General features: G+C 31.4%; 61 protein-coding genes and 2 pseudogenes. 19 read left to right on the forward strand and 44 right to left on the reverse strand.

Annotated elements, in window-relative coordinates; translation table 11 throughout:
* Positions 1 to 210: 210 nt before the first annotated feature.
* The 20 genes from KA856_RS13420 to KA856_RS13510 all read right to left on the reverse strand — a co-directional run bounded on the left by KA856_RS13420 (position 211) and on the right by KA856_RS13510 (position 14,050).
* Positions 211 to 525 carry a hypothetical protein gene (locus tag KA856_RS13420; protein WP_210138759.1) on the reverse strand — a complete coding sequence of 105 codons (315 nt, stop codon included), beginning with the start codon at positions 523 to 525 and terminating at the stop codon, positions 211 to 213.
* Positions 526 to 555: 30 nt separating this feature from the next.
* A complete protein-coding gene (locus tag KA856_RS13425; RefSeq protein WP_210138760.1) occupies positions 556 to 777 on the reverse strand; it encodes a hypothetical protein in 222 nt (73 codons plus the stop codon).
* A gap of 19 nt (positions 778 to 796) precedes the next feature.
* The gene (locus KA856_RS13430) at positions 797 to 1,441 is read right to left on the reverse strand and encodes a hypothetical protein (protein ID WP_210138761.1); all 645 of its coding nucleotides are present in this window, start codon (positions 1,439 to 1,441) and stop codon (positions 797 to 799) included.
* A gap of 363 nt (positions 1,442 to 1,804) precedes the next feature.
* Positions 1,805 to 1,939, reverse strand: a complete 135-nt coding sequence (locus tag KA856_RS14020; RefSeq protein ID WP_275427767.1) for a hypothetical protein — start codon at positions 1,937 to 1,939, stop codon at positions 1,805 to 1,807.
* 252 nt (positions 1,940 to 2,191) lie between these two features.
* A complete protein-coding gene (locus KA856_RS13435; protein ID WP_204195241.1) occupies positions 2,192 to 2,584 on the reverse strand; it encodes a hypothetical protein in 393 nt (130 codons plus the stop codon).
* Positions 2,585 to 2,594: 10 nt separating this feature from the next.
* The gene (locus KA856_RS14155; RefSeq protein ID WP_210138778.1) at positions 2,595 to 2,771 is read right to left on the reverse strand and encodes a thioredoxin domain-containing protein; all 177 of its coding nucleotides are present in this window, start codon (positions 2,769 to 2,771) and stop codon (positions 2,595 to 2,597) included.
* Positions 2,768 to 3,172 (reverse strand): hypothetical protein, encoded by a 405-nt coding sequence (locus tag KA856_RS13445; protein WP_145461857.1) that lies wholly within the window; start codon positions 3,170 to 3,172, stop codon positions 2,768 to 2,770. Before KA856_RS13445 ends, KA856_RS14155 begins: the two co-directional genes overlap by 4 nt.
* A 5-nt stretch (positions 3,173 to 3,177) precedes the next feature.
* Positions 3,178 to 3,540 carry a transcriptional regulator, SarA/Rot family gene (locus KA856_RS13450; RefSeq protein WP_145461856.1) on the reverse strand — a complete coding sequence of 121 codons (363 nt, stop codon included), beginning with the start codon at positions 3,538 to 3,540 and terminating at the stop codon, positions 3,178 to 3,180.
* Between the two features lie 114 nt (positions 3,541 to 3,654).
* Positions 3,655 to 4,290 (reverse strand): rhomboid family intramembrane serine protease, encoded by a 636-nt coding sequence (locus tag KA856_RS13455; protein ID WP_210138762.1) that lies wholly within the window; start codon positions 4,288 to 4,290, stop codon positions 3,655 to 3,657.
* Positions 4,291 to 4,300: 10 nt separating this feature from the next.
* Complete coding sequence (locus tag KA856_RS13460) at positions 4,301 to 5,029, reverse strand: hypothetical protein (protein WP_204195247.1); 729 nt, start codon at positions 5,027 to 5,029, stop codon at positions 4,301 to 4,303.
* 108 nt (positions 5,030 to 5,137) lie between these two features.
* Positions 5,138 to 6,136 carry a DUF1002 domain-containing protein gene (locus KA856_RS13465; RefSeq protein WP_210133902.1) on the reverse strand — a complete coding sequence of 333 codons (999 nt, stop codon included), beginning with the start codon at positions 6,134 to 6,136 and terminating at the stop codon, positions 5,138 to 5,140.
* 26 nt (positions 6,137 to 6,162) lie between these two features.
* The gene (locus KA856_RS13470) at positions 6,163 to 6,843 is read right to left on the reverse strand and encodes a hypothetical protein (RefSeq protein ID WP_210138763.1); all 681 of its coding nucleotides are present in this window, start codon (positions 6,841 to 6,843) and stop codon (positions 6,163 to 6,165) included.
* Between the two features lie 2 nt (positions 6,844 to 6,845).
* A complete protein-coding gene (locus KA856_RS13475; RefSeq protein ID WP_210138764.1) occupies positions 6,846 to 9,263 on the reverse strand; it encodes an FtsK/SpoIIIE domain-containing protein in 2,418 nt (805 codons plus the stop codon).
* Between the two features lie 110 nt (positions 9,264 to 9,373).
* Positions 9,374 to 9,727: a hypothetical protein gene (locus KA856_RS13480; protein ID WP_044120197.1), complete on the reverse strand. Its 354-nt coding sequence runs from the start codon at positions 9,725 to 9,727 to the stop codon at positions 9,374 to 9,376.
* An 8-nt stretch (positions 9,728 to 9,735) separates the two neighbouring features.
* The gene (locus tag KA856_RS13485; RefSeq protein ID WP_204195253.1) at positions 9,736 to 10,470 is read right to left on the reverse strand and encodes a hypothetical protein; all 735 of its coding nucleotides are present in this window, start codon (positions 10,468 to 10,470) and stop codon (positions 9,736 to 9,738) included.
* A gap of 20 nt (positions 10,471 to 10,490) precedes the next feature.
* Positions 10,491 to 10,730 (reverse strand): hypothetical protein, encoded by a 240-nt coding sequence (locus tag KA856_RS13490; protein WP_044120195.1) that lies wholly within the window; start codon positions 10,728 to 10,730, stop codon positions 10,491 to 10,493.
* Between the two features lie 135 nt (positions 10,731 to 10,865).
* Positions 10,866 to 11,342, reverse strand: a complete 477-nt coding sequence (locus KA856_RS13495; protein WP_052335521.1) for a MerR family DNA-binding transcriptional regulator — start codon at positions 11,340 to 11,342, stop codon at positions 10,866 to 10,868.
* A 149-nt stretch (positions 11,343 to 11,491) separates the two neighbouring features.
* The gene (locus KA856_RS13500; protein WP_204195254.1) at positions 11,492 to 12,061 is read right to left on the reverse strand and encodes a hypothetical protein; all 570 of its coding nucleotides are present in this window, start codon (positions 12,059 to 12,061) and stop codon (positions 11,492 to 11,494) included.
* Entirely contained in the window at positions 12,051 to 12,593 is a 543-nt protein-coding gene (locus KA856_RS13505; RefSeq protein WP_204195256.1) for a hypothetical protein, read from the reverse strand. The genes KA856_RS13500 and KA856_RS13505 overlap by 11 nt, the downstream gene beginning before the upstream one ends.
* Before the next feature lie 17 nt (positions 12,594 to 12,610).
* On the reverse strand, positions 12,611 to 14,050 hold the full coding sequence (locus KA856_RS13510; RefSeq protein ID WP_204195257.1) for a phage tail tip lysozyme: 1,440 nt from the start codon (positions 14,048 to 14,050) through the stop codon (positions 12,611 to 12,613).
* A gap of 82 nt (positions 14,051 to 14,132) precedes the next feature.
* Here KA856_RS13510 and KA856_RS13515 point away from each other — a divergent pair, with 82 nt between their 5' ends.
* Complete coding sequence (locus KA856_RS13515) at positions 14,133 to 14,549, forward strand: hypothetical protein (RefSeq protein WP_204195258.1); 417 nt, start codon at positions 14,133 to 14,135, stop codon at positions 14,547 to 14,549.
* Between the two features lie 17 nt (positions 14,550 to 14,566).
* Here KA856_RS13515 and KA856_RS13520 read toward each other — a convergent pair whose 3' ends face one another.
* The 11 genes from KA856_RS13520 to KA856_RS13570 all read right to left on the reverse strand — a co-directional run bounded on the left by KA856_RS13520 (position 14,567) and on the right by KA856_RS13570 (position 29,422).
* Positions 14,567 to 15,640, reverse strand: a complete 1,074-nt coding sequence (locus KA856_RS13520; protein ID WP_145461756.1) for a hypothetical protein — start codon at positions 15,638 to 15,640, stop codon at positions 14,567 to 14,569.
* Between the two features lie 122 nt (positions 15,641 to 15,762).
* Complete coding sequence (locus KA856_RS13525) at positions 15,763 to 17,712, reverse strand: hypothetical protein (RefSeq protein WP_204172467.1); 1,950 nt, start codon at positions 17,710 to 17,712, stop codon at positions 15,763 to 15,765.
* A gap of 51 nt (positions 17,713 to 17,763) precedes the next feature.
* Complete coding sequence (locus KA856_RS13530; RefSeq protein ID WP_145461758.1) at positions 17,764 to 18,651, reverse strand: hypothetical protein; 888 nt, start codon at positions 18,649 to 18,651, stop codon at positions 17,764 to 17,766.
* Positions 18,652 to 18,675: 24 nt separating this feature from the next.
* A complete protein-coding gene (locus KA856_RS13535) occupies positions 18,676 to 20,910 on the reverse strand; it encodes a hypothetical protein (protein WP_210138765.1) in 2,235 nt (744 codons plus the stop codon).
* Entirely contained in the window at positions 20,907 to 21,167 is a 261-nt protein-coding gene (locus KA856_RS13540) for a helix-turn-helix domain-containing protein (protein ID WP_210138766.1), read from the reverse strand. Before KA856_RS13540 ends, KA856_RS13535 begins: the two co-directional genes overlap by 4 nt.
* Positions 21,168 to 21,291: 124 nt before the next feature.
* Positions 21,292 to 21,624 (reverse strand): hypothetical protein, encoded by a 333-nt coding sequence (locus KA856_RS13545; protein ID WP_210138767.1) that lies wholly within the window; start codon positions 21,622 to 21,624, stop codon positions 21,292 to 21,294.
* An 88-nt stretch (positions 21,625 to 21,712) separates the two neighbouring features.
* Positions 21,713 to 22,177 (reverse strand): hypothetical protein, encoded by a 465-nt coding sequence (locus tag KA856_RS13550; protein ID WP_210138768.1) that lies wholly within the window; start codon positions 22,175 to 22,177, stop codon positions 21,713 to 21,715.
* Between the two features lie 45 nt (positions 22,178 to 22,222).
* On the reverse strand, positions 22,223 to 25,975 hold the full coding sequence (locus tag KA856_RS13555) for a hypothetical protein (protein WP_210138769.1): 3,753 nt from the start codon (positions 25,973 to 25,975) through the stop codon (positions 22,223 to 22,225).
* Between the two features lie 16 nt (positions 25,976 to 25,991).
* Positions 25,992 to 27,893, reverse strand: a complete 1,902-nt coding sequence (locus KA856_RS13560; protein WP_210138770.1) for an AAA family ATPase — start codon at positions 27,891 to 27,893, stop codon at positions 25,992 to 25,994.
* 16 nt (positions 27,894 to 27,909) lie between these two features.
* Positions 27,910 to 29,004 carry a flagellar biosynthesis protein FliS gene (locus KA856_RS13565; RefSeq protein ID WP_145461766.1) on the reverse strand — a complete coding sequence of 365 codons (1,095 nt, stop codon included), beginning with the start codon at positions 29,002 to 29,004 and terminating at the stop codon, positions 27,910 to 27,912.
* Positions 28,985 to 29,422: a hypothetical protein gene (locus KA856_RS13570; RefSeq protein ID WP_145461767.1), complete on the reverse strand. Its 438-nt coding sequence runs from the start codon at positions 29,420 to 29,422 to the stop codon at positions 28,985 to 28,987. The genes KA856_RS13565 and KA856_RS13570 overlap by 20 nt, the downstream gene beginning before the upstream one ends.
* A gap of 291 nt (positions 29,423 to 29,713) precedes the next feature.
* Here KA856_RS13570 and KA856_RS13575 point away from each other — a divergent pair, with 291 nt between their 5' ends.
* Genes KA856_RS13575 through KA856_RS13585 form a run of 3 tightly spaced genes read left to right on the forward strand, consistent with a single transcriptional unit; the run spans position 29,714 to position 31,512 of the window.
* Positions 29,714 to 30,496 (forward strand): ParA family protein, encoded by a 783-nt coding sequence (locus tag KA856_RS13575; protein WP_145461768.1) that lies wholly within the window; start codon positions 29,714 to 29,716, stop codon positions 30,494 to 30,496.
* A 2-nt stretch (positions 30,497 to 30,498) separates the two neighbouring features.
* Complete coding sequence (locus KA856_RS13580; protein ID WP_145461769.1) at positions 30,499 to 30,777, forward strand: hypothetical protein; 279 nt, start codon at positions 30,499 to 30,501, stop codon at positions 30,775 to 30,777.
* Between the two features lie 30 nt (positions 30,778 to 30,807).
* The gene (locus KA856_RS13585; RefSeq protein ID WP_210138771.1) at positions 30,808 to 31,512 is read left to right on the forward strand and encodes a hypothetical protein; all 705 of its coding nucleotides are present in this window, start codon (positions 30,808 to 30,810) and stop codon (positions 31,510 to 31,512) included.
* Positions 31,513 to 31,699: 187 nt separating this feature from the next.
* On the opposite strand, the gene KA856_RS13590 is transcribed toward KA856_RS13585, so the two are convergent.
* On the reverse strand, positions 31,700 to 31,879 hold the full coding sequence (locus KA856_RS13590; protein ID WP_145461771.1) for a hypothetical protein: 180 nt from the start codon (positions 31,877 to 31,879) through the stop codon (positions 31,700 to 31,702).
* 192 nt (positions 31,880 to 32,071) lie between these two features.
* Here KA856_RS13590 and KA856_RS13595 point away from each other — a divergent pair, with 192 nt between their 5' ends.
* Complete coding sequence (locus KA856_RS13595; protein ID WP_210133864.1) at positions 32,072 to 32,731, forward strand: hypothetical protein; 660 nt, start codon at positions 32,072 to 32,074, stop codon at positions 32,729 to 32,731.
* A 36-nt stretch (positions 32,732 to 32,767) separates the two neighbouring features.
* On the opposite strand, the gene KA856_RS13600 is transcribed toward KA856_RS13595, so the two are convergent.
* The 3 genes from KA856_RS13600 to KA856_RS13610 all read right to left on the reverse strand — a co-directional run bounded on the left by KA856_RS13600 (position 32,768) and on the right by KA856_RS13610 (position 35,355).
* Positions 32,768 to 33,007: a hypothetical protein gene (locus tag KA856_RS13600; protein WP_165844812.1), complete on the reverse strand. Its 240-nt coding sequence runs from the start codon at positions 33,005 to 33,007 to the stop codon at positions 32,768 to 32,770.
* A 100-nt stretch (positions 33,008 to 33,107) separates the two neighbouring features.
* Positions 33,108 to 33,758: a replication initiator protein A gene (locus KA856_RS13605; RefSeq protein WP_165844813.1), complete on the reverse strand. Its 651-nt coding sequence runs from the start codon at positions 33,756 to 33,758 to the stop codon at positions 33,108 to 33,110.
* Positions 33,759 to 33,813: 55 nt separating this feature from the next.
* Positions 33,814 to 35,355: a replication initiator protein A gene (locus tag KA856_RS13610; protein ID WP_210138772.1), complete on the reverse strand. Its 1,542-nt coding sequence runs from the start codon at positions 35,353 to 35,355 to the stop codon at positions 33,814 to 33,816.
* A 690-nt stretch (positions 35,356 to 36,045) separates the two neighbouring features.
* On the opposite strand from KA856_RS13610, the gene KA856_RS13960 reads away from it, so the two are divergent.
* Entirely contained in the window at positions 36,046 to 36,141 is a 96-nt protein-coding gene (locus KA856_RS13960) for a putative holin-like toxin (RefSeq protein ID WP_044120131.1), read from the forward strand.
* Between the two features lie 173 nt (positions 36,142 to 36,314).
* On the opposite strand, the gene KA856_RS13615 is transcribed toward KA856_RS13960, so the two are convergent.
* Positions 36,315 to 37,394 carry an AbiH family protein gene (locus KA856_RS13615; protein WP_210138773.1) on the reverse strand — a complete coding sequence of 360 codons (1,080 nt, stop codon included), beginning with the start codon at positions 37,392 to 37,394 and terminating at the stop codon, positions 36,315 to 36,317.
* A gap of 115 nt (positions 37,395 to 37,509) precedes the next feature.
* Between KA856_RS13615 and KA856_RS13620 the strand changes: the two genes are divergently transcribed.
* Genes KA856_RS13620 through KA856_RS13635 form a run of 4 tightly spaced genes read left to right on the forward strand, consistent with a single transcriptional unit; the run spans position 37,510 to position 40,459 of the window.
* Positions 37,510 to 37,758, forward strand: a complete 249-nt coding sequence (locus KA856_RS13620) for an AbrB/MazE/SpoVT family DNA-binding domain-containing protein (protein ID WP_210138774.1) — start codon at positions 37,510 to 37,512, stop codon at positions 37,756 to 37,758.
* Between the two features lie 2 nt (positions 37,759 to 37,760).
* Positions 37,761 to 38,078, forward strand: coding sequence for a hypothetical protein (locus tag KA856_RS13625; protein ID WP_210138775.1), 318 nt, complete (start codon positions 37,761 to 37,763; stop codon positions 38,076 to 38,078).
* Between the two features lie 22 nt (positions 38,079 to 38,100).
* Complete coding sequence (locus KA856_RS13630; RefSeq protein WP_210138776.1) at positions 38,101 to 39,426, forward strand: TcaA second domain-containing protein; 1,326 nt, start codon at positions 38,101 to 38,103, stop codon at positions 39,424 to 39,426.
* A gap of 28 nt (positions 39,427 to 39,454) precedes the next feature.
* Positions 39,455 to 40,459: a hypothetical protein gene (locus KA856_RS13635; RefSeq protein ID WP_165844818.1), complete on the forward strand. Its 1,005-nt coding sequence runs from the start codon at positions 39,455 to 39,457 to the stop codon at positions 40,457 to 40,459.
* Positions 40,460 to 40,486: 27 nt separating this feature from the next.
* On the opposite strand, the gene KA856_RS13640 is transcribed toward KA856_RS13635, so the two are convergent.
* Positions 40,487 to 40,891 (reverse strand): YolD-like family protein, encoded by a 405-nt coding sequence (locus tag KA856_RS13640; protein ID WP_145461781.1) that lies wholly within the window; start codon positions 40,889 to 40,891, stop codon positions 40,487 to 40,489.
* A 550-nt stretch (positions 40,892 to 41,441) separates the two neighbouring features.
* Here KA856_RS13640 and KA856_RS13645 point away from each other — a divergent pair.
* The 6 genes and pseudogenes from KA856_RS13645 to KA856_RS14160 all read left to right on the forward strand — a co-directional run.
* Positions 41,442 to 41,846 (forward strand): hypothetical protein, encoded by a 405-nt coding sequence (locus KA856_RS13645; protein ID WP_174894835.1) that lies wholly within the window; start codon positions 41,442 to 41,444, stop codon positions 41,844 to 41,846.
* Between the two features lie 219 nt (positions 41,847 to 42,065).
* On the forward strand, positions 42,066 to 42,920 hold the full coding sequence (locus KA856_RS13650) for a DNA/RNA non-specific endonuclease (RefSeq protein ID WP_044120142.1): 855 nt from the start codon (positions 42,066 to 42,068) through the stop codon (positions 42,918 to 42,920).
* 131 nt (positions 42,921 to 43,051) lie between these two features.
* The gene (locus KA856_RS13655; protein WP_044120143.1) at positions 43,052 to 43,318 is read left to right on the forward strand and encodes a hypothetical protein; all 267 of its coding nucleotides are present in this window, start codon (positions 43,052 to 43,054) and stop codon (positions 43,316 to 43,318) included.
* Between the two features lie 43 nt (positions 43,319 to 43,361).
* Positions 43,362 to 43,646, forward strand: coding sequence for a hypothetical protein (locus KA856_RS13660; RefSeq protein WP_044120144.1), 285 nt, complete (start codon positions 43,362 to 43,364; stop codon positions 43,644 to 43,646).
* Positions 43,647 to 43,676: 30 nt separating this feature from the next.
* Complete coding sequence (locus KA856_RS13665; protein ID WP_044120146.1) at positions 43,677 to 43,970, forward strand: hypothetical protein; 294 nt, start codon at positions 43,677 to 43,679, stop codon at positions 43,968 to 43,970.
* Positions 43,971 to 43,995: 25 nt separating this feature from the next.
* Positions 43,996 to 44,265, forward strand: a pseudogene (locus tag KA856_RS14160) (AAA family ATPase); the annotation flags it as partial.
* A gap of 41 nt (positions 44,266 to 44,306) precedes the next feature.
* Here KA856_RS14160 and KA856_RS13670 read toward each other — a convergent pair.
* The 6 genes and pseudogenes from KA856_RS13670 to KA856_RS13695 all read right to left on the reverse strand — a co-directional run.
* Positions 44,307 to 45,482: an ISL3 family transposase gene (locus KA856_RS13670; RefSeq protein ID WP_210138777.1), complete on the reverse strand. Its 1,176-nt coding sequence runs from the start codon at positions 45,480 to 45,482 to the stop codon at positions 44,307 to 44,309.
* 94 nt (positions 45,483 to 45,576) lie between these two features.
* On the reverse strand, positions 45,577 to 45,846 hold the full coding sequence (locus KA856_RS13675; protein WP_054193192.1) for a hypothetical protein: 270 nt from the start codon (positions 45,844 to 45,846) through the stop codon (positions 45,577 to 45,579).
* Positions 45,847 to 46,085: 239 nt separating this feature from the next.
* Complete coding sequence (locus KA856_RS13680) at positions 46,086 to 46,949, reverse strand: SDR family oxidoreductase (RefSeq protein WP_054193191.1); 864 nt, start codon at positions 46,947 to 46,949, stop codon at positions 46,086 to 46,088.
* Positions 46,950 to 47,397: 448 nt separating this feature from the next.
* Positions 47,398 to 48,153 (reverse strand): IS21-like element helper ATPase IstB, encoded by a 756-nt coding sequence (gene istB, locus KA856_RS13685; protein WP_036174224.1) that lies wholly within the window; start codon positions 48,151 to 48,153, stop codon positions 47,398 to 47,400.
* Positions 48,138 to 48,527: a hypothetical protein gene (locus KA856_RS13690; protein ID WP_165844821.1), complete on the reverse strand. Its 390-nt coding sequence runs from the start codon at positions 48,525 to 48,527 to the stop codon at positions 48,138 to 48,140. The genes istB and KA856_RS13690 overlap by 16 nt, the downstream gene beginning before the upstream one ends.
* A gap of 14 nt (positions 48,528 to 48,541) precedes the next feature.
* A pseudogene (locus KA856_RS13695) lies at positions 48,542 to 49,090 on the reverse strand (helix-turn-helix domain-containing protein); the annotation flags it as partial.
* A gap of 233 nt (positions 49,091 to 49,323) precedes the next feature.
* Between KA856_RS13695 and KA856_RS13700 the strand changes: the two are divergent.
* Together KA856_RS13700 and KA856_RS13705 are read left to right on the forward strand one after the other, a co-directional pair.
* Positions 49,324 to 49,605, forward strand: a complete 282-nt coding sequence (locus tag KA856_RS13700; RefSeq protein ID WP_165844822.1) for a hypothetical protein — start codon at positions 49,324 to 49,326, stop codon at positions 49,603 to 49,605.
* Positions 49,606 to 49,631: 26 nt separating this feature from the next.
* Positions 49,632 to 50,015 carry a hypothetical protein gene (locus tag KA856_RS13705; RefSeq protein WP_044120149.1) on the forward strand — a complete coding sequence of 128 codons (384 nt, stop codon included), beginning with the start codon at positions 49,632 to 49,634 and terminating at the stop codon, positions 50,013 to 50,015.
* Between the two features lie 204 nt (positions 50,016 to 50,219).
* On the opposite strand, the gene KA856_RS13710 is transcribed toward KA856_RS13705, so the two are convergent.
* Positions 50,220 to 50,684, reverse strand: a complete 465-nt coding sequence (locus tag KA856_RS13710; protein WP_165844824.1) for a hypothetical protein — start codon at positions 50,682 to 50,684, stop codon at positions 50,220 to 50,222.
* Between the two features lie 287 nt (positions 50,685 to 50,971).
* Here KA856_RS13710 and KA856_RS13715 point away from each other — a divergent pair, with 287 nt between their 5' ends.
* Positions 50,972 to 51,145 (forward strand): hypothetical protein, encoded by a 174-nt coding sequence (locus tag KA856_RS13715; RefSeq protein WP_165844825.1) that lies wholly within the window; start codon positions 50,972 to 50,974, stop codon positions 51,143 to 51,145.
* Positions 51,146 to 51,307: the final 162 nt, after the last annotated feature.

Below are 51,307 nucleotides of genomic sequence, written 5' to 3' on the forward strand. Positions count from 1 at the left end.
AAATGTGTTATTTTTAATACTTTTTGTTAAATAATACCATATGAAAAACCCCTCACATTAGCTCGGTGGCGTGTGAGGGGGTGTATATACTAGTTGTAACTCATTTGTACATTTATATTAACATAATGGCTTTAAAAATTAAATCTTCCTGTCGTTTTAATAAGGTGGGGCTTAACTCTGCTTGAGTGCTGCGATTTCTCTAGCTTTTAATTACTTAGGAGGTATATGGTAGTGTATTAGTAGCATTTGTAATAATGGTACACTTATACAACCCACACCGAATAAGAATCCTATTTTAGCAAACGATTTATAGTTTGAAAACAACTCACTTATACTTAATAGTTTTTCTGAAACATTATATTTAACTTCATACTGACCCTCTATTTCTGTTGGGATTAGTGTTTTGCTTTTTCGTTTTTTTACATTTAATATGATTTCTAAAATGATAGACGTTAAAATAATTACAAATGCACTTACGATTATTATTGTTCCTATGGTTATCATCACTATATTCATTATACTCATTTTAACTCTCCTTTAAGTAAATACCACTTACTAGTCTTCTATTACTTCATATTCAAAGAATGTAATAGCATCAGTCTTTACATAGAAGTATATTTCCCCTGTTTCGTTTGTTAGGTATATATAATCTCCACCATTTACAATTCCATTCAATTGCTTATACATATCATCAAAATATTTCTTGCCAGCTATTGATTCTTTAATTAAAAATGCTGTATCTCTCTTTTCTACGCCTATCGTCAATACTTTATCCATATTCATGCTCCTAGTTATATTATTCAAAATATGAAGCTATTTTGTCTTTTATTTCATCTAGTTTATCGTTCACTTTACCTAATTCTTCTTTAACTTTACTATCATCACCATTATCTTTGGCTTGTTTGGCTTCATCAAGATTGTTTACAGTGTCTTCATACTCATTTGCTACTTTATCTGTTTTTTGGTCGTTTGAATTATCTTTCAAGTTACTGATTTCATCTTTCAACTGTTGAAGTTTTGAATCTGTATTCTCGTTTGAATTTTCAATACTATCTTTTGTATCTTTGATTTGACTTTGAATTTCTTCATCTTTTTGTTGTACATATTGATCGTTGTTATTTGGCTGTTGCTGTTGCTCCTGTGTTTGATTATCTGTTGCTTCTTGATTCACATCTTCATTGCTATTAGTACAAGATTTGAATACGAATATAGCTATAATGATAAGTAGGATAATTAATCCAAACCCTAACCATTTATTTCGCTTTTTATTCTTTTTGTTTTCTTCTTCTAACTTTTTATGGTTGTAGAACTCTTCAAGCCTTTTATTCTTATCATCATTTTGTGCATTGTAATTTTGTTCTTGCTCATATTGTGAACGGTGGTTACGCTCTTCACGTCTATCTTGTTCGTAATACTGTTTGTTTTTTTCAGTTCTTTTCATCGTTTAACACCCTTTCATTTTTTTATATTACCCGTTATAACCATAATAATTAAAAATATTATGATTGCCCCAAGTACTGCTGGTGTTTGTATAGCTAGAAACACATAATTTATGATTGCTTGTATTATATTTTGAAACCAGTCAATTACATTCATCGCTATATCCCCTTATATTTCAATTTGAAAGTGAACCTTTTAATTTACGAAGTGATTTTACTTAAAACAATATATTAACAATATAGCAAAGCATACGATACTTACCAATAGACCTATAGCACTTAATAAAAAATCTATTTTAGTGTTATTCATTTATATCAACGCCCCTATTCATTTTTAAATAGTAAGGGGGGTAGCCCCCCTTTTTTTATAATCTTGCGATGATTGTGAGAAGAATGTTAATGAAAGTAAGTACTGCTGTGAGTAGTTGGAAAATGGAAGTTAGTAGTTTCATTTCTTCTTCTCTGTCTGGCTTTTTTTGGTGCTTATCACTTCGTTTCAAAAAGTTCACCTCCCTTTTGTTGATAAACCTAGTATATCGTACATTTATGTACGCGTCAACACTTTTTATATTATTTTTGATATTTTTTGTAAATTGTTTTGAAATATAATTACAATAATATTTCTTAATATTATGCTTAAATGTAGGTTTTTATTGCCTACATGTTTGTTATAACCCTTATATATTATTACAGTCTTACATTTCAAAAAAAATGACCTATTAGCATATCGCCAAATAGATCAATTTTTAATGTTATAAGGTTAATGTTAAGCAATGACTGGCAATTATTATATTAATAATAATTAATGTGTATAGTTTCCAATCTCCCCATTTCGATAAAACAATGACTTTCTTTTTCGTATTAGTATTTTGCTTGTTAATTTCCTCTGTCATTAATTTACCGATTAGCTCTCTACATTGTTTAAATTTCATTAAAACGTAAATCCCTATTATGATAGTCAAAAACCAAATACTCGCACTTAAAATAACGCTTTGGGCTATATAAGTCGTTAATCCATATAATAATAGTCCTAAAATAAGGTTTAGTGTCGGTAGCTTAAAATATTTTCTTCTTTGCTTATATACTAACCTAATCTTATACAAATTAGGATTTTCTGTTACATCTTCTAAAGTACCCTTTGCCATGCACTCACACCTACCGTTCTTTGTCTATCATTTGTTTTACATTTTTATAATCATATACATCTTTTACTTTTTTTCCATTTATATAAAGTGTAGGTACTTGCTTAATATGATATTTATCCTTTAACACTCTATCTTTTGAAGCGGATTTCCAAGACTCATTACGACTTGTTTTATAGTCTTTTTCTATTTTATAATTTTTTCATTATTCATTGCCATTTGATAGAATTTATCAAATATATCACTTTCTCTAACTTCGATAAATTCATTTTCATCTTTTAAAAACTCGACAATAAAAGGATTGTGCTTAATAGGAGCATAATAAACAATAACTCTATACTTATTATATTCAATTCCTAATAATGATGTTAATTCAATGACAAATTGAGTGTTCACCACACTCATAATTGAGGTAGAGGTATGTCTTAAATCATCAAATAAGTGTATAATCGCTCGCTCTTCATCAACATATAAATTACTTTCTGTTCTTCCTGTACCAGCTAATGCTCCATTGCAACTTACTATTAACAAATTATCTTTTTTTGCTTTAGATACTTGTATGTCCCCACATTCTATTAATTTATTTGTCATTAACCTTAACCCCTTTTAAACAAATTATTATTGTACGTTTGTAAGTATTCTTCTACGAGGTCTATCAAAGCTTTTACATTCATATATTGTTCATCAGTCATTGTTAAATATACTTTTCTCAAATTGCTTTCATATCTGTTTTTAGTAATATAATCTCTTTTTTGTAACTCTTTAATTTGTCTATTTAATATACTAGTATTCGTTCTCATTTTTTCTTCGATTTCACTTAAATCAATCTTTTTTTCTGCTGACACATATACATAGTACAATATAGTGATATGCGAATGTGTTAATTCTAACATTTCGTATATTTCTTTATTTATGTTCTTAAATTGTACATTTATTTCTACATATTCTTTAATTTCCATTTACGTGCCACCTCTTAAGTTACTTCATCTGTTAGTGAACCTTAATTAATTATATTATTTTCAATTACTTTTGTAAATATTAATTAAAATAAAAAAGGCTATTTTTCATTTATTTTAGCCTTTTTTATAATTTTTGTTTGAAGCGGATAATCTATATACATATATTGCACTTGTACTAATAAGTGGAATTACAAAACCAGCAAATAAACCTGCTATATGTGAAATTACATTAACATTATCAGCAATTAGTGTGTAAATAACACTTATACAGACGGTCATTAACACCCCAAATACAAGCTTAATGTCTTGCTCTATAGTAATATTCCTATTTGTTATTAAAAGCGCTGAAAACGCCCCTAAAAAGCCATATATAGAACCAGAAGCACCAAATACTACAACACTATGGTTTATTAATATTGTAAATACATTACCTAACAATCCACTGAATATAAATATAATTACAAATAATATTTTCCCGTACTCATTACTCACTATGTTTCCAAGTATGATTAGTAATACAATGTTCATAAGCAAATGACCTATTGATCCATGTACAAATAGCGAACTAAGTAGCTTCCATTTGTTTGATGATTCAGTCAACGCCCCAACTTCTAACATTTGATGTGGTGTTGCTCCCGTTATTGCGTCTAATCCATTAATCAGTAAATTATATAAATAGAAAAATAAAATAACTGCTACAAATCCATAAGTTAAATACTTGGTATTTTGATTTTGTACTCTACTTTTCATTTTTATCAACTCATTTATCTTTAGCGTAATTTTCTATAACATCTTCTAATTCCTGCATAGTTTCAATAACAACTTTAACTATCCATTCTTCTTCATTATGTTTGTTTGCAATCTCTTTTATGTCTTTTTTATTTTGATATTCCCCAAACATATCAATGTTTTCTAAAAACATAGCTTCTTGTGATTCTGATGTTGCATGTAATAAAGGTTTATTTTCTTCCATTTCTCTTTTAATTCCATAAACAGTAGCTGTATTCAGCTTATATTTTTTGGCAATTTGATACCCTGTTATTTCACCTAATTTTAATTGCTCTCTCGTTTTATATCGTTTATACCAACTTAACAAAACATTTTTTGAAACAAATTGATAGTCTGTTAATTCAAAACCATTAATTCTTAATCTATTACTTAATCGTATTTTTTGCTTATATTGTGGTACTGCTTCATATTTATTATTTTTTCCAAAAATTTGCCCTACATCAAATTCTAAGTTTTCAAAAGGAATACATCTTTTGATTTGCCTTTCAATATCTTGCATTACTTTATTTCTATTCTCTTTTCTAATTTTCGGAATATCTGGATTAATATCTTCAATAGCTGTATAAAATACATATCTATCTAAACCTGTTTCTTTAGTAATATCTTTTACATTTAAATATCCTAATATATATTCATTAATTTTCGCTCTATTATCCTTTGTTAAATACATAATCATTTGTTGTTTATAGTCTTTAGCCATAGATTTCCCTCGCTTTTTACATTCATATATAGATTCATTATATTTCGTTTAATATTCTTTGTAAACATAACAGATAATAAAACCCCTAAAAAGGGGCTTTATTACAGATTATTTGAATATATTTGAAAAGAAATCTAGTATGTTTTGAATGAGATTACTTAATGCATCAAAAATTCCTTTGATAAAGTCCAAAGCGCTCTCTACTAAGTTTTTGTCATTATCATTATTTAATTCTCCAGCTTTTTCTTTTGCTTGATCTAGTTTTTCACCAGCATAACCTTGTATATCTTTAGTTACACTTTTAGCATTTTTATAATAGTCTTTAGGATTATCATTAAGCGCTTTTGAATTTGCTACATTCACCATGTTTTTAATTATTACTTGCTTTTGGTTGTCACTTAACGTCTTATTTAGTCCTCTTTCATCTAACACTTTATTAACTGCATCTTCCACTTGATCTTGTGACAGTTGTTCATCTTGTTTTTTTCGTATATCAGCGAGTTCTTTTTTAATATCAGCAATACTCGCATTTAAAGCTTCATCTGAATATCCATCTTTGCCTTTATTTTCTTCTGATATATTAGAAATGTCTTCTAGTTCTTCATTTGCACTTTGAATGTCTTTATTATCTAAACTATTACCTTTTTCCTCATATGCTTTATATATACCAGCTAAAGCACCTTCACCTGTTACTTTTTCTACAGATGCTATGTGAATATCAGCTTTCTGTATACCAGCGGTTAATGCTGCATTACGATATTGTTCTGTAGTCACTTTAGTAATATTTTCGGGTGTGTCTATTGTTACATCTACCCCATTTCTAAAGCTTTTTTTCTCTATAGTAGCACTTGAATAGATATAACTAAGATTACTACTAGATGGCAAATAGTTACTAACATCGTCTACACCAACTTTAAATGTTTCATAGTCATCTTTAACGTTCAACTTTTTCTCAGTTTCGTCTAAGCTTTCGCCTTCTAAGTCTTCGCCTTGTATAAAAATAGGTTTATCCCAATCTTGGTTACTACTTTCGGTATTACTTTCTGCATGAGCGACACCACCAACCAACATAGTACTAACAATTAGACCTGTCACAAACTTTCTCATATCATTTCTCCCCTTACTGTTTTTGACTATAACCATACAAATTGTGACTTATCATGAAACGATTCATCGGCTATTAAGTTATGTTTTTCATCCCAAATAGTAGCGTTCCATATAGCTGTTTGATCTGCTTGTCTACGAATATCTACAAACCATAAAATAGGTTCCTTGCTGTTTACATTAGTCACATATTCCTCTAACGTTTTTAAACTGCCTTTATTTATCTTGCCATGAAATCCAACTAACAGTCGTTCATCATTTTCTGAGCCATGAAATCCAATAGGTATCATGTGAGTTTTGTCTTCTACCTTTTTATTTTTCAAATAGACTAATGGTTTTAATTTTTTCCTTTTTCCTTCGTTTCTTTCGTGATATAGCCACCCAGAATTAGTATTGAATTTAACTGCTAATTGGTGACTATCACTATCATGATGGAAATAGCCAATACTATAGTCACTTCTATCTAAAGTCTTTAAAGCATCTGTTTTATTTAACTGTTTACTAACAGTAACAATTTCTATACCTATTTCACCACGACTCAAAAATTCTTTTTTAGCTTTTTCGTCTTGCTCACTCATTTTTGGTTTTATCTTGCCTTTAAAATTTTGTTTTTCACGTTTTTTCTTGGTCGTAAATTCTTTCACTTCTTCTTCTTCAAATGCATAGCGATAAGGATGTAACCATCTTTCAATTTTTTCAAAAATACTCATTGTTATAACCCCAATAAGTCCGATGTACTTTTGCCCGAATCTTTATTAGGTTTACTAGGTTCTTCATCGGCTTTTTTATCATCTTTATCACTATCTTTCACAAATTGCATAGGATCAATTGATATTGATTTAGTTTTATTTTTCGCTTTTCGCTTCTGTTTGCGTTCTTCATTCCTCTTCATAGCAATTGCTACAATATCTTGTTCATCTTTCGTCATACTATCTTTTGATTTACGCTTATTCTCACTTTGAGTTGGTTCTTCATTAAAACCGTCTCTACTGCTTTGTAACGAACTCATTGCTGCAAATTGTGGATTATCACCTTCATCGTAAGTTTCACCCTTTTCTTCAGCTTCTGCTCTTTCCACTATTGCGTGATAGTTTGGATATATAGGTTTTTCAAATTTATCATTTAAAATATCAAATATTTGATTCAATTGATCTCTTGTAATATTAGCCCCTTGCGCTCTTGTTGGTTTCGACCCTTGAGGTGCAAATAACATATCACCTTTCCCTTTTAATGTTTCTGCACCTGTCTCGTCTAAAATAATTCGGCTATCTACTTCTGAGCCTACACTAAGTGCTAATCTTGTTGGTAAGTTAGATTTAATTAAACCAGTAACTACTTCTCTTGAAGGTCTTTGCGTTGATAATATCAAGTGTATGCCAGACGCACGTCCTTTTTGTCCTAATCTCTGAATAGGTTCTTCTATTTCTTTTTGCACTTGGTTCATTAAATCTGCTACTTCATCAATAAATACAACGATATAAGGCATTTTCTCATTTCCATTTTTTTCCGCCCATTCATTATATTCTTTGATGTTCTCAGTTCCGCCAGCTTCATTTTTAAACTTTTTAAATCTCTCTTCCATTTGTATTACCAAATATTTTAGAAATGGCACTGCATCATTTTTAATATCTGTAATAACATCATTTAAGTTATATGGTGACTTTTCAAAAGGTACAAAATCAACATATTTCGGGTCTACAATTTGTATTCTTAATTCTTTTGGTGTTGCTTTAGCCATCATTGAAATTAACATAAATTTACTTAATACAGATTTACCAGAACCAGTTGTACCACCTATTAAAGTATGTGGTGCTTCACTGAAAGCGAAATGAAGCGGGTCATTATCTACTCCTTGACCTAAAATCGCATGAGTAGGGTCTTCTATTTCTTCATCAAATACTTTTCTGATTAGATTTTCTCCATCTACTGGTATACGTTTTTTCTCTGGTAGTGGAACGTTAATAATCATATTATTAGCTCTTGAATAGACAGTTACACCATCAATTTTTAAAGCTTTTTCTAATGCTTCTTTAATTGTATCTAAAGATTTAGTAGCTGTACTAAAGCGTGTGCCATACACATATTCTATAGCTCCATTTCCTACTTTAGGGTTTTTTGCTTCTACCTGCATATCCATAGAAGCCAGTTGAGTATCAATAATACCTTGATTATCTTCTGCGAATTTTTCAGCTTTTTTAGTTTGCTTTTCAATTTTATTTTGATCTGCCGCTAATATATCTAATGGGAACGTATAAATGTCACCTGTTCCATTATTAACTACATTATCTTTACCTTTTTCTTCAACAAGTTTCTCACGTTTTTTAATAACACTTCGAGCCTCTTTTAATTGTTTTTCTTGACTACCTTCGTATATAAAGTACCTTCTATTTGTCTCTGTTTTCATTTGGTCGAAACTAATACCATTAGTCATATCTGTTAGTTCAGTGTGTAAATCTTTAATTTTACTCAATAGTTTGTTGTTAATCGCTGTAGTTCTACCTCTTCTAATTCTTATATGATATTTTTTAACTGGCATTGGATAGCCATTCGGAATGGAAGTATGGATACTGACTTTTAGTCTTCTTCTAATATGCCTTTTAGTTTTTTTATCAATTTTGTTGTACTTTTTCTTCTGCTCACCACTTCTATTTATATAACCCGCATCAACTTTACGAATTATTTTACGTCTTAATTTACTACTTTCAATATCATTCACCATAGGCGCCATTTCACCTTTATGATGTCTCATAATAATAGTAAACAAATAGGCTATAGCAAGTAATACAACACATATAATTAGAAACTTTAAAATTCCTATCCCACTATTTTGTGTTGCTTCTGCAAATGAGCTACTTAGTTTATCCGTATGAGGAACCCATGAAGCATCTGGTGTCCATGTAGAACTAAATACTGTAGCAAAAATACCGCCTAATGCATCTGCAATCCAATTGATGCTTCTATATAAGTAATCTCCATCAAATAATATTTCTATTATTTTTAATACAAGCTTTTTCAAAACTATAAATATTAAAAATGCTGCAATTGTTAAAATCGAAAATATCCATAATGCTTTATAAATTATTTTTGAGATAAGTGCAAAAGGATAAGAATTTTTATTTGAGTTGCTCATTTTTGCCATCCTTTCAACCCTTTAGGGCATATATTAACTTACATTAATTATATATATCTTAAAACTTTTTGTAAACTTATTTTAGTAAAAAACGAGCTTTTGCCCGTTTTTTACTGTGCTGTTTCTAATTCTTCTTTATCTGTTTTTATATACATTTTTATATCAAATAAATCTATGAAATCCATGAACATATCATACATATCCTCTTTCACAAATTGCTTCACATTCTCTATATCAAACATCGCTTTACCAAGCTCAGCCCAATCTTCAAACGTATAATTTGTGACTATGTGAATCGTATATTTAACATCTGCAAGTTTGACCCATTCTGGATAGCCTTCTTCGTTTAATACTTCATCACCAATATCATTCAATATCTCATGGTCTGCTTCAATCAAGCGTTGTGCTAACTTCTCTTCAACATAATAAGACGCCATATCTGACGCTAATTGTTTTAGGTTCATTTTAACACCTACTCTTCTCCATATTCTTCTGGATCAGTTGTAATTCTAATTGTACATTCATAATTCCTTCCATCTGCCAACAGTCTATAAAAGTCTCTTCTGAGAAATGATTGAACAGTATTTCCATCATCAAAATGACCTTCATCTAAATACAATTCTGCATAGTAATCAAATGAATCAGCTACTTTCAATCCTTCCACTTTATAATCTAGTTTATCTAAATCAACATCAGCATCGAACCCTTCTTCTTCTGCTGCTTCTGCCAAATCTTCTTTAAATTCATCAGTTTCTTTCAAAACTACTTCAAATTCTATTGGATTAAAGTATTTTTCCATTTCTTTAGATAAATAGCTTTCAGTTGGATTTCGCTCTAAATATTCACTTGGATCTTCTCTAATTTCAAAAGCCATATTTGTTTCGTTTAGGTTTTTCAAAATAATTTCACTAAAAAATTCAGCGTCATTTCTAACTGCTTCAAACTCTTCGTCACTTTCAATTTCATCAGTTTCTTCAACGTAATCTACAAATACATCAGTGCCATTTTTAGGTGTTATTTTAACGCCAAAGTTCCCCTTATTGACATCTACATATTTGGGAAATCCCTGTTCTTGCAAAATTTCTTCTGCCATTTTTTTATATGCTTCATTATATTCTGTTTTAAATTTATCTTCTAATTCCGGTGAGTTAAAACTTTCTTGAAATTTTTGGTTAAGGACTTCTCTTTGTATTTTAGTGAGTTTCATTTCTATCAAAAACCTTTCGTTTATTGTTTGCTGTCACTATCTTTATTCTCTAATTCTACCGCATAATCGTATAAAGCGAAAAATGTAGATACCGATAAATTTTCTAATTTAGATTGGTTATTTTTCAATTTGGATATAGTAACTGCATGTACACCCGTTGCTTTACTTATTTTATAACCTGTGACTTCTTTGTAATTTTCATCTTTAATAAGTCTTAGTAACTTCTCAACTTTTTCATATAGTTCTGATGAATTAGACATTATCCACCAACCTCTCCAGACTAATTAATATATATTTATTATATTATCCTCAAATATTTTTGTAAAGGTATTTTGCTTTATATAATAAAAGACATACGGTTTTTTCCATATGTCTTGTAAATCTTTTATATATTATTATTCTGCTATTATTATTTTAGCTTCTTTATATTCCAATATATGCTTAATCACTTCTTTAGCACCTTCAAAAAACACCTGCTCTGTTGTAACTACTATATTTTCAACTTCATCGTCTAAGACTTGTTCCATTATTCCTTTAATCTCACTGTTTGTATAACTTTTATGCATTTCTTGTATACATTCTGTTTTCATGCCCCTATTATGCAAATATTTAGTTATAACTTCCTTTTGTTCTTTCGCTGAATTATTTGGAATATCCCTAACATAGGCTACTAAGTTTAACATATCGTATTTATACGCTTTTTTTCTCAAGCGTTTATTATACTCATAAACTTGTTCTTCAGTATAATATCTATGGTTTGTCTCTGGATCAACATATTCCGGAACTAATTTACCAGATTTATGCCAATTTCTTATGGTATGCGGCGTCACACCTAAGCGTTCAGCTATTTCTCCAGTTGATAGTTTATTCACGCTCTTCACCTCGCTCAAAATTACTATTGTTGTATAACTATAATTCATTTGTTAATTATTTACCATTGTCAACTATACATTGTTTTGTTTTTATATGTAAAATATTTATTAGCTAACCGGCACTTCACACCCATTAGCTAATAAATTACTTAGATTATTTTTTCGTAAGATTCAAATTGAGTGATGTCATACTTACCATCTTTATTATTTGATACTTTGAACCATAATTTTTCTGTAGCTTTACTATCATAACTTTTAGATTGTTTGATTAGTTCACTTACTTCATTTTTATTTTCAGTTACAAATGCATCACTTTCATAAGTACTCTCTGGCGCTGTCCCTGTTCCTACATCTTTTCCATCAATTACAACATTTTTATTATCTTCTAAATTAGGAAATGTATTTCTTAAATATTTCATGTTGTCTGAATATGTTTTCCATGAATCCCAAACAAAAAATTTATCATTAAATTCCGTTGTATTGTTCATAGCGGTATCAATTTGAAGAACTTTCTCTTGTTCCTTTTCTTTATTATCAACATCTTTGTTATGCTTTTTGACATCCTCATTTTTGCTTTGCAATGTTTGAATATCTTTTTTGATTTTGTCGTCTTCCTTGTATTTATTGAATAAATTTATCCCCATTATAATAACGACTATTGCTAATAAACTTATGATTACTCCTAATACCGTTGTCATCTTCACATTATTATTTTGCATATAAACTACCTCCTTTGAGGTTATCTTCTTCATCAAAAGTTAGTGACATTAAATCATTATTTTCGTTGATGGTTTTACCATCATATTGGGTCTCTATATTGAACATTACTTTTACATCATCGTCTTGTCTCTCGGCTGAGAAATTGCTTATTTTATATTCAAAAGGCTTATAATATTTTATGAAATCTTTTTCTGGTGATTTGTTCGTTAATACGATTTTATGACTTGGAACAGTAAATAATGCTCTGATTGCGTTATATGCAGACCCTTCATCGTCTGGGCTATCGTCTCCATATTTATGCTTCAAGAATAAATCTAATTTTTTCTCCGTTTTATCCTTATAATCGCTAACCTCGTCTTGTGTGATATTTTTTGTGAAGGATTTTTCTTTTACCTGTTCTATATTAGACTTCTCTGACTTCAAGTCATCTATAACCTTATTTTGCTTTGCTACTAATACGCTTATTACAACAATAGCTATTACCAAAAACCCGATAATAGTAAGTTGAACAACTTTTTTCCCTTTGTCCATAATAACCCTCCTACATATTATTTTTTAGGTTTGTTTCCAATGCCGCTAAAGAAGTGTACATTACCATCTGTACCATCAACGACTGAATAATATAGCGTTCTTGATGGCGCTGGTTTTGGTGGTACATTGTAATTTGCCATAATCCATTTACCGTCATCCATTACACCTACGACTACACCTGTATGTCCAACTGATGGATCAGCAGCCTGTGCATATGGTGGGTCAGATGAAAAACCATAACCAACCGTTGGTTTTTCGGTCATTTTTGCTTTTTTATCTTTATATGCTTTATATATATCTTTTCCATCACCATTTTTTAAATTATCGTCATTTGTAGGTTGTTTTCCCTTCCATAATTGATTCATATAAGCCCATGTTAATTCAGTACACTGACCCTTATTACCAGTACTCGGAAATAGATTTCCGGGTTTATCTAAATAACTTTTATCAAATTTTGGTAACTTAACATGCTTTTTATATTTGCTTGGCAAGTCGTCCCATTCATAGTTTTTACCAATTATTTTTGCTTTTTTGCCATTTACTTTTGTGCTGTCGCCTATCTTACTTCCGTCTCCGCTACCTGAACTTCCTTCACCTTTATCTCCATCAGCACATGGATCAGTTTTTGTCTCTTTTTCTTTGTCTGTATCTGATGCTGATGCGCCACTAGAACCTTTAGAATCTTTACCAATTTTTTTAATTTTTGATTCGTCTTTTTTTCCGTCCATGCCATTATCTTTCATATAGCTTAAGATTTTTTTGGCATTTCCTCCACGTTCATCTCTAATTTTGGACTCTGAATCTGCTGATCTTTCCCAATCATTATGGAAATTGACAGCTTCTTGGACGGGGTCATCTTTAGCATCTAAGGCAAGATCTTTTAATATGTCTACAAACATATCGTCACCATTTACCATATAATCCATTTGATGCTCTATTTCCCACCAATTTCCATCTTTCTTTTTAGCCCAATCTACTAGCGCTTTATGTCGTTCAAAACTCCACTGTCCGAACCCAATACCTAATTCACCATCTGTGGCTTTTTTAGCTGTGTCTTTACCAAATTGCCCCGGTTCATTAGCTGTTGGGTCTAGTTGTGCTTCTGTCCACCAATTCGACAAAATCCCTGCTATAAATTCTGCTGAAAAACCATGTTTTCCATGTAGAACATCATATATCTTCTTTATGTTCTCCTTATTAGGAATTTCATCATATTTATCTGAGCCTTTATCTTCACTATCCTTGCTATCGGATTCACCAGAATCACTGTTTTCATCATTATCACCGCCATCAGAAGATGTTGAACACCCTCTTTGAGCATCATAAATAACATTAGATTCTGCTTTGGCAGTGTCATTTGGTGAATAATCTTGTAAAATTAAAGTACTAAACAAAAAAACAAATAGTATTTTTAATATTGTGAAGCGAAATAAAGACCTCCACGTTTTTTTATTCATTTATATGCACAACCTTATAAAATATTATGTTTTATGGTATAATTATACCATAAATAGTTGTAAATTAGAAAGGACGAAAAGTATGGAAAATAACATATTACTAGATAGAAATAATGAAGTTAAAACAGCACACGAAAATGTTTTTGACATAAATAAACATTATGATTCCGTTAATGAATTAGCCCAACTTATTGATGCTTTTTCAGATAAACTGGAAATTCTAAACAACACTTTCTATGAACTTAAAGAAGGAAAATTAAGTAATAAGTTGACTGCATCCCGACGAGATGAATTATTAAATCAACTTTCATCTGAAAAAGACTTGCTTGATAATCTATACAATGGCTTTTCAGATTCATTAGAGAAAGATATTCGTAAACTAGATAAATTGAGAATTAATAGTAATGTTAATACAGATATATTTAAAGATTATTTAGAAACAAATAATGACGAAGAAACAATGAATACATCACAAATGTTTTATAAAATGCACAAATAAAAAAGGCGGGTGAATTATCACTCGCCTTTTTGTTCGTCCCATAATTGCTTTAGAGGTAAACTATCAATGTCTATATGACTCATATCTATATCATCTTCAAAGTAATCAGATGCATATCTGCTGAATACATTTACTGTTGATCTAGTAATGTATCTATTTAGTTCTTTTATAGTTTCTTGCTTTTCATATATTTTGCGCTTAATACGTTTTAACATAAGTATTAACTCAAGTTCTACATCTTCCAAAAGAAGCCTTTTATTAACATCAACACTTTTATTGTAACTTGATTTGCCTATAAGTATATATTCTTTTAGCAACTTGATTTCTTCTAAATCAAAGTTACTCATATAATTCCTTAGGTCTTCTGGGAATTGCTCTAATATCACTAGTTTTATATCATCGCTGTTATTATTCATTCGTTCAGCTTCTCTAAGTCTCATATATTCTTTAAAATCTATTGAAACCATATTTGTATCACTATGGTTTGCATTGTTTGAATGGTTTGCTGCATTATCCCCATTCACTTCATGCATTTCATTATTATCTTCTCTTATATTTGTTATATCTTCATTTGTTATATCTTTCATTTGTTTTATATTAGTTCTGGGTTTTGAGGTCTGGGATTTGAGGTCTTGGTTTTGAGGTCTGGAAAACCTCAAGCTCAAATCTTCTTGTTCTGACAACGATTTTCTAGGATTAGTGAAGGTTTTAACTGCTTTTGCACCTTCATTTTTTTCAATCTCTTTTATATCTTCTTTGGTGAATGGATAAACTGTAACGTAATAAATGTATTTATTTTTATTACCTTCTCTTATTTTCAATTGTACGATATACTCATTTTCTACTAATTCATCCCAAGCTCTTTTTACAGAAGCTTCTTTATTTTTAGCGTATCTTTTATATAACTCAGTTTTATGCAAATCCCATGATTCAGCATAACTTCTTAAATTACATAATAGCCCAATGGCTTGTAAAGATAGCCCTTTATTGTGCTTACTGTTAGTATCACAAGCTTGTAACAATTCACGAGGAATCTGTTCAAAGGGTACATCTTTTCTAAAATTTTTTATATTGCCGTTACCCGTACTCATAATAACGCCTCACTTAAATTCTTTTATGTTAATTTGTAATAGGTTCATTATAAATGAGCGTATTACAAATTAACATATTAATATAATATAAAACCCCTAGTTTTAATACTAGGGGTTATTGTCTATAATACAAAGTTCCCCCAAACAAAGTTTGATGTGAAATCTTCTGGTCTTCTTACTTGGAATTGATCTCTTTCTTTAGTTGCTGTCATAATATTTCTTAATTCTGACGGGAGCGTCTGTTTGATTAAATGCTCATATTTATATAAATCATTTTTTGACATTGTTCCCAAAATTGTATAATCAAATTCGTTTTCTATATCTTCGTAAAAAATACCGTTTGTGTTAAAAATATCACAGTATTCTATATTATTAATACCTTCATGTTTCTTCTCTGCTTCTTTATCTCGTTGCTTTCTACCAATTAAATCAAATAAAAATGCTGTTCTAACACCTTTTTTCTCCATCTTTTCTAAAGTCCGTTTAATATATCGTGCTGTCTCAGTTGATAGTTGGTCTACACCATGAATCATTATAATATCATTCTCTTGAGCTGCATAAGCTATATAGTCGAAAGCATTTAAAAATTGTGCTTCTTTTATATCGCCTTCCAATTCATTTAGTTGGTAATAATATTGATATATATCTGGGTCATCTGGGTCTGGTAATGTGGTATATGTGCTAACTGTATTGTAATGTGTATCTAATATTGTTTCTAATGATGTTACCATGTCCTCAGCATCTTGTACCTTATGGCTGCCCATATCTGCTGTTTCATCAGCGTAATTTGAAAGTGAAAATAAGAATTGGTCGAACGTTGGGTATGAGTCTGCTCTTTTACCTAATATTCTTATTCTACCCGGATATTTATAAGCATTATTATTCCAAATACCTTTGGTTTCATAGAAGTTATTCAGTTCTTTTCGTAAGTTAGGTATCATTTTATTATTCATTGTTCTATTCGTGTATAAATAAAATTGATAAACGAGTTTATCTAAATGGCTATGATAAATTTGTATTTGGTCTTTTGGATCACCGAATAATTGTAATGGATTGAGTCCTCCATTAGCTAAGTTTATTTTTTTAAGTACATTATTCATAATTGGTTCTGCTGAAAATGTCTTCTTTTTACCCGGAATATTAGCTTCACCAAAATAATCAAAATCATTTAACACTATATGAAAAGTTTTATGACCGTATGCCATAGCATGATTTGCTACTTTTTGCCCCCACATTGATGAAGCCGATAGCTTTTCATCAAATTTATATATGTGTGATGTTTTTGTCGCTCCAACTAATATTTTACTTTTGAATGAACCATTTAAATCCATCATAGCTGAACCATTTGTTAATGAAGCGGTTAGTTCTCCTATTGCAACGCCTCTATCATCGTTCAACCCTCTTCGTACTGCATGGTCGAAACCAGCATATTCTGCACTCATCATTGTTTCTTCATAGATATTCCCCGATGGAGGTGTTAATAATTCTTTGAATAAATTTTCTTGGTCTCCTGCATCTGACTCAAGCTTAAGTCCTGCGTGGTCTTCTTGATAGTAGTCATTTAAAGCTTTTAATTGCTCCGAAATATTATCGGGATTTTTAGACACAAGTAATAAATGTTTTTTGCTATCTATAGCTTTATCTTGTCTACGATGAAATTTGTTTGCTTGATGTATATCATGCTTGTGTAAATCATTGATTTCTCTTTGCCCCGCATTACCTTTTGTAGGTTGATTATCTTCATCTAAGGCTTCTAAGGTAGAATCTGATTTACTCATAATCTTTTTTTGGTCTGCATCAGTCATTGGTTTGCTCACTTCAATAAAATAACCCTTAACATCATCTACGTTAATTTCTGGAAGTATATTAACAAACCAACCATAAGTTTGATTTCTATTTTGTCCAAAGTGATTTGTTAGTTTAGTAATAGTTGCAAATTGATTATTTGCTCGTGCAAATGATGGGGTGTAACTATATCCTGTTGATGGGTACAATTTGGGGTCTTTATGGTCTTTTAATATTGTTTTAGTTTCCTTACCTTTGTTTTTATCGAAAATTTTCAAAAGCTTCACATTGAGTCACCTCTTATAAAGAAGCGACACCATATAGATGCCGCCATTGGATTATTTAAATTTGAGCATGTTACCTAGAAGTCTATGAACATCTTCTTTATTATCTAGTGGTATTACACTATTGTAGTAACCTTGTGCTTCAAATCTATATAGTTTTTGAATAGAATCTTTTAAATCAGACTGTCGTTTATCCATATAAATTTGATGCTGTACTGCTGTTGGCATTTTATTATCTATATTATCTCTTAAATGCGCTTCTTCTTGTCGCATCATAGCTATTATAGCCTTATTTGTATTTGACCTTTGTAAGTTGACTGCTGTTAATATCTGATTCTCTGCATTTTGCTTTTGTGATGATGTAATTTGAATTATTGTTGTTGTTCTCAATCTCGAATGATGGAATCTTTTCGCTTTTTGTTCTTGTATAGCTATCTCTGATGGAAAGGCTGTCGCACTAGTAGAACCATCAATTGCAAATGCTCTTCCAATTTGACCGTTAGAGAAAATAATAGTTCCATCATTATGCACTGTGTGAACACCATTTTCTATATCTCTTTCTGCATTTCCAAGTAGTACTAATATCCTTTTAAAAGTCTGCGTTAATACAATATGAGTCGATTTTAGTAACGATCCATTATAAGAATTAACAAGAGAATATAGAATCAAATAACCTACAATTGATAAACTAATTAATAGCAATGGTGGTAATAAATATTTGAGTTTTAACATATCACCTTGCAAATAAAATATAACTGCTAAGGGTATCAAAACTACCATAGTTACAAATATAATTACTCTTTTTGTAGTAACAGTGGGTAAATTCAATTTTTCTAAGAATTGGAAATACCATGGCAAGTCTCTTACGTTTTGTCTAGGATTTGCTTTATAACCATAGTATTCACCTATTTTGGTTTTATCTTCAAATTCTTGATTTTCCACTTTACCACCTCCACCTATTATCTATCATTTGTCTTTATCCTTGTCTTTTGAATCTTTTTTGCTTTCATTATCTTTCTTCTGTTGATCTAGTTTTTTCTGCTGTTCTTGTTGCTGCTTCTCTTTTTCTTCTAATTCCGACGCTTTTTTATCTTGTTCTTCTTGCTGACTCTTAACTTCTTCTTGTTGTTTTTGTATTTGATTTTGTTGACTGCTTGAATCTGCATCATTACTTGAAACAATAGTAGCTGCTATTAACACACCAATTGCTATTATAATACTTGCTACTGTAGCTATAATTAATTTTTCAAATTTATCATACCAACTTTTTGCTACTTCTTTTGTCTTTCCTACTTTTGTGGTAGGCGTATGGTTAAATGGATAGCCTATATAACTGTTAGAAGAACTTAACTGTCTAATTTTGGCGTTCTTCTCTTCCCTTTCTTGCTCAAGTTCTGCTATATACGCTTCCTTTTTATCCATTCGTTTTAATAACTCTTGTCTTTCAGTAGCGGCACTATCAAGTGTATAATCTTTTTGAGTACTGCTCTCTTTAGCATTTCTCAAATTTGCTTGAAGCATATGAATTTGGTTATCTTTTTCTTCTAATTTTTGTTGCATACCCTCATAGGCTTGTGTGCGTTTTGAAACTTCGGCGTCAATTGTGCTTCTTTGACTATTTGCGGCTTTAGTTCTAACTTCTTCAATTTCTTTTAATTGTTCTTTGTATTTTTGCCAATCTCTTTGGTTTTGCTCTGCTATTTTTTCTAGTTGATTATTCAAATCACTATTTAATGTTTCTATTGCCGAATCAAGTTGTGGTTTATACTCGTTAATGACATTATCAACTAATCTCTCAATACGTTCTGTAACTGTACTTTCAACGTCATCTTCAAGTTGATCTATTTGTGAATTATACTTATTGTAAATATCACTCTTAGATTCTTCTTTATACGATTCAACTTCTTCGGTTATTTTTGGTAAATTTTCCTCGTCATATTTAATAGACTCTTTTTTTAGTAAATTATTCAAATATGACTCTTTATTTTTTTCATGTTTTTGCTTTTTAATTTGCTCTTGTTCATCAGCTTGTACTTCCACATTTTTTAAAGCTTCATTTAGATTATTTTCCAATGTTTCATAAATAGTGTTAAATTCACTTCCACTATCTGTGTATTTATATAAAGCTTCAATATCAAAATATCTTTTCACTACTTCGCTGATTAAGGGTCTATATAAATTATTAATAGACTTTTCCCTTTCTAAAGCAATTTTTTTATTAGCTCTATCTACTTGGTCGTTTATACCTTTGGCTGTCATTGCATAGAGCTTCTGATATTCTTTGTCCTCTAATTCTGGGACTTCTCCATCAAAATCTAAATCTTTTAAATTGTAATGTGGGAAATAGCTTTGTAAATTTGAATATAAATTTTGTTTAAGCGAATTTAACGTATATTCACTTTCACCACTTTCAATCTCTTCCAAATCATCATCTGGCAAATCATAAACTTCGCTTTCTTCACCTTCTGATTCATTTTTCTGTCCTGTTTCAGATTCACCATCTACCTCAATTGGTGTAGATTCTGCCGAATCGTCATCAGTAACAGATTCTGTGTTATCTTCATTTACGTTTGTATTTTCTACTTCGCTATTTTCTTCATCTTCTACACCAATATTTTCTGTAGCTGACACGAAGTTATTCTCTTTACTTTGATTTTCCTTTATTTCTTCTTCTTCCTTTTTACTCTCGTAATCTTCTCGCTTCTCGTCACTGATTGACTCAAAACGTTTAGTTTCTGCTAAGCTAGATATATACTTGAAAGTTTCTTCTACATTTTCTTCAACCTCTGAAAACTCTAATCCATTACTAATATTTTTCTCTTTGCCCTTCTCTTGCATTGTAGAATCAACTGGAAGAAGTCTATTATTGTTTTGTAATATGCGAATCCCAAAATCTAAATTTTTTTCTTGCTTTGGTTCAATTTTCCCAAATGATGCTACATCAATTGCAAAAACATGTTCTTTATTTTTGAAAGGGTCATCATCTGGAAGTTCTAAATCTCCTACTGCTTGATATTCATCTGTTTTTTTCTCTTTTGTTCCACCAAAACTTTTATAAAACACGTCCCACAATCGCTTGGTCTTACGCTCGGATTTACCTTCTAAATATTCATCATTTAAGGTTATTAAAATTGGTAGTGAGATAAACGTTTTATCTGGAAGTTCTATTTTATCTAAATTCAAATCTTCAAAATTACTCATTTATCTTGCTCCCCTTTTCTCACTTTTTTAAATGCTTCATGTTCTTGGTACAATTTTTCAAATTTCAACAAGGTCTCTAATTGCGCATCTTTTAAGCTTCGCTTACCACTTTTGTAACCATAAATTTGCTGAACATGAATACCCACCTCTTTCGATAGTTCAACACCAGTAAATTTTTTACTTTTCAGCACAATTTTTGAATGTTTAATGAGTTTGTTTCTGTTGATAATGCACCCGTTATTTTCGTTATTATTCATACTTAAATTATACCATAAAATAGCCTACAATAAAACTTGAAGTTTCATATTTCAATTAAATAAAAAGGGCGATGTGACGCCCTTAAATCACTTCTATGCTGTTATACATTGTGTTTCTATTTCACTATTTCTGTTTAAATTTATTGTAACTTTTATACGCACCATAGGCGGCTACTGTTGTAAATATACCAATCATATTTACACTGTTTTCAATATCTTCACCTGTACCAGAACCTATAGCTTTTAAAATTGCGTAACCAGAACCCATTAGAATAGCAATGAATAAGAAACTAGCCATCCAAACAGTTGCTTGCTTAAATTTACCAGTAAATCCTTTAACGATTGCCATAACTAATGTAACGAATAATCCAATAAGTCCTATAAATGTAACTACTTTTAATCCTGTGTCATTACCTGCATCTGTCAACCACTCTATAAACGAATTAATTTGATCCATACAATTCAACCCTTTCTCACTTTATCTGTGATACCTTAATATTAACATAAACTAATCATATTATAAATAATATTTTTTGTAAATGTTTTTATCGTCCTCTGAAAATTTTTATAAGTTTTTGTATACCTGATGCTATACTGCCTTCTTCAACTTTTGCCGCTGATCTTAAGTTTTCAGCATTTTTTCTATTAACTCTTTTTGCAAGATGTACTGATTTTCCCATAACACCACCTTTGATGTGATAATAGATTTCTTCTGCCCCTTGATAGAAGGATTCATGAACCAGATAATCATCATCAGAAATATAATTTTTTTCATCTTCATCTTTATTTTCGTAAATTTCAGCTATTACTTCTTTGTACAAAGCCATGTTAATCGACCCATCTTTATTTAAAAAATGTGTGTCTCTTAATATTTTTTTTGCTGATTCTGTATTTAATGCATACTCTAAACCGTTATTAATATCTGTAATTCTATTATTGAAATCTTCTATCGACTTTGCTTCCGACAAGTACTTATAATCATCTTCACTGATTATTGGTTCATCCTTCATGAAAACCCTCCTTTGTTAAAGTAATAGTGGAATATCACTATTACTTTAACGTTTTCTATTTTTTCTTAGAACTTCATTGTAACTATATTCATTTGTTTCATTTTGACTAGTTCTTGTTCGTCTTTCTACTTTTTTTGTGTTTTGCTTTTTGGTACTATTTTTTCGACCTTGTGTGTTTGTTGCTTTTTTTCGAGTTGGTTGTTTTTTCTGAACTGTTTGTTTGCTCGATGATTTTTTTCGAGTTGGTTGTTTTTTCTCCACTGTCTGTTTACTACTTTGTTGTTTAGGTTGTGAATTGGTTTTACCCTTACTCTTCTTCAACTTATCATTATATGTTGACTTGCTTTGAGTTGTACTATTATTTTTCGTTGGTTGTTTGTTTGTAGCTTGATTTATCTGTTTTGCTTGTTGTCTTTGTTTTACAGCCTTTTTAGATGCTGCTGGTTTGCGTTTTTCTACAGCATTTGTCTTATTATTGGCATTGCTTGTGCTTCCATTTCTGCTATTTCTTCTAGGTACACTACCTGTTGCGTTATTGGCATTGCTTGTGCTTCCATTTCTGCTATTTCTTCTAGGTACACTACCTGCTGCGTTATTGGCATTGCTTGTGCTTCCATTTCTGCTATTTCTTCTAGGTACACTACCTACTGCGTTATTGGAACTGTCTATTTGTTTTCCAGAACCTTCTGTTTTAGTTTCGCTTGTTTCTACTTCTGTATTAGCACTTGTCTTGCGTTGAGAAGATTTACTTACAGTATCGTCTTTACCATTTGGATTAAATCCAGTACTTCTACCTTCTTCTCCGACTACAGAACTTGAACTTGCTCCACTACCTTTATTACTATTGCCAGCCAACTCTTCTGTTCCTCTGTTATGTGCTTTTTGAAGGACGTCAGCTTTATTTTGAAGTTCTTCTGAACGATTTTCTGGGCTAGTTCTAGCTATTTCTTCTTGAGCTTGTTTGATTGCTGCAATATCAGCTACACCACTTTCATTTACAAACTCAGTTCCTCCTAATGCTTCTACTGCACTATCAGTTAAAAATGCTTTAGAGTCATCTTTTGCACTTTCACCTAGTCTACTTCTGTAATCTTCTGAACTATCTGTACTATTCGGTGAATTTAGATCATTAGATTTGAAGTCCTTATTGTCATTCATATTTGGTTTATGTGCTATAGATTGATTACGTTCTTTAGAAGGAGCAACGCTGTTTTCTTCTGGATTTGTTGTATTATTGCCATTTTCTGCTGCCATTACTTGTTCTATTTCTTCATCTGTATAGCCAAGCTCTTTTAATTCGTCTCTTCTCAATTTATCTTGTTTGCCCGCTTGTCTCTCAGCGTTTAAGTCTTTAAATGCTTTTCTACCACCATTATTATATGCATTTTCTGACGCTGATCTATTTCCTTTATGAGCATTAATTGCAGTTTCTTTAGCACTTGCAATACCATGTTTCCCAAGATGTCCGCCTTTACCTCTACGTCTTGATTTACCGTATCTAGCACCTAAATAACCGCCTGCTGTTCCTGCTGCAAAACTTGATGTCGCACGTCCTGTTTCTTGTCCTAAATCTTTTGTACCTTCTACAGATTCTCTAGCTGTATCTCCAACTGCTCTAAATCCTGCTTTACCACGATTTTTCATGTTTCCGCTCATTTGTTTAACTTTATCATCATATTTAAAGGCTATACCTGTCAAAGGGAACCCTACAAATGATTTTAAAGGAGGGTAAGCACCCTTAGTTGGTTTTCTTAAAGCGAAAATGTAAGCAAAGAATATCATCGCAAGAGATTTCGTTATATCTATAAATCCAGAAGGTATATGTCCTAATGTCATTTTATCAACTATTGCTGCTAATTCATTCGCTAATGCTATAAACACACCAGTAGCCATACCAGCAATTAACAGACTTACTACAAACATTAATGAAATTATTAGTAATGATAAAAATGCGAATGGATCACCATAAGCTTCCATTTTAACTAAATTCATACCTATACGTTTAAATGCTTCAAAGAAATTTAATGTTAATAGTGCTAAAAATACGCCTAATCCTATAATGATAACTACTAGTGCGTGAGCGCCTAAACTGATATATGAACCAGCTACACCTATGCCACCATCACCCGGTAGCGTTACTTCTTTCCATTCTGTTTTTACTGTTGATACATTTTTTAAATCTGCTTGTAATCCAGTCGGCCCAAGATTATAAGCGTAGAATGAAGCTCCTTTACTATCAAAACTTGATTGAAGCATTAATACTACTGATTGTGTACTAAAGCTGTCTTGTTGTCTTACACCAGTTGTTGACTCAGGTTTGAAGTATTTACTATCTACTTTTCTTAATTCATCATCATAGTTTTGTGTTGCTGACCACATGCTATATTCTATGTTTCCATTGTCCCAATTTTCCACATTTTTACCACCAAAATCTTCTTTATAGTTATCAAATGCTGGTAATTGAGAGTCACCATTTTTTAAATTTCCTCTTCTTATATCTCCTATATAAGTATTAACGTTAAAGTTTTCATTCGACATCCAACGATTTAATAAGTCAAATCCGGATGATTCACCATCCATACCATATAAAGTGTTGTAAGTTGTTTCATTTATATTACTTATTAAATCTCTTGAACGAAGCGGGTCAAAGTCTTTATCAATATGTCCAGAGTCTGCTTTAGCATTTGGAAATTCATTTCCTTGCAAACCATTTGGCGATAGGTTAGAAGATGCCGCCCATCCCCTTGTATTAAACAAATGCTTCATTACAAGATTATCATCAATATTCGTATCTTCATAAATACTTTTTACTTGCTTTGCCATTGCAGAAGAGAAGAATAGTACTATTGTTGCAGCTGCAACAATACCGAATACTCTTACTGCCCATTCTTTGACAGATCGTAAAGCTTCGCTTCTTTGTCCTTTCATTAAAAACCACATTACTGAAATTAAAAATACCAATGTAACTGCTGTCAAACCAAAATCTGCTAAAGTATCCCAAAATTTAGAATCTAATCCAATATTCTTGAAGAAATTATGCAACGCTTTTGAAATAGGGTTATCATCAACTATTGTTGAATCTCCAAATCCCATTAACGCTAACGGATTGGCAGATATTAAAGCTTCTATCAACCATTGTAATGCTGTATTTATCGCAGAATATATAACTAATGCAAAAGATATAAAACCACCGAATATTGCTCTTCCAACACCACCGCCAGCATCTTTTGTATTTGCTACTGCTGTCTGACCGCTCATGGTGTCTATATAACCATAATGACTGTATGTTGATAGGAATGAAGCCATTTGCGTCCCTGCACTATCTTTTTCATCCGATTCTTTTTGTCCACGTATATCATTCGCTAGCTTATACATTTTATTGTAGGGAAGGTCTAAGGTTACTGCGCCTTTACCTATAATCCCAGAAATAGCACCATCGTATGCTTTATGAACTTTCTTTTCTAAATAACCTTTTTGTTCTTCTTTATCTTTCTTTTTCTTTTTTTCATCTGCTTTTGTAGTCATAATAAATTGTGCATACATTGTCCAAACAGAATTATCTTCTAAAAGAACATTTTTATCAGACTCATTTTCATCTTTTTTGCTTTCACCAGTTACACTTTCTGTATCAACTATAGATTCTTTAGGTTCTACAATTTCTGTATCATTATTTGATTCTTCATCTTTTTTGTCATCATCTGCTGCTAATACATTACTACTTGCTTGTGGTATTAATAATAGTAATGCAACCACTATTGTCATTGCAGATATTCCTAAAAGCCTTAAAATATTATTCATTACATCACCTCATTTCTTAATACATAAATGGTGTTACTAAAATTTGTCCTTCTGATTGAGCAGAATCTCCGTCTTCAAAAACACAATTACCATCAGTCATTAAGTTGAATTTTTTAACCCCCGGATATTCGTATATAGCGTCTAATATTTCGCCTTCTATTTCTTCTAAAATAATAGAACGTATATTTCTTGCCCCTAATCCACCAGCATCTTTTTTGTTTATCATACGTTCAATAGCAACATACATTGCTATTTCAGTTGCATTATAAGGATATTTATCATCACCCCAATATTCTGGAGGGTTTCTACGAATGTCGTAACCTTTAGACAAGAAATATTTAACCATGTCGTCTATTTGCTTTTCAGCTATATCAATTAATACTCGTTCTCCTAATGTGGCAAATGGAATTATACTGCTAAATCTTTGTAACAATTCCGGTCTAAAATCGTCTCTTTCTAATGCTCTTCTAATTTCCGGTTTCAATTGTCTATTCATTAATTGAATATCTTTAGTTAATTTGTCTATATCTTGTTCTTGATTTTCAGCAACTTGTTTTGCATAGTTATTAATTTTTCCAAATATAGCCGCACCTTTATTTGATGTTCCGAAGATAATAGTGTTTTTTAAAGATACAGTGTAAGGTTGTTCATAACCATCTTGTCCGCTATCAAAGAAAGTTACTAATCCTTCATCTAATATTGGTAAAAGTGATAGTTGCACAGTTGAATGTGCTTTTTCAACTTCATCAAATAAAATTACAGAGGAACTATTATGTCTTATATGAGACCCTAAATGTCTTCTAAACCTTTCAGCAGATTCTGCTGTATTAAAATTTGTCATACTGATTATTAATAAATCTTTTTCTGTTCCTTCTGCTGTTGCCTTTGCTGTTTCAGTTTTACCAACACCACTTGTCCCTACACTTAAAATAGTTGCCATAGGTCTGTCACCTCGACGTTCGTCAAATTCCATGACTTTTAACGTTCTATCCATAGCTTTCAATACAAGTGGTTGTCCTCTAACACGTTTTTTCAAAACTTCATTTGCCTTAATAACATCTATATTTATGTTTAAATCAACATTTGTTGCTGCTTTAAAAACCCTATTTAAAAGTTCTTCATCTATAGGTATATTTTCATCTATAGAGTAAGCATGTAACGATTCTAAGGTGTCTATAGATTTAGCTGGTTCTGCTAATTCAGTATTATGTCTTCTGTTTTCTTCTACAATTTTGTACAATATCGTATCATCCACATTCTCTGTGAATACAGTTTGCGTATGATTATCAAGCCAACTTCTCAGTATCTGTACGGTTATATCTTGATCTACTTCATTAATAATCATATTCTTAAATCTTCTTACTAACGCTCCATCTGGCGCTATATATTTGTTGTACTCATTTAATGTCGTAGCTGCGATGACACCAACGTATTTACCAGCTCTAGCTAAATAGGGTTTTAATAAGTCTGAACCTTCCTTTGAACCTTTACCGAAAGTACTGACTATATGATGTGCTTCATCTATAAACAAAACAACTCGTGCAGATTCATTAAATTGTTTTAAAAAGTTCTCATATTCTTTTAATTTTGGTAAAAGCGTACTAATACGTTTTTTTAAATCTGCTCCTTCACCTAATCCGCCGATATTTACTGTAATCAAATGCACATCAATGCCCTTTTGTGCTTTGATATGTCCCCAACTTTCCACTGTTGCTGTTTTACCAGCTCCGGGAAGACCAATTATCATAGCGACTGGTGTATCTTCCCTAGTTAAATATTTATTTAATTGATCTATTTGTTCATCTTTTCCTGTAATAGGAGGAGAACTTATATCTAAATATTCTAATGCGTAACCAAAATACTCATTTAGTTCTTTGAATTTATTTTCAATCAATTCTTGCTGGTTTGATTCACTCATTTTACCCCTCCTAGTTTTAGTCAAGATCCATAAATTTCATTTTCTCTTGCATTGCACCAAAATCAGACTTATTGAAATCTGATTCTTCATATACTCTTTTAGACTCTTTTAAATCCTTAATAGTTTTTTCTTCATCTTCAATAGATTTTTTTACATCTTCAACTGATTTTTTAGCGTCTTTATCTTTTTTATTTTTCTTAACACGTTTTTCATATTCTTCTTTACTGACTTCATATGTTTTCAGTTTATCTTCTGCCTGTTTAATTTGCTTATCTATTTTATTAATTGCAGCATCTACAGATGTTTTACTAACTACTTTACCGTAGTCTATACTTCCATCATTTTTAAGGAAAGTACCGTTGTAAACATTCGTAGATTTCGAGTAACCGTTCACTCTAAAGTTTATATTGTCGAATTTTGGTTCAGATTTTTTGCCTGTGAATTTGTTGAACAATACACCTTTATCATCAGCTTCTTCAAATGAAGCTTTGGATAGTTCTTTTTCCATTGAGTCATCACTGATTTCTGTATTTTGTGAACTACTACTTGATTCTGGAGAACCACTTGATAGTTTTAATTGGTTAGCGATTACTAGTTGATATGCTTCTTTATCAATATCTCCTTTTAAAAACAAATAGCCATCGCCTTCAGTTCCAAGCATTCCGTAGCTACCACTCAATTTCGGTGTTTTTCCATTATTAGTTAAAAGTGTTAAGTTATAGTTTTCACCATCTGTCGGCAAAGACTTTCTAGCTCCATTAGTGTAGCCGATTTTAACAACTAATACGTCCCGTTTTTTGTCTGTCCAAACGTCTTTGATATTAACTTTAGCTTCACTTTTTGAAAATTCTAATTGCGTACCTATAGGCGTTGTATTGTTTTTGATTTCATAATTCATCGCTGATTTACCTTGAAAGAACCAAAATATACCAATAACTAAACCTGCTCCACATAAAAGTCTAAATACAACCCACCAAATTGCGGATCTTGTACGTTTATCCTTATCGCCTAATAGACCTCCAATGATTTTATAATTATTTTTTTTGGCTTTGTTTTTCTTCTGAGGCTTATCATTCACTTTTTTCTTACGTTTAAACGGGTTTCTCAACACTAGTACACCTCCAATTTTCGACTAACCTTGCATATTTAACTAGTGTATTTAAATAATATGGTTGCCCTTCTTCGTTGTTTTTCATTCTTTTTAATGTCTCTCTTGAAATTCCTAAATCTACTAGTTTTTTAGTTTTTAACACATCAATATTCTTATTAACAAAGTCCTCTAATAAATAATTTAATTTATATAAGTAAGAAAACGTATTATCACTTAATTCATCAATACGTTTACATATCTTCCTTAATGTATCTGTCGATATTGATAATATATCTTTCTCCCTTTGCGTAAATCTTCTTATAGTAGTTATTTTTATTCCGCCGCTTATAAAATCATATATAGAGTACTTTTTAGCTATTTCAATAATATTATCGACAGTGTCTTCTAAATTCTTTATATCATTATCTAATTCGCTCATATAAGCACCTTCAATCATTATTTGAGTATTCTTTTAAATATACATATATTATAACATATAGTAATTATACGCTCAATATATACAAATGATTATATACACAAGTTTACAAACTATATTATTTTATACATATTTTAAAGAGGTAGTTATTTACAAAATGGTTTAAAATTGATATATTATATGTACACTATGGACACAAAAGATACAAAGTGTTCTAATTATAGACGCATATTACAATGATATAGTAATTTTTTATTAAATTGTAGGTAGTTTATTAAAAAAGGAGGAATTAATGTGAAAACCATTACTATAGCGAATTACAAAGGCGGAGTGGGGAAATCAACCTTGACTGAAATACTTTCATTTTTACTTGCCACTAAGTATGACAAGAAAGTATTAGTTATAGATATTGACCCTCAATCTGACGCATCTAAAAAATTAAAACGTACTTTCGGCAAAAAGGTTAAACCTAGCAGAAATATAATGGATAGTATCTTAGCAATGGATTTGAAACCAAGTATTGTAAGTCTCCACGAAAACTTAGATTTAGTTCATGGAGATTGGGATATGGAAAACTTTACTGAACATGTAATCTCAGAATTTGATAAAAAAGGTAGATATTATTTATTGCTCAATCTGATAAAACCACTTGAAAATGATTATGACTATATCATATTCGATACAAGACCAAGCACAGACATAGCAACTAAAAACGCTATTTGCTGTTCTGACTATGTTTTAATTACTACAAAAACAGAAGAGTCTAGCGCAGAAGGTGCTAGAAAAACATATAACTATGTAGGTTCTTTAGTTGAGTTTAATCCAAAAGTAAAACTATTAGGTGTATTGCCTTATTTAGATAAGCCTAATTCATCAACTAGTAATCGTGTAAAACAAGAAATTATAGATCAATTTCAAGAAAATGTTTTCAACAATATAATCAAAGCATCTGATCGTGTTGTAACTTGGGGTAAATTTGGAATAACAACAGACCAACCTCATGACAAAAATACTTTAAGTATGTATATAGATGTTGTCGAAGAAATGTTTGAACGAATTAAAATTATGGAGGGATAAATATGGCAGATAAAAAAATGGGTGGTTTTGATACACATATTGAAACGGAAGAAGATGTGCCAACTGTTACAAGAAAAAAAGGCAAATCCGAAGATGATAGACAAACACAAAAAATTTATAATTCAGACAAAGATATAATAACGGAAATTATTGACGATAGACGATCAAGAACGTATATAGGTGAAATTAGTAATGCTATTGAAATTTATAAAATGATTCACGACCATGTGGGTGGAGATGGAGAAGCAAAAAAACAATTTATCAAAGACCTATTAAAATAAAAAATTCTACTTAAAGAGGGAGGGGATAATATGAAAAGCAAAAGTTTATTACTTTTTCTAACTAAATTAATCATTGCTTTAATAGGCTTTGTATTGATTATTAAATTTTCTAACTCATTTGTTGCTGATGCAGCAAATGGAGGTTCAAAGAATTTTAAGTACTTTCTATATATAGTAATAACACTTTTTATTGCTTTCATATTATCTCCTATACTTCTAAATGTTGTATTTAAAAATACAAATAGTAATTCATTATCTATGTACTTTTTAAAGTCTATAGGAACGGGGACAAAAGAAGTAACTAAAGATACTTTGAATTTAAATGACACAAGTAAACACAACAAAAAGGAAAAGAAAAATAATAACATAGATGATCTAATAGTAGATTACTTTCTATATGCTAAAAATATAAATCACATTAAAGATGAAAAAACTCAATTAAATTATAGAGTCTCAAATTTAGTGAGTGATATAGATGGTATTATGTTAGACGCACCAAAACTTATAAAAGAAGCAAAGGCTTTTGATAACAGTGAGAGTTCAAATAAGTTATTTACATCTAGTTCAAGTGTACATGGTACCAAAGTAACATATATAAGCAAAAACAAAGTAGAAATAGAAACGGGTTATATAACTATAATTGCACCATTACAAATATGTGAAAGATTTACTGATTTTAATAAATTAAGCCCTTACCTTAGACCGTATTTAAAACCAAAAAATCATACACTTTAAGACCCTTGTACGAATAATTATTTCATACAAGGGTCTTAAAAATTTTATTCTTCCTTTTTATCTAATTCCTCTTCTGACGATTCATCATCAATATGACCTTCTAGTTGATGTACACCGTTTGCTTCTTTTCCACTACCTTTATCAGATTCGTCATTTCCATACCCCTTATTGAGTCTTAAAAATGTTTTTACATGTTTTCGTCATCTTTTTTGTCATCTGTGCTTTGAACATCATCTTCTGGTTTGTGTACACCATTTTCTTCTTTTCCATTATCTTTATCAGATTCGTCATTTCCACACCCTGCTAGAGGTACTGTTAGTAATGTAATAGCAAACAACGAAAAGATTGCTCTTTTGATTTTTTCCATTTCTATACCCCCTTGTACTAATTTTTTATTATGATTAATTTCAGAATATCGTATCTATATATTAATTAAAAGTCGTTGTGTAAGTTCTTTATAATTTTATAGTAATAATTATAATTAATATTTACAAAGAGTATAGCATATAATATAATAAATATAAAGTAACTACCAATGTATTAACGAAAGGATGATTAAATGTCTAATATTGAAGCGGTATATATTATGTTAAATGCCCTTATAATTATACCAATAGCTTTCTCAATATACTTTGCAGTTTCTTATATTTTAAAAACTATTAAATTACACAAATTCAAAGAGTGGTATACAAAACAAGATTTATACAAAAGTATTATCAAGCTTGTTTTATTAGGATTAGCGTTTTTATTTGTATTAGATATACATGGGACTGGCACAGCGCCTAGCAAAGCTAATGACTTAGCTCAAGAAGCTTTCGCTGCAATGTCTACAAGTATAATGATATATCGTACAGCATTTATGTATTTAGTCATTACACCAGTATTTATAACTAGCTTATATCATTTATACAAAACAGTACTTATAGTTATCAAACTTCAAAAACAAAAACGAAGTACAAGCGAACTCAAATTGCTAAAAGCTTTAAAAACTGAAAATAGCTTATCTATAAGTAATAAGTTTGAAACGTACATTAACGATCAAGACAACAATGAAACAACACGATTGTCATATGAAGATGATGCATTTATCTTGAAATGCTTAAATAAAAATAATAAGCACAATTTAGCTTTCAAAATGGCAAACATTATTGAAAATAAACAGAAACATCACAAATATCAAATGAAAATCAATCGTCAATACATGGGTGATAAAATTTAATTAAACATTTAAAACAGATCTTTCGAGGTCTGTTTTTTAGTTTTTAATATTTTCTCTTACATGCTTAATATACTGTTTCAAAATAATCATTCTATATGGTTTATCGACACCCTCTTTAGCTGTAGGTTCCGCTTCGATTAATATATCAAATTGGTAATGATGTAATAATTTGCCTTTCCTAGCAGTACCATCATGAAATGTAACAATAATATCTTTACCTACAAATAAATCATAAGAGTGTTTAGGGTATTCATTCGTATTCTTATCTTTAGCCATATAAAGCAGCTCCTTTGGTTATATTTTAGTTTTATTCCTTTTATTGCTTAACTACCACATAGAAAGCTCTACAAACGTCTCTCAGCGTTCTAAAGCAATATCAATCGGGATCATAAACGTATGTACGCAATGGCTCCCTCAAAGTAGCTCCCTTAACTTGATAAATTAAATTTGCATTTACTAATTTAGATTTAGCAGTATGTAGCGTAGGGAAGCTGATGTTTAACTGTCTTTTCAGCGTTTCTAAATATACACTACAAAATGTATTGTTATCTTCATCAATAAATTCACTGTTTGGGAATTTGAGATTATTTACATATTCATATCTAAACAGCGCATACATTATAATACTCAATCTGCTTAGTGACTTATACTTGTCATCTGTGAATAATATTTTGGGTATAGGCATATAGGGCTCTTCTGATATTCCATCATAAATAATTGTGATTTCATTAGAATCAAAGTCTTGTGTTTTATGGTTTACCCTCACATCATTAACAAGCTGTGCTACTTTTAGTTCATGTAAACTCTTCTCCATATAGCCTTTACTACATAGCAAATCCTTTTCCATGTCTTTGCGTTTATAAGTAAAGTGCTTAGTTTCCCTATCCCTAGTTTGCTCTTCTCTATCTACAAGTAAAGCAAACAATAATTTAGCGCCATACGATAAGTCTTTATATTTATCATCTGTAAACAAAAAATTAAATAATTTGTAGTAGCTTTGCCCCATGTATATATCCGCTTTATTCATATTATCCTCCTATACCCAATTGATAAGTACCGCTAGATCACAGAATTATCATGTATTATCCCCAACGTGCTTCTAAATGTTCTAAAAATGCTTTTCTATCTTCATCTGTGTATGGGTCTTCAACATCGTTAGATTCTGTATAATCTGGGTTGTGTAACCATTTAGGTGTCATTTCTTTGCTATTAGTTTCTGTTGTTGCTTTATCTTCGTGATTTCCAAATACATTAAGTAAATGATTTCTGAAATTTTCTTTGGTTTCTTGATCTTTGAATACTATTTCATCTTCTTGTTCAATATATTCTTTGTTGTAATTATCAAACACATTAAATACACAAGTCATAATAAATGGCGCTAAGTCAGCAATACTTTCGTTTTGTTTAACACGCTTCATATGCACTCGTTTAAGCATTTTCACTAACTCATGTTCAACATCTTCCAAAGTAATATTTAAATCATAGCAATTATTATAATTAGCCTTCCCTTTAAGAATAACAGCTTTTACTTCTTGTAATTCATTATAGCTAAAGTTGTTAAGAAAACTTCCTAAGCGTTTAGGTAAGTTACTAGTTAGTACCTCTTTATACGAATTATCAAAAGGAATTACATTAGAATTTTGTGTTTGATAATGTGATTGATTTGTTAAAGATTTACTATACTCTTTATACATATCATACATATCATTAGAACTAGTATTACTAAAAGAAGTGTTACTAGAACTAGTATTATTAGGTTTAAGATTTTGACCCTTGCCGACTAAATTTTTTGACCCTTTAGACTTATAAAAAAGACCCCTAGAGAAATATTTATTCGATCTAGTCGTAATTACATATTTAGATTTGCGTTTTGGTTCTTCAATATTTTGTGTAACTTCTGGCAGACTTTGAGGTTCATATAGATATAAACGATTCGTTTTATTAATACCTAATGATTCTTGTCTAAGTAACCCTATAGCAATCAGTTCATTTTTACATTTGATTAAAGTAGGTATAGAAATATTAAGGATAGCCGCTAATTGTTCATTATTAAACACACAGTAAACTTTATTTCTATCATCAACATAGTTCTTAGATGTATTACTCTTTTCTAAAGATAAGCTGAATCTATCTCTTAAAACTGTGTAAAGGAAGATAGAATTATTACTTAAATTTCTATAATAGTCATGATTTAAAATAAATTTAGGTAATTTAGCAAAAGCTAATTTAACTGTATTACCTTTTTTGTATGTTGAACTAACGTTATCAATATTTGGAGGTAAAACAAATAAACGATTTGGTTTATTCCCTTTCACTTGTACCTCTTCTATTAATCCTGCTTCTTTTAATTCGTCTTTTAATTTAACTACTTTGTTTTTGCTGCATTTCATATCAGCAATCATATCAGCACGTTTATAGACAATGTAACGTCTACCCTGTTCATCTACATAATCTTTTTTCGTTTTTCTATCTCTAGCTTGCTTATTTGCTACTTGGCTAAACAGCAATTTAGCATCGCTAGTTAAGTCTTTATATTCCGCTTCACATAGTAAAAATTTATATATTTTTAGATAAGAATCGCAAGTTACATTAGTTGCGACTTTGTTTTGTACTTCTTTTGGCATAAGAAAAAGCTCCCTTCAAAGAAACCTGTTCTTGAAAGAAAGCTATAGTAATATAGAGAAATAAGTCTAAAGTCTTAAATGTAAACGTTCTTAAAGACTTGCAAGAAAATCTCTATCACTGTATAATAATGTATATACAAAAGTAATAACATTTTGTGATTACGATTTCTTAGCGGGGATCTAATTACTATATAAAAAAGCTTTCTTGGCTTTCTTTCAATGAACTCAACTATTTGCCGTAGTTGGGTTTCTTTTTATGTTTTTATATTTAAATCAATAATAACAGATTTTCTGTTAGAATTGCGTGAAAATTTCTTGGACTAAGTATAACATAATAAAATTCCAATGTGTAGTAATAATTTTAATACTAAGTGCAATAAATTCGCATTGAGAATTATAGCGCCTAGTTATAAGTATTGTGCAGATATTACTATCCATATTATGATACAATAAAAAAAGCACATTGGGGTGCAAAACCATTACCTCTTTCTTTGTGTAGTGACTTGAATAGTGTAATGGTGAACCTTCTTATCTGTTATAGGTAAGAAGGTGTTTTTTGATTCGTGAGATTTTACGGGATCATATGATATACTCTTTGATAATAAGCCAGTTAATGAGTTAATGGAGAACTTACAAATAAGGAAGTGATGCTATGAAGTGTCATTCAAATTATTTTGAAAGGAATCCTATATGATTTCAGCAGCTACATTATTGCAATTCGGATTGTTCTTGATTGCGTTATTAATGCTAGTAATTAAAATAGCTGAATTAGCGCAAAAAAAATAAACCTCGCAATACTTTTGGCGGTAATGGAGGTTTAGATTAATTAACTATCAACCCATTATCTTGTTAATAGGCTTATTAGGCAACATGTGACAGCATGTTGCTTTTTTTATTTGTGCATATGCGCATATAATATCATGATATTACACAAACGTCTATAATATAGACGAGTATATTCAAGCTTTTGATTCACTTGGGTCTAGCTGAAATATATAGTCTGATCTCGGAATAGCAAACGTTTTGTTAAGTAATCGTTTTTTATCTTCATCCTTTAAATCCAAGTTATTTACAAATTCATTTTGCACAGATTCTTGAAATTTTCTATTGGAGCGAGGTTGTGTATTTATTTCCTCTTTTTCCTCATCAGTTAAATGTTTGTTTATAATCAAATATTTATTGTGGCTAATAACTTGGTTAGCTATCTTTTCCCACCATATTTTATCCGTAACCCCCATAGACATACCATAAATAACAAAAATATTTGTGCGACCAATCTGTTTGTTTATTCTATCAACGATGGTTGAATCGTCGTACGATTGCATTTCTGGTTTAATAATATCTCTTATATCATTGGCTTCAAATATATCTGGATTAGCTATTTGACTAACGTCATTAACCCCAAGTAAAGTACCAGTCTTTAATGTTCTATGGACATGAATTGGTACTTTCGCTATATATTTTCCACTATTAGAATCATCAATTGTGGTAGTTTGCTTTATTATTTTACTTAAAGTATTGGTATAGTTGAAATTAATAAAGTTGAAATTGTAAGTTGGATTATGAGTTTGTCTCAAAAATTCACGTATTGTATTTTCGTCTTGTTTTCTAATTCCTTTATAAAAATTAAAACTTAGATTTTTGAACATTGCTCTTGCTGATTCTTTATCTATCTCAAATTTAGCTTCTTGCATAGCAATATAATTTATAAAAGCCTTCCTAAATTCTTGTAGATCATCTAAATAACGTTCTCCGTCAGTTGTATCTTTTAATTTTTCTGTATAAGCACCTAAAGCTTGTTCAAAATCAGACCAGTCAATATTCTTATCATCGTTGTCTGGTATCTCAATTTTGCTATTTTCCTCCATGAATTTTTTGATTTCTTTAAGAAAAAGATTGTCATCACTTAAAGTGTTATTTTTTTCGTCATCTGATGTTAATTCATCATCTGCTGTTAAGTAATCATAAAAGTCCTTATAACGTGTTTCTAGTCCGAATGATAGATCAAAACCATTCCCGATAAAAAATGTTATTTCCATGTTATTTCCGCTACCTTTCAAGCAATTTTAATAATTTATAGTATAGCATACAACGAAGGTTGAATGTATATACAAATGTATATACATTTGATATTCTAATAATGAGGTGTTGAACATGAGTAAGATTAACTCAAAGATATTTAAGTATGGTAATAGCCAAGCAATAAGCTTAAGCAAAGAAGCTTTACATGAAGCCGGTCTTGAAATTGGAGATGTATTAGAATATTACATTGAGGAAGATAATAAAATTTTATTTAAAAAGGTAGAAGAACGAGCGTATAAGGATTTCATTAAAGAATATTATAAGCATGGTGGAAGATATATGGATGAAAAAATTAACCCAGAAGCGGATGAAGGTAAATAGTTATGGTGAAACAATTTGATGTAATAAAAGTTAATAGCCCAGATGAATCTAAAATTAAATTATATGTAGTAGTGAGTAATGACTATGTGAATGACAATAGTCCTTATATTTGGACATTTCCAGTCTTTCAACGAAATAAGATTTATTTAACAGATATTGAATTAGGTGCAAAAAATCATAATTATGATGGTGTTATAGACAGCGGAATAATAGATCATATTAATTTAAATAAACAAACGATTGAAGTCATGGATAAATTACAACCTAGAATACAAAATAAGTTAATAGAATCTATTCAAGCACATATTGAAACAATCTAAGAGCTATAAGGAGCAATGCAATATGAGTAACGATGAAGAAAACCTAAATAGGACTGATGACAACCAAGAAGACAAAAGCAAAAAGAAGAAAACTATAATTATAGTAGGCGTTTTGGTAGTGGTTTTAATCTTACTAGGACTTATTATTTACTACTTTGTAAATCAAAAAGATGCTAATGGACAAATTGATGATTTTAAAGCGGCAGTGGAAGACCGTAATTATAGTGAAATATCTAAATTATTATCAACCAACAGTCAAAAGATAAGTAAAAAGGATGCTAAACATTTTGTGGATTATATAAATACAGATAATAATAAGCGTAATTTTGAACAAGATATTGAGCAAACAAAGGAAAATTTAGATAAAGGTCAACACGACTCAGAAATAGGAGAAATAAAAGACAAAAACGATAGACCTTTTATAAAAATAGTGAAAAATGGTAAACAATTTTTCTTTATAGATAAAATAGACTTCGAGCCACAAATGTATGATGTATATGTTAAAGAAGGTAATAACACAGCCAGCTATAGATTCCAAAATAACAATAATAAAGAGCAGCAAGTAATAGCTAATAAAAACAAAACAACAAAATTAGGAAGCTTCTTTGTAGGAGATTATCGTATAGATGCAACGAAAGACTTTGAAGAAGATGAATCAATAATAGAAGGTAGCGTAGATGGATCATTAGATATAAACACAGATGATTTAGGTAATAATAAACGAATTATTGCTAAAGATGATTTCGAGCAAGCATGGTTCAAAGTTAATTTAAAAAATACTGAAAAGCTAGATAAAGTTAAGAAGATATATATAGACGATAAAGAAGCGGATTACAAAAAAGGAGAAATCTACGGTAAGTTTCCGGCTGAGTCCCCTATTAAGGTTCACGCAATTGGAAATATTGAAGATGATGAAGTTAAAACTAAACCAGTGGAAGTAGAAGCTAATACGAACAACAAATCTCAATCAATAGATTTAATTTTTAATCAAAAAACGATAGACGATCACATTAAGAAGAATAAAAAAATAGAAGATAAAGCTAAATCATACATGAGTGATTATACGGAAGATTTAAATAAGGCTTATAAAACATCATCATTTAGATATGTGAAAAAGTACTTTGAAAAAGATTCAGAATTGGCAAATCATATCAAAGGACAAGTAGAAAGCAAGAAAAAATCTAAATACAGTGATCTAAATATCAGTAAGTCTAAAAAAGATGGTAATCAAGTAGAATTAATATTAAGCAAAAAAAATGAAGATAAAGTTAAAATTCAATCTCGATATATATTGAAATATGATAAAGACAAAGATGATTTTATTATCAAAGAATATACTGATATTTAAAACAACATGAAATAAGGAGTGAATCTACATGAGTGGATTAATAGATAGAGCGGAACCAACAGATAAAGCAGCTATCAATTACTTGAAGAATGAAAAAGGATTTACTGATATTAATATTTCAGCATGGTACGCAAGAATACTATTTGAAATGGGTTATATTAGCGATAAACATAATTTTGTTTGTCCGACTGCTGGTTGCAACGCTCCTATTACATGCCATGCAATTGAGAAGAAAAGTAAAAACAGTCCATCACCATCATTTAGAAATCATAGTAGAAGTGAGAATTTGCATATCAGTACTTGTAACAAAGACCCGCTTTCACTAGAAAAAGCATTTACTGGAACAAGTGAAAGCAAAAATAAACATGAAAATATAAACACCGGAGATTATGTATCAAAATTTAAAAATAAAATGTTTACCAGCGCTCCCCAACCTAAAAAACAACAAAAAAGTACACATGGTACTGAATCACAGAGTTCATCAACTCATGCATCTAGTCAAAATAATAGTTCAGATGAACAAATTAAAAAAAGGAAAAACAACAGTAACTTGAGGACGTTGCAACAATATGTAGATTTGTATAGAGAAAATAAAGAAGAAATCATATTCAGTGAAGAATCTCAAAGATATATACCTATCAAATTTATGTTCAAAGTTATTTATAACAACAGGCTGTCTAAAGATATTTCGCCAAACGACTATAGTAATATCTATTATGGCAGAGTGAAGATTAAAGAAACTCAGTATGAAGGCAAATTGAAACTAGAATTTCTATATTTTAAGATAATAGATGATGTTAAGTATCATCCTTCATTTAGAATAGATAGTAGCTATTTAGAAAATAAGTATAATCATATTTACAAAGCATATATGAATGGAAAAAGAGAATTTGAGGTTTATACTACTTTCCCTTTCATACTACAAAAGAGTAAATCAAATGGACAGTTATATTTGAATTTTGATTCATTCGGGGAAAATGAAGAACTTAATTGTGATTCGGAAGAATTTGATAATAATTTTATAATCAGATGAAAAAGGCGCCCAAAAACGGGGCGCTTTTTATATTACTGATAATATATGATTTAGTGGAAAACTGAATTGTTGAGAGCCATTGAAGTGAATTTTGTTATTTAGGGTATCTACTTTGAGAATATACCCTTCATAGTTATTAACATAACCATCTTCCCAAATAGTTAATATAGCTAATTCATTATATTCGAGTTTTTGGGCTACAGTAGTATTAATAGCTTCCAATTGATCGTCGCTTAATTGTGGTAATGCAATTTTATTTTGAGATTCTATATGTTCTTCCAGCATTTCATATTGGAGAGCCATTGTTTTGAATGGCGCCCACTTAACGATTCCTCGACCTTGAGGAATGTTTGGATTTAAATTTTCTCTAGGAATTTTTCTATAATCAGTTTCGTTTTTATATTCGTCTGGCATATCTGGATTAACAACCATAATTCCCCTCCTAATTTTTGTAAAGAAATTTATAGGTAAAATTATTTAAAACAGTAAAGCATTTGTTATAATATAAGTGACTTATATTAGTGGCATAAGTCATGCTATAGTTGAATTATCACATTAATTAACTTCAACGAAACCTACAATTAATCCTCAGTTAAATAATTAGCTGAGGATTTTTTATGCTATAAGTGTTACAAAAAAAGTTATAAATAATATAATAATAGTTGACAACGTACACAAAAGTACGATAAACTTTATTCATAGTAAGAAATGCTTTATTAGATTTAGACAAAAAAAGAGAAGAAAATAAACTTCCATTTTCCAACTACTCACGTATAGGTTGTTTAAATCTTCTCAAGTAACAGATACTGTTACTAATTAATTTGTATCAATAATTATAACATGGAAGGCGGTAATTAGCATGAATAAAACTAAATTAGCGTATTATCTTAGTCTAGCCGCTTTAATCATAAGCGTGATTACATTAGTCATTACCATAACGAATATTTTCTTATAAACAATATAAAACAAAGGAGAGATTTTTATGAAAGAGACAGTACAGAAATTATTAGATAGTAAAATTTCAGCAGCAGAGATCAGCAGACAAACAGGAGTTTCAGATGCTATGGTAAAAAGACTGAGATTAGGCAGTCAAAATTTAGAGGGAATTTATTATAGTAATATGGAAAAACTGTATAATTATCAAGTGGAAATTGAAAAAGATCAAAAACATATTAACGAAGATTATGATAAACATTTAGAAGAAATGAAACATGTATATAATTTACAAGACTATAATGAGTTGTTAAGAATGAACGGAAATATTTACATGATGCTTAGAAGACAATTAAGAAATATGGGCTTTGAAGAAGACTCTGATGATGAAGCAGTACAACAATTATATGATTATATAGATTTATTGAGTAAAGCAAGAATTGAACGAAAATAATAATGTACAATCATGTCAATGTTTATGCTATATTAGTTATAGTATCTAAAGTTTAAGACGTTAATCGTTTTAAAGCTATACATTAAGCATTGATTGTTTGTAGCGAGCAGTCGATGCTTTTTCTATATCGACTATTATATAAAGACCGCTTCAAGTGGTTTTTATTTTCAGTATAAAATTACAAAGAATATTAAAAATAACATAATTAGAGGGGTATATATGAAAAAGATACTTAGTACAATCGTCACAGTAGTAGTACTCATTGGTGCATTTTTATTAATTAATGAGGATAATGGCAATAATGAATTTGATGTTAAAGGTATTATTAATAAATTAACGACTGGATCAATTGAAAACACCAAAGAAGATAAAGAACTAATTGGTGAAAAGACTAACCGAGAAAATTATATATACATTAATAACAATAAAACATCATTAAGTGATAATGATAAAGACCTAATACAAAAAAATGGAGATAGTGAGTTTTGGGCTGATTATCCTAAATTAGATAAATATGGACGTGCTGGTAAAGTTACAGCATTGGTAACATACGATAGTGTTATGAGTCATTCATCAAAAGCGCAAGAGAGACCTTCATTTTCATCTAGTGTACACGTCGCAGGTGAATATAAAGATGGGAAATTTGATGCGAGCGATCAAACATGGAGAGGTAATATATCCAACAATAAAATTTTACAGTTAGATGGTTATAGAGGTTACATTTACAATAAATCACATTCATTAGCATGGTCTCTAGGTGGAGATATGGAAACTCACAATCTTACATTAGGGACAAGAAGTCAAAATGTAGGTACTAATAAGGACTCTAACGGTGGCGGCATGGGCTATTCGGAAACACAAGTTAGAAATGCAATCTATAATAATAAAGAAGCAAAGATTTTTTATGAAGTTACCCCCGTATATAAAGATAAAGAGTTAGTGCCACGAGGAAGTCATGTTAGAGCCTATTCGATTAATGATGATGGGAAAACAATTAATTTAAACGTGTGGGTATCTAATACTGAGAACGGAATAAATATTAATTATAGCAATGGGACGTATAGCCAAGAATAACCACCCCTACCCGCTTCTAATTTTAGAAGTGGGTTTTTGTTTACAAAAAATATTTAAAGTAACATGTTTTCATTGACGCGTACATAAACGTACGGTATAATTAACTTAAATTAACTATAGGAGTGATTGAAATGTACATTAACAAATTTTCAGATAACGGTTATACAGTAATTGAAAAAAGTAACGTAGAAAGTGTATATGGCGATAACTTTGAAGATATTAATAAAGTAATGAAGACGTGTTTACCGGAAGAAATAGAAGTTATACATTATTACAAAGAACCTATCTATGATGTGTATTTAAATGGAGAATTACGAAAAAGTAATTTAAAGGAAAAAGAAATGCATATGTATATAGATTTAATGAATTTATTAAATAAGGAAAAAGTAGCTCTTTAATTTACAAAAAGTATTTAAAATAATATAAAAGGTGGAATTTATTATGAATACACTAGCGACAATAGAATTTATATCAAAAGATTACTCAGCAAATATTATAGGTTATTTGGAAGTACCAGATAATGTTAGTACGCAGACGAAACATGAAGTATTTATAGAACGTGGAGAGTTCGTTGTTAGGTATTACGACGATAATAAGAAAATGATTGATTATATAGACGAAGAAGATTATAGAAAGCTGATGTGTACCTATAGTCTAAATGATTGGGACATAGATATGTTTTATTCAGTGATTGAGTTGAAAAATTGGGAGCGAGTTTTATTGTAGATCACTAAAAATCTTAAGGAAGTGGTTAGTATGGTAATTTTAGCAACAATAACTTTCAGACCAGAAGAAAAAGAGATTAGTGGAATATTAGAATACGGTACAGGAGATATAGTAGGAGAAAAATTTACGTTATTAGTATATGAGAATAATACATTAGATAGCAGATATAAGGTAAAATATAAGCATAAGACAATCAATTTGAACGAATATGTACATGAAACGGACTTAATTAGAATTGAACGAATGTATGAGAGAACTAAAGAAAACAGACACTTAACATGTTTCACTGCCTTTATTCACAATTGGGATTTAGCCCCAGTTTGAAAATAAGATAATAAGGAGATTCAAAATGACTGAAATTATTACAGTAGCAAGCTATAAAGGTGGAAATGGAAAGACTAATTTAATTATAGAGACAATTAAAGAACTAATAAAAAATGGTAAAAAGATTTTAGCAATCGACACAGATGTACAAAATGGTTTGTTTCAATGGGCAGAAAAAGAATATCAACTTGAAACAGAAAATGTAGTAGTTGAAGTAAATGAAAATTTAACAATGGTGTCATGGAGTCTATTAGAATTAGATAGATTGAATCAATTTAATACACAAGTCTATGACTATATATTAAGGTTCATCACCAAAAGTTGTACTTGCACCTGTCATGAAAGTATGTTAGCTGTTTCTAGCCGAACCCGCAATGCAAAACGCTGGATATTTCTGTATCCGTATCCCCGACGTTTCATCAGCTTGATCTTGTTATTTGTTCCCTCCATTTTCCCATTTGAATAAGGGGATAAAATGCACGATATGATTTCGTCTGTTCGTTTGACGAGTGATTTTGCGATGGCGCGAACAGCAGAACAAGGACAAAACAAATACCGATGAACCCAGGCGTTCAAACGACGTTTCGCTTGTCGCTCGTTTTGGCTTTTGGATACATAACGAAAATGTTGAAGGGATTGATAGACAGCCTGCAAGGAATCGCTCTCTTTCTGCCACTCCCGCACCGTTTGGCGTTCCTCCTCGGTGAGCTTCTCGGGGCGCTGGGTCAATAAGCGGCAAACATACCGGACATGCCCATGTTTCTTGTTCCCTTTTCCGAAGGATTTGCGGCATCGATCCAACGCTTCCGTAAACAATTGAATCACATGAAAATAATCGACCACATGCTTCGCTTCCGGACACGCCCCTTGAATCGCTTTTTTCATCGCTGGAGCCAAATCGCTCACGACATACTGAACAGAATCAGACACAGGAGCCAACACACGTCCAATGGCTTCCTCGTTCTTTCCTGCTTCAACGGCATACACTTCTCCCGTTTCGGCATCCATGATCGCCACTCCGTAATCATGCCCTTTTCGAAACGCAAACTCATCGACACAAACTGCCTTTGGTTGGATGTCATTCGATAGGAAGGAAGGGGCATGGGTATAAAACCAACGTTCCACGGTCGTGTAAGGAAGCTTGAGCATACGAGCCACCGCCTGAATGGATGTTCCGATGCAAGATTGCGCCACCCATTGCTGAAACGCATCCGTCGCTACACTTCGAGGGGAAATTCCGGGATAAGACGTGCTGAATGTCATGCCACATGTACCACAACGTCTACGCTCCACAGGGAGTTCCACCCAAAAGATGCCGATCCGTTGAGCATACCCATGCATCCATTGCTTCTTTTTGCCTGTCATTTTGATTATACGCTTCAAGCAGACAGGACATAATGGGCATTGTTCGGGTAGAGAAAGTTCGAAAATCCAACGTTCTTCTTCTTTTCGCACCTTTTGAATCAAAACATCTGGTAAATCGATGAGTTCTTTGATAAACTGAGCGTACATGCGAATTTTCCTCCAATGGTTTGGTTTGGTCACCTTTACCATACAGGAAAATTCGCATTTTTTGTATCCTCTATTTTCCCTATGCATACCTATCTTAAAATCTCAAGTACAACTTGTGGTGAAGAGCCTTTTTATTTGGTCGGGAAGTAAGGAACATACACATATCTTTTTTGTCGTCTATTATTCCTTCGATGTTTTCAATGACTGATTTCATAGGTTCTGCATTTTTAAAAATAGAACCGTCATCAAACAAACGTGAAGGAACAGGTGATGGATATATGTCGGTTCTGTATCCTTTATCTTTAAGTGCTTTGTTAACATTGGCAATGCAATTGTCTATATCAACAATCACTATTCTTGACATATATTTTTCCCCTTTCTACCAACTACTTTTGTAAAAGATGATATACTCTCGTTTCGTTTTTAAATCCGCCAACGTGATCAAAAGAAATAAAACAGCCTGAGTCCTTATGTAATTTTAGGTCTCAGGCTGTTAATGTCTGTCTGCGTGACAGGGCTTATTTTCGAACTAAGATAAAGCAGGTCACGAGTTTGCAGTCATTGGATGTTCTGTTTTTTCATTTTATGTCATTTGGTCAATTCTTACATTTTCAGGGCTTGTTTTACGGTTTCCTTCAGAGGGGTCAAGGATCCGATCAGTTTTTGCAGATCATCTGATGTTTTGGACGCTTCTCCTTTGGAAATCGCGTCATAGATCGCTGCCGTAATTTCAGCAAACGGCTCAGGGACACCAGCGTTTACGAGGAAATTTTTCTCTTCTTCGAATGAGACAGGCTGATGCACGACTTTTTTGCCGGAAACCTCGGAGAGAATTTGGGCAAGTTCATCAAAGGTCCACGGTTGATTGGAAACAAGGTTATACGTTTTGTTTTCATGCCCTTCCTCTGTAAGAACCGTTGCGGCAGCCAAAGCAAGTTCATTGCGTGTTACTGAATTAACGATCCCGCTTCCCGCATTCGTAACAATTGCTCCAGACTCTATGGATGCGCGCAGCCCCTCATTTACAAAAAAGTCCGTATATAAGGCATTACGCAGGAAAGTATACGGGATATTGGTCGTACGGATGGCATATTCCGTTGCTAAATGTACGTGTGCAAGGGGAATTATTGATTCCTCAGCAAAGGCATATCCTGTGTAAGCAATATGTTTGACTCCCGCATCTCTGGCAGCTTTTACGACATTTGCATGTTGAACGATAAGAAGCGTATTATCATAATGCGGACCTGAGATAAAGAGCAGCTTGGAGACACCTGCAAAAGCCTTTTGAAGAGATTCCGGTTGATTATAGTCGCCATGGCGAACTTCCACGCCTTGATCGGCAAGAGTAGAGGCTTTTTCAACATTACGCACGATGGCAATGATTTGACTGGCGGGAACTTTTTTGAGCAAATGTTGAATCACAAGCCCACCGAGTGGACCAGTAGCACCTGTAACCGCAATTGACATAATAATTTCTCCTTTTTTTCTAAAAATTTTTTGAATAAATAACATCATCTAGGTGGCGGAAGCCAAAAATAAACGAAGGCGGCCGCAATTGAAGACTGGATTGAGGAATGACTGTTTATTATGTATTTCGGCCATTCTTGCCCACCATTATAATTGCATCAGAAATGTAAATCAAATCTTATGCCTGTGCTGCTAAACAAGGTGAATGCCTCCTATCATTTTGTCGCGCCTATCATAGATAAGGCCGTGCAATCAAAATTTTTACAAGTCAACTCCTCTTTTTAGCTTTTTAATAGTTTGCCGCTGTTGTTCAACTCATGAAAAAGTTATTTTCTCTTTCCCTAAACTAGATAAACCTATGATGCTTCGTGTTTTTTATATATGATAGAGATTTTTTGTGTGAGCGTCAAGTACAATTGAACAAATTTCGCCAAATAATTTTGAGCACCTAGTCATTTCCAAATATGGTTTTCCTGTATTTCAAACGATAACTGTCACCGGTGAGATGAATCACCTCGCTTTTATGGAGTAGCCGGTCCAGAATGGCTGTGGTAATGGCCGGATCACCCAATAACTCTCCCCAATCTTCCGGTCCTTTGTTGGAGGTGATGATCACAGATGATTGGCCATAGAGTTTGTTGATGAGTTGAAAGAAAAGATTGGCTTCATGCCGGTTGATGGCCATAAACATCAAATCATCAATGATGACAAGATCTGACTGAGTGATTCTTTTCAATTTTGTTTGGGCGCTTCTTGTTACTTCTTGGGTACGCAGCAACTGGATTAAATGATCCATGGTCACAAAGCTGACTTTGTACCCTTGCTGAACGGCTTCTACTCCTAAGCCAATGGCCAGGTGAGTTTTACCCACCCCTGGCGGGCCCAATAAGATGAGGTTATAAACTTGTTCAATCCATAAGAGTTCACGCAACTGTTGAAATTGCTGCCGGCTTAGGGCAGGCTGGGCGCTAATGTCGAACTCATCGAGGGATTGGTGGACAGGAAAGTCTGCCCACTTGAGCCGTTTGGCCAATTGTTTTTCTTCCCGCTTGCGTATTTCGTATCCCAACAGTTTCGTCAGAAACTGTTGATAACTGAATCCATTTGTTTCGGCTTCCATCAGTTGTTCCTCAATCACTTCGGCGATGGAGGCCAATTTGAGTGTTTTCAAGCTGTGTTTCAATTGCACTAAGCTTTCTGACATAGGCTCTCTCCCTCCAGGATACGAATGTAAACTTGAGGATCTCGAATTTCTGCTTTCACTTGCGAGTGTGATTGATGTCCGAGCACGGTGGGTTTGATCTCAGGTTGATGTTCATGCTGGTGTGCTTGTTGTCTCTGTGCTTGTTGCATAAAATGTTGCACTGCATCGCTGAAGGCTGCTGCACTGTACAGTTGGTATGTCAGACAGTAGGCTAAAGCTTGTCCAATCACTCCAGAATGAGGGTTGGCTTTGTTCATGACTTCCTGTATCTTTTGCAATTGATCTCTCATATAACGCTGCTTCCGCTGATAGATTTCTTTCAAAAAGAGGGTGGCTTGATCCGGTTCTGGAAAACGCCCGGCCACTTGTTGCATTAACGCTTGAATCCCTTTGCTGCTTCCATGGCATACACTTCTCCCGTTTCGGCATCCATGATCGCCACTCCATAGTCGTGCCCTTTTCGAAAAGCAAACTCATCGACACAAACCGCCTTTGGTTGGACGTCATTCGATAGGAAGGAAGGGGCATGGGTATAAAACCATCGTTCAACGGTCGTGTAAGGAAGCTTGAGCATACGAGCCACCGCCTGAATGGATGTTCCGATGCAAGATTGCGCGACCCATCGCTGAAAAGCATCCGTCGCCACACTTCGAGGAGAGATGGCTGGATACGACGTGCTGAACGTCACGCCACACGTGCTACAACGTCTGCGCTCGACAGGAAGTTCGATCCAAAAAATTCCGATTCGCTGAGCATAGCCATGCATCCATTGCTTCTTTTTGTCTGTCATTTTGATCGTGCGCTTCAAGCAGACAGGACATAACGGGCATTGTTCGGGTAGAGAAAGTTCGAAAATCCAACGTTCCCCTTCTTTTCGCACCTTTTGAATCAAAACATCTGGTAAATCGATGAGTTCTTTGATAAACTGAGAGTACATGCGAATTTCCCTCCATGGTTTGGTTTGGTCACCTTTACCATACAGGAAAATTCGCATTTTTTGTACCCTCTATTTCCTCTATGCACACCTACCTTAAATGATCAAGTACAACTTGTGGTGAAGAGCCTATATTAATTGATACAGCGCCAGATACAGCCACATTTGGAAATAAAGCTATAGAATTATCTGATAAAGTCATTATACCAGTAGAAAAAAGTAATCCATCTACAATAATGCCTTTAAAAAAATATATAGTTAAACTAAAAGAATTATGTCGAAAAATAAAAATAGTAACTTATGAAAGTGAACGAAATTTTATAGATGATGAAATATTAAAACAACCAAATGTTACAGTTCTAAGCAATGAAATTATTTGGGATAACCTAGTAGAAAGAATACCATTTATAACAAACGAAAATACTGTTAATGAACTTGAATTTGAAGTAGAAAATTTTGAAGAAAGAAAAAATGAATTTTTTAAATCATATAAAAAGGTCATAAACGAGTTATTTTAAAAATTAAGCAACAAAGAAGGTGTCATATGGACATAAATATAGATGGTTTGACCGCTTCTTATTCTCCTAGCAAAGAAGTAATTAACAAAGTAGAAGTGATAAGCAAGAAGCGATCAATTATGGTGAAATTTATATGTACTATGTTTGTTTTGAATTTTATAGTATTACAATTACAGGCGTGGACAGATACGAATACAGTAGCTTTAGGAGCGATAATAATTGCTATCAATTTGATTGTTGTTGTAATTCATCTGTCATTAAACGAACTATGTAAAAAGACGATAAAACAAGATTTGATTGAATCTGAACGTATGAAAGAAGCAAGACGATTACGTGTTAAATACAATAAAGACGATGCAATAATTATGATTATGTGTTTTATCCAAGTAGCGATACAAATAATATATTAAAAACGTAATTAAATAGCAGAAAGAAGGCACTGACTTATATAAAGTTAGTGCCTTCTAAAATAAAAAGCTACTTTTAAAATGATTGAAATTATTAATTCTAATATAAACGTTGCCCTAATGTATATGCAGCAGTTGCCCAAGTCTATATTATGGCATTTAAAAATAGAGTCAAACAAGCCCCTTAATTTGTTTTATAGCCCCACCTTATTTAGTAACTTCATTGTTTTGGCATGTATATTTGTTAAGTAGAATTATAGTGTCATTCATCAATATAAATTTGTCTTTTGCTTTATATTGAAAAATCGAATGATTATTTGATTCCCAATGATGCTTTAAAACATATCTACATAGTATTCTAAAATTTTCAGGATTTTTACAAATAAATACATCATTATTCTTACAATCTTTCGTCTTGATGAATTGATCGTTAGTTTCACAAAACTTAATGATAAATGCAGTCATATAATCAAATGGTTGTAGTGACTTGTCTTTTTTGTTTTTAAACTTTTCAAAATCATTAAAGAAAAGCGGTGATAAATTTTCTGTTTTAGCTTTGTATCGCATAGTTGAACGAAGAAATAAGTAATCTTCATCAACGATGTTATTCTTTGCAGAAGCTTCAAATAGTTTTTTTCTATACTCTGATTTACTATCCATAGAATCGAGCATATTTCTTCTCGTATTATTGAAACTGATTACTACAGCTAATAAAGATATAAATAAAGAAATGATGTTAGTCCCCCCTTCGTTTGACCCTTGTTTATCTAAAAAGATTGAATTTCCTATAAGTACATCTAATAAAAATATAAAAAAAACAAAAGCGGTTTTTCAAAAGATGTTAAACATATTCATAAATACCTCCAAAGAAAAAATTTACTATTTAAAAGTATATCAAAAGATGAAGTGCTATATTATAGATGTATCAAATAAAATAAGATAAGAAAGTTGGAAAATTAATGAGTAACGTAAAAAAAGATTTAGCGGAGCAAGAATTGAAAAAACGTAGTAAAGAAAAAGCTTTAGTTGCTAAAGGTGTATGGAAAGAGTGTCCATGTGGGACAATATTTGAGCCAGAAAATGAAAGTCAATATTTATGTAATCATTGCCAAGAAAAATATGATAAAGCCTAGATAATATAAATGCCCCGCCCCTTTGGAAACAGAGGGGTTTTTCATATGGTATTATTTAACAAAAAGTATTAAAAATAACACATTTAGACTTGAAACGTACATAAATGTACGATATAATAAAGGTAACAAATCAAACAAAGGAGTTATTGCTATGGAAAACCA

The organism is Staphylococcus sp. GDB9P120P (assembly GCF_017893435.1).
GTDB lineage: Bacteria > Bacillota > Bacilli > Staphylococcales > Staphylococcaceae > Staphylococcus > Staphylococcus cohnii.

What these genes read in the sequence shown, in the direction of transcription:
- KA856_RS13455 (WP_210138762.1), bottom strand. Translation starts at nt 4,290, where the DNA reads ATGAAAAGTAGAGTACAAAATCAAAATACCAAGTATTTAACTTATGGA.
- KA856_RS13630 (WP_210138776.1), top strand. Translation starts at nt 38,101, where the DNA reads ATGAGTAACGATGAAGAAAACCTAAATAGGACTGATGACAACCAAGAA.
- KA856_RS13625 (WP_210138775.1), top strand. Translation starts at nt 37,761, where the DNA reads ATGGTGAAACAATTTGATGTAATAAAAGTTAATAGCCCAGATGAATCT.
- KA856_RS13485 (WP_204195253.1), bottom strand. Translation starts at nt 10,470, where the DNA reads ATGAAACTCACTAAAATACAAAGAGAAGTCCTTAACCAAAAATTTCAA.
- KA856_RS13715 (WP_165844825.1), top strand. Translation starts at nt 50,972, where the DNA reads ATGAGTAACGTAAAAAAAGATTTAGCGGAGCAAGAATTGAAAAAACGT.
- KA856_RS13595 (WP_210133864.1), top strand. Translation starts at nt 32,072, where the DNA reads ATGTCTAATATTGAAGCGGTATATATTATGTTAAATGCCCTTATAATT.
- KA856_RS13540 (WP_210138766.1), bottom strand. Translation starts at nt 21,167, where the DNA reads ATGAATAATAACGAAAATAACGGGTGCATTATCAACAGAAACAAACTC.
- KA856_RS13500 (WP_204195254.1), bottom strand. Translation starts at nt 12,061, where the DNA reads ATGCAAAATAATAATGTGAAGATGACAACGGTATTAGGAGTAATCATA.
- KA856_RS13710 (WP_165844824.1), bottom strand. Translation starts at nt 50,684, where the DNA reads ATGCTCGATTCTATGGATAGTAAATCAGAGTATAGAAAAAAACTATTT.
- KA856_RS13465 (WP_210133902.1), bottom strand. Translation starts at nt 6,136, where the DNA reads ATGAGAAAGTTTGTGACAGGTCTAATTGTTAGTACTATGTTGGTTGGT.
- KA856_RS13610 (WP_210138772.1), bottom strand. Translation starts at nt 35,355, where the DNA reads ATGCCAAAAGAAGTACAAAACAAAGTCGCAACTAATGTAACTTGCGAT.
- KA856_RS13660 (WP_044120144.1), top strand. Translation starts at nt 43,362, where the DNA reads ATGAATACACTAGCGACAATAGAATTTATATCAAAAGATTACTCAGCA.
- KA856_RS13590 (WP_145461771.1), bottom strand. Translation starts at nt 31,879, where the DNA reads ATGGAAAAAATCAAAAGAGCAATCTTTTCGTTGTTTGCTATTACATTA.
- KA856_RS13570 (WP_145461767.1), bottom strand. Translation starts at nt 29,422, where the DNA reads ATGAGCGAATTAGATAATGATATAAAGAATTTAGAAGACACTGTCGAT.
- KA856_RS13545 (WP_210138767.1), bottom strand. Translation starts at nt 21,624, where the DNA reads ATGGATCAAATTAATTCGTTTATAGAGTGGTTGACAGATGCAGGTAAT.
- KA856_RS13460 (WP_204195247.1), bottom strand. Translation starts at nt 5,029, where the DNA reads ATGGCTAAAGACTATAAACAACAAATGATTATGTATTTAACAAAGGAT.
- KA856_RS13690 (WP_165844821.1), bottom strand. Translation starts at nt 48,527, where the DNA reads ATGCAACAAGTGGCCGGGCGTTTTCCAGAACCGGATCAAGCCACCCTC.
- KA856_RS13505 (WP_204195256.1), bottom strand. Translation starts at nt 12,593, where the DNA reads ATGGACAAAGGGAAAAAAGTTGTTCAACTTACTATTATCGGGTTTTTG.
- KA856_RS13435 (WP_204195241.1), bottom strand. Translation starts at nt 2,584, where the DNA reads ATGGCAAAGGGTACTTTAGAAGATGTAACAGAAAATCCTAATTTGTAT.
- KA856_RS13675 (WP_054193192.1), bottom strand. Translation starts at nt 45,846, where the DNA reads ATGTCAAGAATAGTGATTGTTGATATAGACAATTGCATTGCCAATGTT.
- KA856_RS13490 (WP_044120195.1), bottom strand. Translation starts at nt 10,730, where the DNA reads ATGTCTAATTCATCAGAACTATATGAAAAAGTTGAGAAGTTACTAAGA.
- KA856_RS13670 (WP_210138777.1), bottom strand. Translation starts at nt 45,482, where the DNA reads ATGTACGCTCAGTTTATCAAAGAACTCATCGATTTACCAGATGTTTTG.
- KA856_RS13560 (WP_210138770.1), bottom strand. Translation starts at nt 27,893, where the DNA reads ATGAGTGAATCAAACCAGCAAGAATTGATTGAAAATAAATTCAAAGAA.
- KA856_RS13635 (WP_165844818.1), top strand. Translation starts at nt 39,455, where the DNA reads ATGAGTGGATTAATAGATAGAGCGGAACCAACAGATAAAGCAGCTATC.
- KA856_RS13620 (WP_210138774.1), top strand. Translation starts at nt 37,510, where the DNA reads ATGAGTAAGATTAACTCAAAGATATTTAAGTATGGTAATAGCCAAGCA.
- KA856_RS13615 (WP_210138773.1), bottom strand. Translation starts at nt 37,394, where the DNA reads ATGGAAATAACATTTTTTATCGGGAATGGTTTTGATCTATCATTCGGA.
- KA856_RS13680 (WP_054193191.1), bottom strand. Translation starts at nt 46,949, where the DNA reads ATGTCAATTGCGGTTACAGGTGCTACTGGTCCACTCGGTGGGCTTGTG.
- KA856_RS13445 (WP_145461857.1), bottom strand. Translation starts at nt 3,172, where the DNA reads ATGACAAATAAATTAATAGAATGTGGGGACATACAAGTATCTAAAGCA.
- KA856_RS13665 (WP_044120146.1), top strand. Translation starts at nt 43,677, where the DNA reads ATGGTAATTTTAGCAACAATAACTTTCAGACCAGAAGAAAAAGAGATT.
- KA856_RS13705 (WP_044120149.1), top strand. Translation starts at nt 49,632, where the DNA reads ATGGACATAAATATAGATGGTTTGACCGCTTCTTATTCTCCTAGCAAA.
- KA856_RS13475 (WP_210138764.1), bottom strand. Translation starts at nt 9,263, where the DNA reads ATGAGCAACTCAAATAAAAATTCTTATCCTTTTGCACTTATCTCAAAA.
- KA856_RS13430 (WP_210138761.1), bottom strand. Translation starts at nt 1,441, where the DNA reads ATGAAAAGAACTGAAAAAAACAAACAGTATTACGAACAAGATAGACGT.
- KA856_RS13960 (WP_044120131.1), top strand. Translation starts at nt 36,046, where the DNA reads ATGATTTCAGCAGCTACATTATTGCAATTCGGATTGTTCTTGATTGCG.
- KA856_RS13600 (WP_165844812.1), bottom strand. Translation starts at nt 33,007, where the DNA reads ATGGCTAAAGATAAGAATACGAATGAATACCCTAAACACTCTTATGAT.
- KA856_RS13510 (WP_204195257.1), bottom strand. Translation starts at nt 14,050, where the DNA reads ATGAATAAAAAAACGTGGAGGTCTTTATTTCGCTTCACAATATTAAAA.
- KA856_RS13425 (WP_210138760.1), bottom strand. Translation starts at nt 777, where the DNA reads ATGGATAAAGTATTGACGATAGGCGTAGAAAAGAGAGATACAGCATTT.
- KA856_RS13605 (WP_165844813.1), bottom strand. Translation starts at nt 33,758, where the DNA reads ATGAATAAAGCGGATATATACATGGGGCAAAGCTACTACAAATTATTT.
- KA856_RS13645 (WP_174894835.1), top strand. Translation starts at nt 41,442, where the DNA reads ATGAAAGAGACAGTACAGAAATTATTAGATAGTAAAATTTCAGCAGCA.
- KA856_RS13655 (WP_044120143.1), top strand. Translation starts at nt 43,052, where the DNA reads ATGTACATTAACAAATTTTCAGATAACGGTTATACAGTAATTGAAAAA.
- KA856_RS13520 (WP_145461756.1), bottom strand. Translation starts at nt 15,640, where the DNA reads ATGAGTACGGGTAACGGCAATATAAAAAATTTTAGAAAAGATGTACCC.
- KA856_RS13580 (WP_145461769.1), top strand. Translation starts at nt 30,499, where the DNA reads ATGGCAGATAAAAAAATGGGTGGTTTTGATACACATATTGAAACGGAA.
- KA856_RS13700 (WP_165844822.1), top strand. Translation starts at nt 49,324, where the DNA reads ATGCCTTTAAAAAAATATATAGTTAAACTAAAAGAATTATGTCGAAAA.
- KA856_RS13515 (WP_204195258.1), top strand. Translation starts at nt 14,133, where the DNA reads ATGGAAAATAACATATTACTAGATAGAAATAATGAAGTTAAAACAGCA.
- KA856_RS13585 (WP_210138771.1), top strand. Translation starts at nt 30,808, where the DNA reads ATGAAAAGCAAAAGTTTATTACTTTTTCTAACTAAATTAATCATTGCT.
- istB (WP_036174224.1), bottom strand. Translation starts at nt 48,153, where the DNA reads ATGTCAGAAAGCTTAGTGCAATTGAAACACAGCTTGAAAACACTCAAA.
- KA856_RS13450 (WP_145461856.1), bottom strand. Translation starts at nt 3,540, where the DNA reads ATGGAAATTAAAGAATATGTAGAAATAAATGTACAATTTAAGAACATA.
- KA856_RS13640 (WP_145461781.1), bottom strand. Translation starts at nt 40,891, where the DNA reads ATGGTTGTTAATCCAGATATGCCAGACGAATATAAAAACGAAACTGAT.
- KA856_RS13535 (WP_210138765.1), bottom strand. Translation starts at nt 20,910, where the DNA reads ATGAGTAATTTTGAAGATTTGAATTTAGATAAAATAGAACTTCCAGAT.
- KA856_RS13550 (WP_210138768.1), bottom strand. Translation starts at nt 22,177, where the DNA reads ATGAAGGATGAACCAATAATCAGTGAAGATGATTATAAGTACTTGTCG.
- KA856_RS13470 (WP_210138763.1), bottom strand. Translation starts at nt 6,843, where the DNA reads ATGAGTATTTTTGAAAAAATTGAAAGATGGTTACATCCTTATCGCTAT.
- KA856_RS13420 (WP_210138759.1), bottom strand. Translation starts at nt 525, where the DNA reads ATGAGTATAATGAATATAGTGATGATAACCATAGGAACAATAATAATC.
- KA856_RS13650 (WP_044120142.1), top strand. Translation starts at nt 42,066, where the DNA reads ATGAAAAAGATACTTAGTACAATCGTCACAGTAGTAGTACTCATTGGT.
- KA856_RS13555 (WP_210138769.1), bottom strand. Translation starts at nt 25,975, where the DNA reads ATGAATAATATTTTAAGGCTTTTAGGAATATCTGCAATGACAATAGTG.
- KA856_RS13480 (WP_044120197.1), bottom strand. Translation starts at nt 9,727, where the DNA reads ATGAACCTAAAACAATTAGCGTCAGATATGGCGTCTTATTATGTTGAA.